This window comes from Streptomyces sp. NPDC004647 (assembly GCF_040609575.1).
In the GTDB taxonomy this organism is placed as follows: domain Bacteria; phylum Actinomycetota; class Actinomycetes; order Streptomycetales; family Streptomycetaceae; genus Streptomyces.
In genome coordinates, this window is record NZ_JBEXKU010000024.1 from 1 (window position 1) to 50,495 (window position 50,495).

Below are 50,495 nucleotides of genomic sequence, written 5' to 3' on the forward strand. Positions count from 1 at the left end.
AGCCCGTCGCGGCTTCACGCCGCGACGGGCTCCGCTCCCATCACGCACCCCAACGACCGCACCGATACGGCCAGCTCCTCGCGGGCGGGGCGCGGGGGGTCGGCCACCCGCGAGGAGCAGGGAAGGACGCCGCTCATCACGACGCTGCCGGTCGGGATCCTGCGACTGCCGTCCCCGGCCGGCACTACGAAACGTACATCATGCCTTCAATAATGTCATCTATCTATCGGGAGGAAGCGCCATCGTCCTCGCCCGCCGACTTCCGCAAGGGCTCCTCCAAGTCCGGCATCACTGCGAGCAGTTCCACGGCCGTGCGCGCAGCTCTCGCCGCATCCGCCGGCGCCATGCCGGGATTGAGTACGCGCGAGGGCTCCTTCGACAGAGCGGCGACGCGTTCCAGATCGAGCTCGGCCATGCCATTCCTCCCGTAAGAGACCGGCGTCCGCGCTCCACGTCAGCCGGCCATCGCGCCGCCGGGGTGGGCTGCGCGTGCGTGCGCAAGCTGGCCTGCGCGGCAAGTGGAATCCGCGCTTCGACGGCGTAGACGACGCTAGCCAGAAACCGGCCATGGTGCCGACTCCCGGTGCACAGTGCATGGACAGCCCCTTATCGCGGCGCACACCCGCAAAGACGACCGTTGTCGGTCGAACGTGGAGGTCCCCGCCACGCATCAACGCCCCACATGTCAAGTGGTTTTGATGCATCTATGCAGGTAAACCGGCCCACCTACCCTCTGACGCGCCCCTCACGCCCTCAAAGCCCCGTGGTTTTGACGACGTTGACATGTACTTAGGCAAACATTTGGATGATGGCGCAAAGTTGACGTTCAATCTGCCGCTGGCGCCACCCCACTGGCGCCGCCCGCGCGGGTGCACGGCGCTCACCCCACGTGGGCCCACGCCGCACTGCTGCTCGGTCCAAGCGGCGTCTGGGGGTGCCCGAGGTGTGCATGGTCGGCCATGAAAAGCGACAGGAGCGGCTGGAGCGCAGGCTCCTTCAGCAGATCCGGCACCAAGCCGCAGCTCCCAATCTGCCCCGCCTGGTCGGATGGCTGGCGGAGGTCCTCGACGGCCACGTGACGCTCACTAATTCCGACGGCTGGCCTCTCGCCGCCTCATCAAAGGCTGCCCACGAGGTCCTCGCCACAGCAGCGGACGAGATCTCGCGCCTGGCTGCCGGGGAGCTCAAGTCGGCGGTACTGGACGAGAGGGCCTTGAAGGCCCGGCTGCTCGCCATCGGACCCGAGGCCCCCCATGCCGTCCTGGCGACGGCCCGGACCGAGCCATATCCGCCACAAGCAGCCAAGGCCGTTTCCCACGTTGCCGATGTCCTGACGCTCCTCCTGCCAACCCTCAATCGCGAGCACGCCTGGCACCAGGTACACGAAGCCGCCGCAGAAGTGCATGTGGCGATCTTGCAACTGCTGATGAGCGGCCAGGCGACCTTTGCTCGGCGTGCGGCCGCCAGCCTCGCACCCGGCGCGCTGGACGACACCGTCCGCGTCTACATCGTGGACTGCTCCACAGGAGACCGCCATTACACGGCAGAGATCATCCAGCAAGAGATCAGGAACCCCTCCCCGCCGGGGGTGACCATGCCCACTCCGGAACCGGCACTCATCGACGGAGCTCTCCTGGTCCCATGCCCGGCATACGACAACCACCTCATCGTTGTCGCGCCCGCAGACAACGAACCGTCGGCACAAGGCAGCGAGTCGGTCGACGCGACACTGCGCAGGGTCACAGCGGCCCTGGACGACCATTACCTCGGGGTCAGTGAGGCCGCAGCTCTCGCTCATACGCCCGACGCATATCGGGACGCGACCCGCGCTCTGAGCGTCGCCCAGCACCTACCGGAGCGAGCGTGGCAGTACAACAGCCACGCACAGATCACGGCCGTAATCGATCAGGAAGAGGCATTCCACTGGGCAGAGGCATTCCTGCAGCCGCTCATCAACGCATCTCGGGCGGAACGCGACGACCTCTTCACCACCGTCCGCCTAGCCCTGGCGTTTCCCACAACCAAAGTGGCCAAGGTCCTCGATGTGCACCGCAACACCGTCACCAGCCGCTTCAAGAAAGCCGCTGAACTGCTCCAACTCGACCTCAGCGACGTGCAGGCCTGCGCAGTACTCGACCTGGCGCTCCAGATCGACGCGACAGATCCGGTTGGTCGCCGCAAGAATTCGTACCAAGCCGAGGCACGCCTCCAAGAGATGCTGTCCACTCCCTCAGCCAAAGCATGGGCTGAGATGACCCTCGCCCCGCTGAACCAGGATGACCGGAACCTGAGGCGGACCCTCCGCGTATGGTTCGCCCACAATGCCAGCGCCGACTGCGCAGCGACCGAGCTCGGCATACACCCACAGACCGTCCGTGGACACTTGCGAAGCGCGGAACGGCTGCTACAGCGAACCCTCCTCGCCGGCGCTTCGGGAGGCCACGACCTGATCATCGCCCTGTTCATCGCCGGTGACATCCCGACGCCCCCACGCGTGTGCGGCATCCCTCACCAAGGCTTCTTCGATCGCTTCCTGGATCCGAGCGCGGAGACACACCTCCCGCCAGCTGGATAGAGGACAACCCAAGAACCAGATGGGCGCGGCCCGGGTTCGCTGCGGAACCCGGGCCCATCCGTACGAGCTGGACCTAATGGACCTGCGGCAGCTACGCCGGGACCTGGGTCCAGCTACGCCAGTGCAACGCCACACGATCGCTATCCACCGTGCGTGACCCACGGGACGCAGCCGGATACACAACGACCTGCTCCAGCATCAGCACCACCAGGCCCTTCTTGGAACGCAGCGGCGCATGCTTCCACCACCGCACCAAGTCGGGTACGCCGCCCAAGGGCGCGTTGTTGACCTGTTCCAGGATCCGTGCCCGCACCTCGGCATCCCGGATACTCTTCGACAGCTCTCGGTCGGCCGTCTTGAAAGACTCCTTCGAAATCTCCCGCCGGGCGTAGTCCTTCCCGAGCTCCTTCTGCTGCGCACGGGCCGCTTCGATGTCCTTGCGCAACTGCTCGACCTCGCCGAGCACTTGGTCCCGCGCCGCTTCCAAAAGGGCCTGCACCTCAGGCTTCGCCAGCTCCGCCAGCACGTGCTCCGCCACGTAGGTCTCCAGCAGGTCGGCATTGATCCGCACCTTGCCGCAGCCGCCAGGATGCTGCTTGGTACTCGGGCTGCACCGGTACCCCCGGGCCCCGCTATTGGAGGGCGACGCGTCGAGCCAGTTCGTGCACAGCCCGCAAACGCTCTCGCCCCCCGTCAGGAGGTACTCGCGCTGCTCCGCCCGATCGCTGTTGGGATCGTTGGACGGGCGGAGCGCGCGGATGGCCAGGAACTCCTCGGGCGTGATGATCTGCGGGCCGCCGCTGCTCACCAGCTCACCGTTCTCGTTCTCGGTGAGGCCAGCGATCGCCGGGTGGTCCAGCACGTTCGCCAGGGCGGCCGGCCGCCACAGACCACCACGTGTGGTCCGATGACCCTCTGCGTTCATCCAGTCCGTGATCGCAGGGTAGGACTGCGCCACCAAGCGGCGGCTTGCGGCCTGTCGGACAGCAGCGGCCTCCGGCTCGCGTAGCCGCCGGTACGCCATGTCCTCGAACCCGTACAGCCGTGGCACCTGACAGCTCCCCTCGCCTTGACCGACCCCCAGTGACATATATAACTGTAACCAAGGTAGGTCACACTGCTGCAAAGGTCGCCTCACACTATGAGGCAGGCATATGCCGCCAGCCACGCTGTTCACCCCCGCGCAGCCGTCAGCCCCTCAACACCCAGCGCCTTCCACAGCTCCGCCGTCGGCACCCGGACCGTGCCGCCCAGCGCGAGTGTCCGAACGGGGAAGCCCCCTGTGCGGATCAACTCGTACGCCTTGTCGCGGCCAATACCAAGAGCACGTCCGGCAGTTGTCACGTTGACCGTGGCCGGAAGCGCAAGCAGCTCCTCTAGACCCATCGCTCCGGCCGGAGCCTGCCCGCCAGCTTCCTGAGCAGTCATGTCGTTGGTCGCTCTCTCCCCCGCGCCAACTTGAAGGTGACTTTACAACAGTGTCCGACACCCCCAGCAAGATGAAGAACGATCAAGCCAGGCACGTACGGAACCGTACGCACAACCACGGCTGGCAGTGGGCCAGTCGACAGCAGGGGGTCGGATGTTCTCGCCGAGCTACTACCGGCGATGTCAGTGCAAGGGGCCGCTCACCGACAGGTCGGGCAAGCCTGTCCTCAACGATGACGGAACCCCGAAAATCGGGTCCATTGGGACGACCTGCCCGAAGTTGAAGCAGAAGGGACACGGCACCTGGGCCTTCTACTTCGAGCTCGAACGCGGCGAGGGAGGCAAGCGTGAGCGCGTGCGCCGCGGCGGCTTCGCCACGAAGGACGAAGCCAAGAAGAAAGCGAACGAGCTGTACGACGCCGCCAGCGGTGGCACCGACGTTCTCTCCGACGAACTGTGCGGCGACTTCTTCCGCCGCTTCCTCACTGCCAAGAAGTCACTCGCTCGCACCACGCGCCATGGCTACGAAGAGCACATCAACAACTACCTCGATCCCCACCTGGGCCACATCAAGCGGCGAGACCTGCGCGTCCGCCACCTGGACCGCATGTACGACGCGATAGAGAAGGAGAACGCCGAGCGCGTTCTCCACCGACTCCGCATCGACGAACTCACCACAGCGCGCGACGAGGCTCACACAGCCTGGGTACGGGCCGCAGGAAAGACAGAGGAGCGCCGCCGCACACGTCGCGCCTGGATCGAAGCCAACCAGGCGCTGCGCGACGGTCGCAGGGGCCTGCGCAAGGTCACGTCCGCAGCGACAATGCACCGCATCAACGACACCCTCTCCTCCGCCCTGAGTTGGGGCATCAAGAGGGAGAGCGCGTTCGTCAAGAACTGGGCCCAGCTCGTGGAGCTGCCGGCCGTCGCACGGGCCAAGCCCCTGGTGTGGACGCCCGAGCGCGTCGAGCACTGGAAGCGGACCGGCGAGAAGCCAAGCCCCGTCATGGTCTGGACGCCCGAGCAGACCGGCGAATTCCTCGACTTCGTCAAGGACGACCGGCTCTATGCCCTGTGGCACGACTTCATCTTCCTCGGCCCCCGCCGCGGCGAGATGTGCGCCTTGCCGTGGCCAGAGGTCAGCCTCGACGCCCTCTGGCTACGGATCTCCGCGCAGATCGTCGAGGTCGCCTACCGCCTCTACGGCGAGGCACCCAAGGCCGACAGCGTGCGCACCCTCTGGCTGAGCCTCGAGACCGCCGAGGTCAATCGCCTGTGGCGAGAGCAGCAGCAGAAGGAGCGCGAGGAGTGGTCCGGCGTAGAAGCCTGGGTCGAATCCGATCGCGTCTTCACGCACGAGAACGGTGAGCCTCTTCACCCGGACTGGGTCAGCCGCCGCTTCAAGCGCCTGGTGGAACTGTCCGGCCTGCCCCCGGTCCGCCTCCACGACCTCCGGCACATCTCCGCCACGCTGTCGCTCCTCGCCAAGAACGACATCAAGGTCGTCCAGGAGCGGCTGGGGCACTCCTCCCGGCAGATCACCTCGGACACCTACACGAGCGTGCTGCCCGAGATGATGCGCGCCGAAGCCGAGTCCACCCTTTCCGTCGTCCCGCGCGACGTGTCGTACGAGACGCACCGCCCTCTGAGCCTCCCCGACAGCGCCTTCCAGGCCGACGTGGCCGTGATCTTCGCCCACGGCGCCCGTTCCACGGGCAACACCTGGGCCATCGGAGCGCAGACGCAGCCGGGCACCGACCTCCTGGGGGAGATCAGGACCACCGGCCGAGGCCAAGAGCACGCGGCGAACGCCGCCCTGAAGTGGATACGCGAGCACTGCGCCAGCAGCGGCATGGAGCTGCTTCGCGTGGAGAACTTCAACGACCGGTACCCGGAAGACCAACGGCCGTACTTCTCGCTCGTCCGCTTCACGATCGCCCGGTCCGAAGCGCCGGGCATCGACGGCTGGGAGCTGCCGCAAGGACTGCCGCGGCACCGGGAAGGGCACCCGCCGGGGTCGCAGCGCCCGCCCGAAGGCCGCGTGAACCCGCTCTGGACCCGAATCCGTCCCCGTGTCCACTGTGTGTCCACTGGATCTTGATCTAGACGGGTGAACGGGGGTCGCCGCGCTGGCGCGGTGGCCCCCGTTCTCACGTTTCCGCAGGTAGAAACGATCCTGCTTAACCACTTAGTGGTGGGGCGGGTGGGACTCGAACCCACGGCCGACGGATTATGAGTCCGCTGCTCTAACCGGCTGAGCTACCGCCCCGTAACGGCGCGCCGCGCACATCTGTGCGCGCCGTCTGCCGCAGCATAGCTGCTCATAAGATCTGCCGCCCGTGTGGGCTGCGGACCCTGGCATGGAGGACATCGATCACCGTACCCGCGGTTCCAAGATCCGTGATCTCATGAAAAAAGGCCCCGCGACCGGGGCCTTCATCATGAGCTCCCCCGACTGGACTCGAACCAGTAACCTGCCGGTTAACAGCCGGCTGCTCTGCCAATTGAGCTACAGGGGACTGCTCCGCTCGGACCCGCCGTGCCGGTGCTCCGGGGGCGGCTCCTCGCTGCGAGCAATACATTAGCGCATGCCAGCGGGTGCTCCGAAATCCGTATTCGCATCGGCACCCACCGGACGGGGAATGCGCCCCGTACGACTCGAGCGAAGGGTGGAAGCCATGCGGTACCGGCTCACGTTCATCTCCGGTCTGGCCGTCGGCTACGTGTTGGGAGCACGGGCCGGGCGGGAGCGGTACGAACAGCTGCGCAAGACCGCGCGGCAGGTCACACAGAACCCGGCGGTCCGAAATGCCGCCGAGTCCGCTGCGCAGAACAGCCGCGCAGCCGCCTCGAAGGCGGTCGACACGGTCTCCTCGAAGGTCGGCCACCGCATCCCGGACTCGGTGACCGACCGAGTCCGCTCTCTGCGCGAGCAGCGCACATCGGGGGAGGACGACTGGGGAACCAGCAATACGTGACGCGCGCAGTACGTGACGCCCGCGCCTCTCCGTACGTGACGCCCGCGCCTCTCCGTACGTGAGGGGCGCGGCACGTGGGCGGCGCAGCAGGTGAGGGGCTCAGCCACATCCTGTGGTGAGCTCCGGCACCGGCGTCGCCACACCCGGGGAACCACCGATTACGTGGCGCCACAGGCCCCCGGGTGACGGGCCGGCCGCCAAGGCCCGGGTGACCCCGACACCACCAGGAGCGCCACGACCGGGACTCACCCGGACCGGTCCTCGGCCGGGCGCGGCCCCCGCCGTGCCCGGCCGAGGACCGGTCGCGGAACTGCGGGGGCGACCAGGTAACCGTCGACAGCTGCAGTAGGGCATCATCTGGCGGCATGGGGATAGTCGCCGGCCTGGACAGTTCGTCCGAGTACACACGCATCGTCGTCTGCGACACCGACACCGGTGCCGTACTCAGGCAGGGGTACGCGCCGCACCCGGCCGATGGCGAGGGCGGCGTCGGCGGCTCCGTCGGCAAACGCACCGAGATCGATCCACAGGCCTGGCTGATGTCGCTCGGCGAGGCCGCGACCGGTGGAGTGCTGGAAGGCGTCCAGGCCATCGGGGTGTCCGCGCAGCAGCACGGGCTGCTCGCGCTCGACAACGAGGGCTCCCTCGTCCGCCCTGCTCTGCTCGGCAACGACAAGCGCGCCCAGGCCGCGGCCGCCGATCTGATCGATGCGCTGGGCGGGCGTACGGCGTGGGCGGAGGCCGTCGGAGCCGTACCGTCGGCCGCGCAGCCCGTGGCCAAGCTGCGCTGGCTCGCACAGTACGAGCCCGAGTCGGCCCAGCGCACCGCCGCCGTGCTCCAGCCGCACGACTGGCTGGTCTGGCAGCTGCTCGGGCGCCCCGCCCGGCAGACCACCGACCGGGGCGACGCGTCCGGCACCGGCTACTGGTCGGCGGCCACCGGCGTCTACCGCCCGGATCTCGTCGAGCTGGCGCTCGGACGGCAGGTGCCGCTGCCGGATGTGCTCGGTCCCGCCGAGCCCGCCGGGACCACACCCGAGGGGCTGCTGATCTCGGCCGGCACCGGCGAGACGATGGCGGCGTCCTTCGGTCTGGGGGTCGGCGTCGGCGACGTGGTGGTGTCGCTGGGCGCCTCCGGGTCGATCTTCGCGGTGCACCACGGGGCCCTGGCCGACTCCACCGGCACCATCACCTCCTTCGCCGACGCGACCGGCATGCACCTGCCGGTCGTGCACACGCTCAACGCCGTACGCGTGCTGCGCGGCACCGCCGAGCTGCTCGGTACGGACCTGGACGGGCTGTCCACGCTCGCGCTCAAGTCGACGCCCGGCTCCCACGGGCTGGTGATGCTCCCGTACCTGGAGGGCGAGCGGACCCCGCCCCTGCCGCACACGGCCGGGACGCTCGCCGGGCTGCGCCGGGAGAGCATGAAGCCGGAGCACCTCGCGCGGGCCGCGGTCGAGGGCATGCTGTGCGGGCTCGCGGACGCGCTGGACATCCTGCGCGGGCGCGGGGTCGCGGTGCAGCGGGTGTTCCTGCTGGGGGCGGCCGCCGAGCTGCCCGCCATCCAGGCCGCGGCGCCCGTGCTCTTCGCGGCGCAGGTGATCGTGCCGCAGGCCGCGGACTACGCGGCGCTGGGCGCGGCCCGGCAGGCGGCATGGTCGCTGGGGGTCGCACAGGGCACGCTGTCGCCACAGCAGCCGCCGCTGTGGCAGAGCCCTGCGGCCCAGGTGTTCGAACCGGGCGAGGAGCTGCCGGTCGGCCAGGCCGTACGGCAGCAGTACGCGTCGGTGCGTGAGCAGACCCATCCGGGAGCGTTCGGGGCGGTCTGACCGGGCGGCGGCTGGAGGGGCTCTGCGCTCCCGGAAGCGGGCACGTGCCCGGCTCTCGCCAGGCTCCGAGCCGGGCCGAGCCGAGCCAGGCAGAACTGAACCGGACGGGCCGAGCCGAGCCAGGCGGAACTGAATAGGCAGCCGAGCCGAGCCAGTCGGAACTGGACCGGACGGGCCGAGCCGGACCAGACCGGTCAAGCCGAACCGGACCGGACGCCGGACCGCACCGAACACTGGACTGGACAGGCCGGACCGCACGGGCAGGACCGCATGGGCCGGGGCCGAGCAGAGCCGACCGGACGGGCCTGGCCGACCCGATCCGGGCCCGGGGCTCAGGGAGGCTCCCGCCGGCAGGGCGCGGTAAGCCCGCCGAAGTCGGCTGGGGCGGGTCGAAGGCCTGGGAAGGCCATGGGCAGGGCGGGTTGGGCCCGGACGGAACAGAGAGCGGGCTCATCGTTGGAGCTCTGAGCCTGGCCTGGTGGTCCCGGAAAAGCAGTTGTGCGCGGGGCCCGACCGGGGGATTGTGTACGGGCTCTGCGCCGGGAGCCGGAGATGGGCCTCGCCCCATTCCCCGTGCCCTGAGCACTGTGCCCTGAGCCCGCGCCCGGGCCTCGAACAGAGCTTGCGAAAGAGCCAATTCCGGTTCCGCCGAGCGCGAAGGGCCTTTGCCACTGTTTGGGACGGCCACGCGCCTCGATGTCGGAGGATGGGACCGGCCCCCGATCTTGCCACCATCCGCCTTGCCGACGAGACCCGAGAGACCCGCGTGCTGATCCGACTTCTGCGCTCCCATCTCCCCCCGTACAGACGGCCCATCGCCTGGCTCGTGCTGCTGCAACTCGTACAGACGATCGCCACGCTCTACCTGCCCACCCTCAACGCCGACATCATCGACAACGGTGTCGTGAGGGGGGACACCGGTCACATCCTCGAGCTCGGCGGCGTGATGATCGTCGTCACCGTGCTCCAGGTGATCTGCGCCATCGCCGCCGTGTTCCTCGGTGCCCGCACCTCGATGGCCATCGGCCGGGACATCCGGGCAAGCGTCTTCGACCGGGTGCAGAGCTTCTCGGCCCGCGAGGTCGGCCAGTTCGGTGCGCCCTCGCTCATCACCCGGACGACCAATGACGTCCAGCAGGTCCAGATGCTGGTGCTGATGACCTTCACGCTGATGGTCTCCGCACCGATCATGTGCGTCGGCGGCATCATCATGGCGCTCGGCCAGGACGTACCGCTGTCCTCCCTGCTGCTCGCCGTCGTCCCCGTGCTCGGGATCCTGGTCGGGGTGATCGTGCGACTGCTGCGGCCGCTGTTCCGCACCATGCAGGAGCGGCTCGACACCGTGAACCGGGTGCTGCGCGAGCAGATCACGGGTATCCGCGTCATCCGCGCGTTCGTCAAGGACGACTACGAGCGGCGGCGCTTCGACCGTGCCAACACCGAACTGACGGACGTCTCGCTGCGGACCGGCCGGCTGATGGCACTGATGTTCCCCGTCGTGATGACGGTGGTGAACATCTCCAGCGTCGCCGTGCTGTGGTTCGGTGCCCACCGGATCGACGACGGCGGCATGCAGATCGGCGCGCTCACAGCCTTCATCTCGTATCTGATGCAGATCCTGATGTCCGTGATGATGGCCACCTTCATGTTCATGATGGTGCCGCGCGCCGAGGTCTGCGCCGAGCGCATCGAGGAGGTGCTGGATACCGAATCGAGTGTGGTGCCGCCTTCCGAGCCTGTACGGGAGCTGAGGCGGCACGGTCATCTGGAGCTGCGCGGCGCGGACTTCTGCTACCCGGGCGCCGAGGCCGCGGTGCTGCGCGGTGTCGACCTGGTCGCCCGGCCCGGTGAGACCACCGCGGTGATCGGGTCCACGGGCAGCGGCAAGAGCACCCTTCTCGGGCTGGTGCCACGGCTGTTCGACGCGACGGGCGGCGACGTACTGGTCGACGGGCAGGACGTACGGACACTGGACCCGGCGCTGCTGGCGGAGACCGTGGGACTCGTACCGCAGAAGCCGTATCTCTTCTCCGGGACCGTCGCCTCGAATCTGCGCTACGGAAAGCCGGACGCGACGGACGAGGAGCTGTGGCACGCGCTGGAGGTCGCGCAGGCCAAGGAATTCGTGGAACGTCTCGACGGCGGCCTCGAAGCGCCCATCGCGCAGGGCGGCAGCAACGTCTCGGGCGGTCAGCGGCAACGGCTCGCCATCGCCCGGGTGCTGGTCCGGCAGCCGGAGATCTATCTCTTCGACGACTCCTTCTCCGCGCTGGACTACGCCACGGACGCGGCGCTGCGCGCGGCGCTCACCCGGGAGACCGCCGAGGCGACCGTGGTGATCGTCGCGCAGCGGGTCAGCACGATCCGCGGCGCCCACCGAATCGTCGTGCTCGACGAGGGCCGGGTCGTGGGCACCGGCACGCACGACGCGTTGATGGCGGCCAACAGCACCTACCGGGAGATCGTTCTCTCCCAGCTCACCGAAGAGGAAGCTGCGTGAATAACCGAGCGGCAGCCGGACCACCCCACCGGACTCCCCCCACCCAGTCCCCGCTCCACCGGCTCACCGAAGAGGAGGCAACGTGAGTACCCAGGCGTCCCCGCCGCGCCGCGGACCGGCCCCCGCGGTGGGCCCCGCCCGGCTCATGGGGGGTCAGCCGACCGAGCGCTCGATGGACTTCAAGGGCTCGGGGAAGAGGCTGCTGCGGCAGCTGCGGCCAGAACGGGTGCTGATGTACGGGGTGCTGGCGATGGGCATCACGAGCGTGTCCCTGTCCGTGCTCGGCCCGAAGATCCTCGGCCATGCCACCGACCTGATCTTCGCGGGGGTGATCGGCCGCCAACTGCCGGACGGCACCAGCAAGGCCGAGGCCGTACAGAACCTCCGCCGCCAGGACAACCACGACCTCGCCGACATGCTCTCCGCGATGGACTTCACCCCCGGGCACGGCATCGACTTCGGCGCGGTCGGCTCGGTGCTGCTGACGGTCCTGGCGATCTACGTGGCGGCCGGGCTGTTCGGCATCGTGCAGGGCCGGCTGGCCACCCGGGCCATCAACCGCACCGTCTTCCGGATGCGGGAGGACATCGAGGCCAAGCTGTCCCGGCTGCCGCTGTCGTACTTCGACCAGCAGCCGCGCGGCGAGGTGCTCAGCCGGGCGACCAACGACATCGACAACATAGGCCAGACCCTCCAGCAGACCATGGGCCAGATCGTGAACTCTCTGCTCATGATCGTGGGCGTGCTGGCGATGATGTTCTGGATCTCGCCGCTGCTGGCGCTGGTGGCGCTGATCACCGTGCCGGTGTCGGTGGTTGTCGCGACGGCCGTCGGCAAGCGGGCGCAGCCGCAGTTCGTGGCGCAGTGGAAGACCACCGGCAAGTTGAACGCGCACATCGAGGAGATGTACACCGGGCATGCCCTGGTGAAGGTCTTCGGCCGCCAGGAGGAGTCGGCCGCGGCGTTCCGCGAGCAGAACGAGGCGCTGTACAGGTCCGGCTTCCGGGCGCAGTTCATCAGCGGGATCATTCAGCCCGCGATGATGTTCATCGGCAACCTCAACTACGTGCTGGTGGCAGTCATCGGCGGTCTGCGGGTCGCGACCGGAGCGCTGTCGATCGGTGACGTCCAGGCCTTCATCCAGTACTCCCGGCAGTTCAGCCAGCCGCTGACGCAGGTGGCGAGCATGGCCAATCTGGTGCAGTCCGGAGTGGCGTCGGCCGAGCGGGTCTTCGAGCTGCTGGACGCCCAGGAACAGGCCCCGGACCCCGAGACCCCGGCGCGCCCGGTGGCACCGAGCGGCAAGGTGGCGCTGAACGGGGAGGTGGCACTGAGCGGCAAGGTGGCGTTGGAGCGGGTCTCCTTCCGCTACGAGCCGGACAAGCCGCTCATCGAGGATCTGTCGCTGGCCGTGGAGCCGGGCCAGACGGTCGCCATCGTCGGGCCGACCGGCGCGGGCAAGACCACCCTGGTCAATCTGCTGATGCGGTTCTACGAGGTGAGCGGCGGCCGGATCGCCCTCGACGGGGTGGATGTCGCGGAGATGTCGCGGGAGGAACTGCGCGCCGGGATCGGCATGGTGCTCCAGGACACCTGGCTGTTCGGCGGCACGATCGCGGAGAACATCGCGTACGGGGCCGAGGGTGCTTCGCGCGAGCAGGTCGAGGAGGCGGCTCGGGCGGCGCACGCGGACCGCTTCATCCGTACGCTGCCGGACGGCTACGACACGGTGATCGACGACGAGGGCACAGGGGTGAGTGCGGGCGAGAAACAGCTGATCACCATCGCTCGGGCGTTCCTGTGCGACCCGGTGATCCTGGTGCTCGACGAGGCGACCAGCTCCGTGGACACCCGTACCGAGGTGCTGATCCAGCGGGCGATGGCGACGCTCAGCCACGGCCGGACCAGCTTCGTCATCGCGCACCGGCTGTCCACGATCCGCGACGCCGACGTCATCCTGGTGATGGAGAACGGCTCGATCGTGGAACAGGGCACACACGAGGCACTGTTGGCGTCCGAGGGGGCGTACGCGCGCCTGTACTCGGCGCAGTTCGCACAGGCGGTGGTGGAGGTGGACTGAGCAAGCCTCGCTCGCTGGGCGGAGCCTTGCCTCGATCGCCGGGTGGACCGGTCCTTGCCTTCCGTCGCCGGTGGGCCTGACTCTTCGGGCCCACCCGGCGGCTGAGGTCGAGGAAGCTAGTCCAGATAGCCGCGCAGCTGGTCGGCGAAGGCGTGGTCGCGGAGTTTGTTGAGGGTCTTGGACTCGATCTGGCGGATGCGTTCGCGTGTCACACCGAAGATCCGGCCGATCTCCTCCAGAGTGCGCGGCCTGCCGTCGGCCAGCCCGTAGCGCAGCTGTACGACCTTGCGCTCCCGCTCGCCGAGTGTCGAGAGCACCGCTTCCAAGTGCTCGCGCAGCAGCAGGAACGCGGCGGATTCGACGGGTGAGGCGGCGTCGCCGTCCTCTATGAGGTCGCCGAGGGCGACATCGTCCTCCTCGCCGACCGGCGCGTGCAGTGACACCGGCTCCTGGGCGAGTCGCAGCACTTCGCGGACCCGCTCCTGCGGGAGGTCGAGGTGGGCGGCGACTTCTTCGGCGGTGGGCTCATAGCCACGCTCCTGGAGCATCCGGCGCTGGACCCGGACAACCCGGTTGATCAGCTCGACGACATGGACCGGGACCCGGATCGTACGGGCCTGGTCGGCCAGGGCCCGGGACATGGCCTGGCGGATCCACCAGGTCGCGTACGTGGAGAACTTGTAGCCGCGGGCGTAGTCGAACTTCTCGACGGCCCGGATCAGGCCGAGATTGCCCTCCTGGACGAGGTCGAGCATGGTCAGGCCGCGGCCGACGTAGCGTTTGGCGACGGACACGACGAGCCGGAGGTTGGCCTCGATGAGGCGGCGCTTGGCCATCCGTCCGAGGACGACCAACTTGTCGAGATCGACAGCGAGTTGGGAAGCGAGGTCGGGCGTAGTGCTCAGCTTCTCCTCGGCGAAGAGCCCGGCCTCGACACGGCAGGCGAGCTCGACCTCCTCGGCGGCGGACAGCAGCGGGATCCGGCCGATCTCGCGGAGGTACTGGCGGAACAGGTCGGAGGAGGGCCCGCTGGTATCGGCCCGCGTGGGCGGCGCCTGGGGCGTGATCTCCTCGACGACCATTTCACCGGCGGGCGATTCCGGTGCTTCGGGCGCGGCGGTCTCCGCCCGGTCGGGATCCGGATGGGGCGATCCGGACTCTTGTGTACCGGAGGGCTGTGTACCGGGCTGCAGCGTTCCGGGCGGTGGTGCGTCAGGCACAGGTGTCCCGGACCTCGACGGCGCCGACTTCGGCGTTCCGGATCCCGGCGGCTCAGGCTGCGAGGCGGGGTTGGGCTTCGAGGCGGGCTTGGACCCAGGTGACGCCGACTCAGGTGACGAGGGGTCGGTTACTTCGGTCTCGAATGGCTCGGGGTCGGCCGGCTCCGGCTGCGGCAGCTCCGCCTCCGGATGGTGCGGGGCGAGGGACTGCGGCGGCACCTTGGTGACGGCGCCGGTGAGGGTCCGGGTCTGCACGGGGGCGACCTCCAGGGTGATCGCTGCCGGATCGGGGGCGTGCGGCGGCGGAACGTCCGCGGCCGCGCCGCAGTCCGTCCCGTACGTCGGATACGGATCCGCAGGGGATTCCGGCCCCAACCGACCAGACCCGCCGCGCTCCGAGGACTCAGGCACCGCCCACCAGTGTGGAGTACGACACACGCCTGCCACGAGGGGCGTGCGAGCACTTTTTGAGACCGGTCCGTGACCGCTCGGCTACCGCGGGGTGTAGTGGCGTTGGCTCCCGGGCCCGGCTGAGCCGCTACAGCGCGTCGGCGCCGCGCTCTCGAAGGGACTGGCCGTACTGCTGAAGGATCCACAGCTCGTTCTGCACAGCGGCCAGATGTTCGGGGTCCGCGTGCGCGCCCAGACGTTGGAGGGAACCGCGGATATCGGTGATGCGCTGATTCACGGCGGCGAGGCGGACGGCCACCAACTGCTCGCCCGCGTATACCTGATCAGCTTCGCGGCGAGTGTGCAGCGGCTCGACGGCGAGCTCGGTGACCATGGCGCGTACGGAGTCGTCGGGCGAGGCCTCGCGGACCCGGGCCAGATACTCGCTGTCCGCCGCGGCCGCTCCCCCAGCTGCCTCGATGGTCTGCCGTACGGCGGTGTACGGCGGGGCGGTGAACTCGTCCGCGCCATAGGCGTCGAAAGCCGGGGAGACCAACTCGGGGCGTTGCAGGGCGAGTTTCAGCAGCTCGCGCTCGACACGGTGGGCAGGGCTGCGGAGGTTGAGCGCGGGGCCGCGCGGCATGGGCGGTGCGGGCCGCTGCGCGGCGGGAGCGGCGTCGCGGTGGTTCGTACGGCCGCCCTGCTCCGGGCGCCGGCCGCGCTCGCCGGCAAAGCGAGAGAGCTGGCCGACCCGGCGGACCACGAACTGGTTGTCGGTGACATAGCCGAGCAGCCCGGACAGCATCACGGCGTACTTGTGCCGGATGGACGGGTCCTTGATGTGCGCGACGATCGGCGCGGCTTCCTCCAGGGCCGCCGCCTGGCCCTCGGGCGAATCGCAGTCGTGCCGGTCGACCAGGGATCGGATGGCGAACTCGAAGAGCGGTGTGCTGCCCTCGACGAGCTGTTGTACGGCCTCGTCGCCCTGGGCCAGGCGGAGTTCGCAGGGGTCCATGCCGCCGGGGCTGACGGCGATGGACGTACGCGCAGCGAACTTCTGGTCGTCCTCGAAGGCGCGGAGAGCCGCTCGCTGCCCGGCCGCATCCCCGTCGAAGGTGAAGATCACTCTTGCCCGGGAGTTGTCCATCAGCAGGCGTCGCAGGATCTTCACATGGTCACCGCCGAAGGAGGTGCCGCAGGTGGCGACGGCGGTGGTGACTCCGGCCAGGTGACAGGCCATCACATCCGTATAGCCCTCGACGACGACGGCGCGGCTGCCCTTGGCGATGTCCTTCTTCGCGAGGTCGATGCCGTAGAGGACGTGCGACTTCTTGTAGAGCGGGGTCTCGGGGGTGTTGAGGTACTTGGGGCCGTTGTCGTCGTCGCGGAGCTTGCGGGCGCCGAAGCCGATGACCTCGCCGGTGATGTCGCGGATGGGCCACATCAGCCGGCCGCGGAAGCGGTCGATGGGGCCGCGGCGGCCGTCCTGCGCGAGTCCGGAGAGGGTCAGCTCCTTGTCGCTGAACCCCCGGCCGCGCAGGAAGCGGACGAGGTGGTCCCATCCGGCCGGGGAGTAGCCGACGCCGAAGTGCTGGGCGGCGGCCTGGTCGAAGCCGCGGCTCGCGAGGAACTTCCGGCCGGTCTCCGCCTCGGCGCTGTCCAACTGCTCGACATAGAACTGCGCGGCGACCTTGTGCGCCTCGACGAGCCGGATGCGCTCGCCCTGCTGGCGGCCCGGGTTGTAGCCGCCCTCCTCGTAACGGAGGGTGATGCCCGCCTGGGAGGCCAGCCGCTCGACCGATTCGGAGAAGGAGAGGTGGTCGACCTTCATCACGAAGTCGAGGGTGTCGCCGCCCTCCTGGCAACCGAAACAGTAGAAAAGCCCCTTACTGGGACTCACCTGAAAAGACGGCGACTTCTCATCATGAAAGGGGCACAGACCTTTCAGGTTGCCGCCCCCGGCGTTGCGCAGCTGGAGGTACTCGGACACGACGGCGTCGATCGGGACCGCGTCCCGGACCGCCTTCACGTCGTCATCGTTGATCCTGCCTGCCACGCGTGAATTCTACGGCGGAGGTGCTACACCGGTTCACGCCGCCGTTGGTTTCGGCGAAGCGGCAGGCGCGCGGCAGTGGCGCCCGGCGGGAACGAGCGGGCCGAGCACAGGTCCGGTGAGGGGAGCCGGGCCCCGCCCCAGCGCTCACCAGGTGAGCGGTGACCGGCTGAGCAGGCACCCGGTTGATCACACACCTGGGTGAGCAGGCGCCGACCGGCCGCACCTGGCTGAGCAGGGCACGGATGCCCGCACCTGGCTGAGCAGGCACCGGGCGGCCGGCCACAGGTTCCGCGCCGCCGCCGGATTCAGGATCACAGCATGCACACAGCACGCGCGCCCGGTGTGGTCCAGCACGCTGAGCGAGCAGACTCCGCTTGCCCGCTTGCCCGCTTGCCCGCTTGCTCCCCGCTTGCCTGCGCGCCGCGCGCCGTCCGCGTCCGCCGCTACGTGAGCAGGGACGCCAGAGGCACCCCGGGTTCGGCGAGGGCATCCAGGTCCAGTTGCTCTCCCGAGCGGATCAGCTGCTGGATCGGCTCGGTGACATCCCACACGTTGACGTTCATCCCCGCGAGCACCCGACCCTGGTGGAGCCAGAACGCGATGAACTCCCGCTTGCCGACATCGCCCCGCAGCAGCACCTGGTCGTACGAGCCCGGGGGCGCGTAGCCGGAGTACTCGAGCCCCACGTCGTACTGGTCGGAGAAGAAGTACGGCACACGGTCGTACGCCACCTGCCGGCCGAGCATGGCGCGGGCTGCGGCCGGTCCGCTGTTCAGGGCGTTGGCCCAGTGCTCGACACGGAGCCGGGTCCCGATGAGCGGGTGCTCGGCGGCGGCCACGTCCCCGGCGGCGTAGATCTCGGGGTCGGAGGTGCGCAGCGAGGCGTCGACGGCGACGCCGCCGCCGTCCGCCCGGTCGACCAGGGCCAGGCCGGACATCTCGGCGAGCCCGGTCCGCGGGGCGGCACCGATCGCGGCGAGGACGGCGTGCGCCGGATGCTCCTCGCCGTCGTCGGTACGGGCGGCGAGCACCACGCCGTCCTGGCCGGTGATCTCGGTGAGCCGGGTGCCGAAGTGGAAGCGGACCCCGTGTTCGCTGTGCAGGTCGGTGAAGAGTGACCCCAGCTCGGGGCCGACCACGGTGTGCAGCGGCGTGGTCGCGGCTTCCACGACGGTGACCTCGGCACCGTAGCCGCGGGCCGCCGCGGCGACTTCGAGGCCGATCCAGCCGGCGCCGGCGATGACGAGGTGGCCGTTGTCCCGGCCGAGGGCGGCGAGGACTCCGCGCAGCCGTTCGGCGTGGGCGAGGCGGCGCAGATGGTGGACGCCGGCGAGATCGGTCCCGGGGATGTCGAGGCGGCGGGGCTCGGCCCCGGTGGCGAGCAGCAGTTTGTCGTAGTGGATACGGGTGCCGTCGCCGAGGGTGACCGCTTTGGCGGCGCGGTCGAGCTGGACCGCGGGCTGGCCGAGGTGGAGCTCGATCTCCGCCTGGGCGTACCAGGCGGGCTCGTGGACGAAGACGCTGTCGCGCTCGGCGGCGCCGGTCAGATAGCTCTTGGACAGCGGTGGGCGCTCATAGGGGTGGTCGCGCTCGTCACAGACCAGGATGACCCGTCCGGTGAAGCCCTCCGAGCGCAGGGTTTCGGCGGCCTTTGCCCCTGCCAGCCCTCCTCCTACGATGACGAAGGTCTGATGTGCGTCGACCACTTGGTGCCTCCTCGCTGCCGGGCTTCAAGCCTGAATCCATGGTCCCCCCGCTCTGCTCACCTCAAGCGAGCCTCCCGCACGGAGCGTGGTGCGGGAAGAGGGACTCCGCCGCACGGGTCACCTGCTCCTGCCGCTGTCGGCCGCCTCGGCCGCGCGGGGTGAGCCTCGCGTGCAGGCCACGGGCAGCCGATCCATCGGTCACCACGCCTCCGCCACATCCCCGCGGCACCCGTCACCACTCCCTCCGTCGTCATCCGTCGTTATCCGCCTCAGCCGTCGTCATCCGTCGTCATCCGCCTCAGCCGTCGTCATCCGTCGTCATCCGCCTCAGCCGTCGTCAGCCTCAGCCGTTGTCAGCCGACCAGCCTGCGTCAGCCGCGCGAGGTGAGTCTTGCGTGCAGGCCACGGGCCGACCCGTCGGTCAGCGCGGCGATCTGGTCGACGACCACCCGCTGCCGAGCCCCGTCGTCCTCCGCCGCCTTGTGCAGGGCCCGGAATTGCGGGTCCAGACCGTCCGGCGCTCGGGCGCTGAGCACCTCGGCCAGTTCGCTGAGGACGACGCGCTGGTTCGCGCGGACCAGCTCCTGTTCCGCCCGCTGCATCACATAGAGGTCGGCGACCGCCTTGAGCACCGCGCATTCGAGGCGTGTGGCGCGCGGTACGACCAGCTCCGCGGCGTACCGGGTGAGCCGGCCGGTACCGTACGCCTCACGGGTGGCGCCCTCCGCCGCGAGGCAGAACCGGCCGATGAGCTGGCTGGTGGTGTCCTTCAAGCGGGACTGGGCGACGGCCGATCCGTCGTAGCCGTGCGGCCACCAGTCCTGATTGATGAGGCGGTCGAGTGCTTCGGCGAGCTCGTCGGGCTCGGTGCCTGGCGGGGCGTAGCGGTCCACAGCGCAGGCGAAGACTTCGTGGCGGTCGGGCGCGGCGAGCAGCATGCCGGGGACGAGATGCCCGGCATGCAGACCGTCCTCGATGTCGTGAACCGAGTACGCCACATCGTCGGACCAGTCCATCACCTGGGCCTCGAAGCACTGCCGGTGATCCGGTGCGCCCTCCCGGATCCATCGGAAGAGCGGCAGGTCGTCCTCGTAGACGCCGAACTTCCTGGAGCCGCGGTTGGTGGGGTGGCCGCCGCGCGGCCAGGGGTACTTGGTGGCGGCATCCAGAGTCGCACGGGTGAGGTTGAGGCCCACGCTGACAAGCTCTCCCGAGGCGTCGTGGACGAACCGCTTGGGCTCCAGACGGGCGAGGAGGCGGAGCGACTGCGCGTTGCCCTCGAACCCGCCGCAGTCCTTCGCGAAGTCGTCGAGGACCTGCTCGCCGTTGTGCCCGAAGGGCGGGTGGCCGAGGTCGTGAGCCAGACAGGCTGCCTCGACGAGGTCGGGGTCGCAGCCGAGCGCGGCGCCCAGTTCACGGCCGACCTGCGCGCATTCGAGAGAGTGCGTCAACCGGGTGCGCGGGCTGGCGTCCCACGCCAGGGATGTCGTGCCGTCGGCGAGCTCTTCGGGCGCGGTCCCCGGGGTGACGACCTGGGTCTTGCCCGCGAGCCGGCGCAGCGCGGCGGAGTGCAGTACGCGGGCCCGGTCGCGCTGGAAGGAGGTACGGCCGGGACGCTTGTCGGGCTCGGCGGCCCAGCGTTCGGTGTCGGCCTCGCCGTAGGGGCCGTACTGCTCCTGTGCCATGTGCTGCGCGGCGAATGTGCCCGCCCGGTCATTACCTGCCATAGATGGACAGTAACGGGCGCGGCCGACAGCCGGGTCGGCGCGTCGGGCCGTCGCGGAATGACGGCCTCAAATGGGGAGCGTGGAAACCAGTGACGGGCTGCCGTTCTAGGCCGCGGCGGCCGCGGCAGTGGCTGCCGTGACAGAGGCTGCCGCGGCCCTGCCCGCCGTGACAGTGGCCTCGGCGTCCTGCGCCTCCTTGTACCGGTGCAGCAGGAGGCGGGCCAGTGCCGGGTGCGCGCCGATCGGGGCAGCCGCGACACCGGGTGCTTCGGCGGCGCACTGGGCGGCGAAGCGGCCGGGCGCCGCGAAGTACGAGGCGACGGCGACCCGGTGGCAGCCACGCGCGCGGAGCTCGCTCACCGCGTCGGCGACGGTGGGTGCGGCCGCCGATGCGTAGGCGGGAAGGACCGGCACTCCGCCGAGCCGTGCGCTGAGCAGTGCGGCCATACGTTCGGTGTCGGCGGCCGAGTCCGGATCGCGTGACCCCGCAGCCGCGAGCACAACGCCGCTGCTCCCGCTCGGCCCCTCGTCGGACGCACGCCATCCCGCTTCGACGAGCCGGGCGTGCAGCGCCTCGGCGAGCAGCGGGTGCGGGCCGAGAGGTGCGGCGATACGGGCCCGCAGATGGGGTGCCTCGGCGAGGGCTTGCGGAATGTCCTGCTTGACGTGGAATCCGCGTCCGAACAGCAGCGGTACGAGCACGGCCTCGCCGCGCAGCCCGGCGAGGGTGTCCGGCAGCAGCGGCGCGTTGAGCTCGATGTGCCCGAGCCGGACCGGCAGGTCGGGGCGCAGCGCACGAACGCGTTCCAGCAGCGCGCTCACCGTGGCCAGAGCCCTCGGGTCACGGCTGCCGTGGGCGACGGCGACGAGCGTCGGTGGGTGGTGTCCGTCACGGCCGGAGGCGGGAGCGGAGGCAGGGCCTGAGGCGGAGACAAGGGTGTGGGCAGGGCCGGGGCCAGGGCCACGGCCGGGGCCAGGAGCAGGCGCGAGGCCGTCGCTGGGGACCTGCTGACGGCGCAGGCTGCGGGCTCCGTCGAGCGGGAGCCGGGTGCCGAGCTGCGCGGTGATCAGGTTCATCAGCTGCGCCGTGCTGTCGAGGTGAGCAGAGCCGGAAGGAGTGTTCGACGCCGTCATGCAAGGATTCTGGCCACCAGCAGTTGCCACGCCATTGCGGCTGGATGACAACTGGTTTCCAGGCCCTCACCGGTCGGAGCCGTCGACGGGGATGTCCCCGTCCCAGGCCCGTACGGACCCGGGCCCGCCCCAGGACATCTGTTCTCCGGACCTGACTGGACGGATGCGGGAAGGCCGACCGGTATGCCGGTCGTCCGCCGCCGGCAGAACCCTTTCGGTCTCCCCAACGTCATCCCTCTGGGAGAGAACGATCAGACGTTCCGCGATCGGACGTTCAGGGGGAGGACCCATGCGAAGGCCACGGCTGCCGCAGATTCGTGGACCGCGCGGCGGACTGCGCGTACCGAGACCGCGGCTGCCACGGACCCGGCGCGCCAAGCGGCGCACCGTGCAGGGCGCGGTGCTCGGGTGCGTACTGGCGCTGATGCCGGCCACCTGGATGCAGGCGACGGCTTCGCCACGCGTACGGGACCTGGCGGATGTGCCGTCCGCCCCGGTCGCCGTCGTCTTCGGGGCGGGGCTGTGGCGCGGCAACCCGACGCCGTATCTCGCGCACCGGCTGGACGCGGCGGCGGAACTGTACCGGGCGGGGAGAATCCGGGTCGTCCTGGTGACGGGTGACAATAGCCGCACCGACTACGACGAGCCGAACGCGATGCGGTCATATCTCGCCGCCCGCGGAGTGCCCCGCAGCCGCATCGTCAGCGACTTCGCCGGGTTCGACACCTGGGACTCCTGCGCACGGGCCAAGCGGATCTTCGGGGTGGACCGGGCGGTGCTGATCAGCCAGGGGTTCCACATCCGGCGCGCCCTGGCGCTGTGCGAGGCCGCCGGGATCGACGCATACGGCGTGGGTGTTCCCGAACCCCGGGACGCCACCTGGTACTACGGCGGCCTGCGGGAAATCGCGGCGGCGGGCAAGGCCGCTCTGGACGCGGCGGTACACCCGGACCCGCACTTCCTCGGCCCACCGGAACCCGCCCTCACCCCAGCACCGGCACACTGACACCGCCCCGGACACAGCCCCACCCCCCGACCCGCACTCCCGCGGCCCACCGGAACCCGCCCTCACCCCAGCACCGGCACACTGACACCGCCCTGCACGCGGCCCGGTCCCCCGACCGGCGCGCTCCCGCGGTCTCCGCCGCCCGCCAGCGCCCCAGCACTCACCGACCGACCACAAACCAAATACCGCGGCGAGATCGGTCAGCCACCTCACGGGCGGTCGGCGGGCCCGCTGAGGTCGCCGTGCGGAAGGTGTAACCCGGCGGGGCGCGGGGCGTAACACCCGCGACGCATCCTGAGGACATGCGCACCGATATCGCCTCACCCGTCGACACCCATTGCCCCTACTGCGCGCTGCAGTGCGGCATGGGTCTGCGGCCCGGGGCGGACGGGGTCGAGGTCGTGGAGCGCGCCTCCTTCCCCGTCAATCAGGGGGCGCTGTGCGGCAAGGGCCGGACTGCCCCCGCCGTGCTCTCCTCCCGGGTGCGCCTGACCGAGCCGCTGGTCCGACGCCCTGGCTCCGGCCGGCTCGAACCGGCCACCTGGGAGGAGGCCCTGGACCGGATCGCCGACGGCATGGCCGGTACGCGCGCGCAGCACGGCCCCGACGCGGTCGGAGTCTTCGGCGGCGGCGGACTGACCAACGAGAAGGCGTACGCGCTGGGCAAGTTCGCCCGGGTCGTACTGGCCACCTCACAGATCGACTACAACGGCCGTTTCTGCATGTCCTCGGCCGCCGCCGCCCACCAGCGTGCCTTCGGCCTGGACCGCGGCCTGCCCTTCCCGCTGGAGGACATTCCGCGCACCGGCTGCCTGATACTCGTCGGCTCCAACCTCGCCGAGACAATGCCGCCCGCCCTGCGCTATCTCACCGAGTTGAAGGAGAACGGCGGCAAACTCATCGTCATCGATCCGCGCCGCACCCGCACCGCCGAGCAGGCCGATCTGCATCTCGCGCCGCGGCCCGGCACGGACCTCGCGCTCGCCCTGGGCATGCTGCACCTGGTGGTCGCCGAGGGCAGGGTGGACGAGGAGTTCGTGGCGTCCCGTACGAGTGGCTGGGCAGAGGCCCGGGCCGCGGCCATGGCTCACTGGCCCGAACTCGTCGAGCGCATCACCGGCGTACCCCTCCCCCAGCTCCGCGAGGCCACAGACCTGTTCTGCGATGCGCCGACGTCGATGGTGCTCACCGCCCGCGGCCCCGAGCAGCAGTCCAAGGGCACGGACACCGTCGGCGCCTGGATCAATCTGTGCCTGGCGACCGGCCGGGCCGGGCGCCCGCTGTCCGGTTACGGCTGCCTCACCGGCCAGGGCAACGGGCAGGGCGGCCGCGAGCACGGCCAGAAAGCCGACCAGTTGCCCGGCTACCGCAAACTCACCGACCCCGCGGCCCGCGCCCATGTGGCCGGTGTGTGGGGCGTGGACCCCGAGGACCTGCCGGGGCCCGGCCGCAGCGCTTACGAACTCCTCGACGCGCTGGGCACGGATGTGAAGTCGCTGCTGCTGATGGGGTCCAACCCGGTCGTGTCCGCCCCGCACGCGGCCCACATCGAGGAACGGCTGCGCTCCCTGGACTTCCTCGCGGTGGCCGACGTGGTGCTGTCGGAGACGGCCGCACTCGCAGACGTCGTGGTGCCGGTCACCCAGTGGGCCGAGGAGACCGGCACCACGACCAACCTGGAAGGGCGGGTCATCCTGCGCCGCAAGGCGCTGAGCGCTCCGCCGGGGGTGCGTACCGACCTGGAGGTGCTGAGTGGCCTCGCGGCCCGCCTCGGGTGGGAGAAGGGCTTTCCCACCGACCCGGAGGAGGTCTTCGACGAGCTGCGCCGCGCATCGGCGGGCGGGCCCGCGGACTACTCCGGTATCAGCTACCGCCGCATCGCCGAGGAGGACGGCGTTTTCTGGCCCTGTCCGGAGGGCGCGCGCCCCGGGGACGCCGATGAGACGCCGCCGGGTTCGCTGCCGGAAGACCGGCAGGACGGCCGGCTGGACGACGGACAAGGTGATCGGCCGGATGACCGAGTGGACGACCGGCAGGGCGACCGACCAGCTGACCAGCTGGACGACCGGCAGAACAAACGACTGGACGAGGAGCAGGGCGACCGGCCGGATGACCGGCTGAGCGACTGGCCGGACGACCCCGCCAACGACTACGAGGCCGAGCCCCCTGCCCCCGTCCGGGCAGGAGGACACCCCGGCACGCCCCGGCTCTTCCTCGACCGGTTCGCGACGGACGACGGCCGCGCTCGTTTCGTACCGGTCTCGCACCGGCCCGCCGCAGAGGAGCCGGATGCCGACTACCCGGTGCTGCTGACGACGGGCCGAGTCGTAGCCCAGTACCAGTCAGGGGCGCAGACACGGCGCGTGGACGAACTGAACGCTGCCGCTCCCGGCCCCTTCGTACAGCTGCATCCGCTGCTCGCCGACCGTGTGGGGGTGGCCGAGGGCGACCCCGTCACCGTGGTCTCGCGCCGCGGCCGGGCTGTGGCGCCTGCGCAGATCACCCGCACGATCCGCCCCGACACGGTCTTCATGCCCTTCCACTGGCCGGGCGAGGGCCGCGCCAACACGCTCACCAACCCGGCACTCGATCCGACCTCCCGGATGCCCGAGTTCAAGGTCTGTGCTGTCCGGCTGGAAGCGGCGGCGCCGTAGCGGAGGCGGGGCGGCAACCTGGCCCCAGCGAGGGCCGCAGTGACGGCCGCACGGTTGCTTCCTGACCTACGTCTCGCCCGCGCGGTCCAGGGTGGAAGCGGCCACCCCAGCCGCAGCAAGAGCGCTTGGCGAGCGCCGCAGCGAACACTGCACGGTTGCTCCCTGAACCACGGCTCCCCCGGCGGTCCCGGTGGAAGCGACGCCACCCGCTCAGGCCGAGGTCCGGTCAGCAGCGGATCCGGACGGCCAGTCACCGCCGGGAACGGCCGTGCCGGAGGCCCGCAGCCGCCGCGCCACCTGCTCCGCCGCGAGATAGACCCAGGCCCGAGCGGTCCGTCCGCCGGCGAGCAACACCTCGCGGGTGACGCGCTCGTAGAGGTTGTCGGGGTCGCCCGGGGCGTGCTCCTCCAGCTCGTCGAGGGAGGCGAGCAGGATGTCGTAATGCGCGGACGCAAGGGTGATCAGCTCGCCGTGGATCACGCCGTCCGCGTCGGCGACGGCGTACGGATAGCCCGGCCCCTCGTACAGCACCGCGCCGCGCATCCTGCCCGGCTCCTCACCTGCGATACGGCCGCCCAGGAAGCGGTCGTGGTAGGCCTGACCGGGGCGCAGCGTTCCGTAGACGAAGACGGGCAGCCGCCCGTGCTCGGCTGTCATCCAGGGACCTCATTCCTTGAAAGTCTTGAAGGTGATGCCTTGGTGCGGTTCCTCGGCGGGTCCTGGGCAGCGGTGCCGGGCCGCGGGTCTTGGGAAGCGATGCCTTGCGGTCCGCTGGTGGCGGTCCGTTGGTTGGCGGTTTCTTGGTTGGCGGTTTCTTGGTTGGCGGTTTCTTGGTTGGCGGTTTCTTGGTAGCGGGGTTCCTTAAGTAGCGGTTCCTTGGTAGCGGTTTCTCTGCGGCCTTGTCAGCAGCGGCTTCTTGATGTTGGTTCCCGATGGGCGCGAAGCCCGTCCGTGCTGTTCGGGGGCGATGGTCACGACACCTGGTGCCGCTCCCGCTCGCCGTGCGGAAAGGCGGGCGCAGCATCGCCGCCGTAAAATTCCAGGCATGGGAGAGCGGCCGGTCGCACCCACACCACCCGAACTCGTTCTCGAAGCCGAAGGCGAATCGCAGGTGATGAGCCCGAGCCGGTCCTACCACGTGGGGCGCGATCCCTCGTGCGACGTCGTGCTCGACGACGCCAGGGTCTCGTGGCACCACGCGGTACTGCGGCCCGCCGCCGGCCACTGGATGCTCGAGGACGAGAACAGCACCAACGGTACGTACGCCGACGGGCGACGCGTGCGGCAGTCCGGGGTCGGCCCCGGCAGCATCATCCGCTTCGGCAACCCCGCGAACGGGCCGCGCGCGGTGCTCAGCGGCCCACCGCAGCCGGTCGGCCCACATCAGCAACTCGGCCCACCACAGCAACTCGGCCCACCACAGCAAGTCGCCCCACCGCAGGAGGTCGGCCCACCTCAGCCCGCCGGTCACCCGCCCTCTCCCGCGCACCCGCTCCCCGCCGGTCAACCGCCCCCTCCCGGTCGCCCCGCGCCGGCCGTTGACGGGCGGCCGTCCGCCGTCTCCGCACCCGCCGCCACCAACACCTTCCGCCGACCGACATCCATACGCCCGCTGCCCGCCCGTACGGTGCGGATCGGCCGCGCGGCCGACAACGACCTGGTCATCGACGACCTCGTGGTCTCGCGCCGGCACGCGGAGCTGCGCACGGTTCCCGGAGCGGCGGGCCCCGACGGCGGCTACGAGATCGTGGATCTGGGCAGCCACAACGGTACGTACCTCAACGGCCAGCCGGTCGCCCGCGCCCCCGTACGCCCCGGCGACATCATCGGCATCGGCCACTCCGCCTTCTGCCTCGTCGGGGACCAGCTCCAGGAGTTCGTCGACACCGGTGAGGTCTCGCTCGACGTCCAGGACCTGGCCGTACAGGTGGACAAGGGCCGTAGGACGCTGCTGGACCAGGTGTCCTTCCCGGTCAGCGAGAAGTGCCTGCTCGCCGTCGTCGGCCCGAGCGGCGCCGGCAAGTCGACCCTGCTGAACGCGCTGACGGGGCTGCGCCCGGCCGACCGGGGCACGGTGCTGTACGACGGCCGGGACCTCTACCGGGACTACGCCGAGCTGCGACAGCGCATCGGCCTCGTACCGCAGGACGACATCCTGCACTCCCAGCTGACCGTACGCCGCGCCCTCGGCTACGCCGCCCAGCTGCGCTTCCCGGAGGACACCGCGAAGGCGGAGCGGCAGGCGCGGGTCGACGAGGTGATCCACGAGCTGGGGCTCGACCAGCGCGTCGACCAGCCGATCCACAGCCTCTCGGGCGGCCAGCGCAAGCGGGTCAGCGTGGCGCTGGAGCTGCTGACGAAACCGTCGCTGCTCTTCCTCGACGAGCCGACCTCCGGACTCGATCCGGGCATGGACCGCTCGGTGATGAACATGCTGCGCGGGTTGGCGGACGACGGCCATACGGTCATCGTGGTCACGCACAGCGTGCTGAGCCTGAACGTGTGCGACCGGCTGCTGGTCCTGGCGCCCGGCGGGAAGATCGCGTTCTACGGACCGCCGGACGACACACTGCCGTTCTTCGGGTTCGAGCAGTGGCCGGAGGCGTTCGAGGCCTTCGAGAACGACGCGGAGCGGGACTGGGCGGGTGAGTACCGCGCGTCGCATCTGCACCGGCAGTACATCGACGCCGCCACCCGGCAGCCCCGGCACGCCCCGGAACCCGCCCACGGCTCCGTCGAGCCCCCCAAGGCGCAGAGCTGGGGCGCGCAGCTGCGGACGCTGATCCGGCGGTACGCGGCGGCGCTCACGGCGGACCGGACCTTCATCGCCGTGATGATCGCCCTGCCCTTCGTCATGGGTGCGATGGCGCATGCGCTCGCGGGCAGCAGGCTGAGCAGCGGCGAGGCGATGAACGCCCTGCTCATCCTGTGCGTCGGCGCGGTGCTGACGGGGGCGGCGAACGCCGTGCGCGAACTGGTCAAGGAGAGGGTGATCTACCAGCGGGAACGCGCCGTCGGCCTGTCCCGCTCCGCGTATCTGATGTCCAAGGTGGTGGTTCTGGGACTCATCACCATCGTCCAGGCGATCGTGCTGACCATGGTCGCCCTGTTCGGTGTGGATCTGAACGCCCCAGGCGGCGAAGGGGTGTTCCTGCCACCGCTGATCGAGATCACGATAGCCGTGGCCATGCTGGCGTTCACCGCGATGCTGCTGGGCCTGTTCGTGTCCGCCCTGGTGCGGAAGGAGGAGGTCACCATGCCCCTGCTGGTCCTCCTCGCCATCGTGCAGGTCGTGTTCTGCGGCGCGCTGCTCAGGCTGGACGGGGTGCCGGGGCTGGAGCAGGTGGGGTGGCTGATGCCTTCCCGGTGGGCACTCGCCGCGATGGCCGGGACGGTTGAGCTGGAACGGATCGTGCCCCAGAAAGTGACCACGGACCCGCTGTTCGACCACTCGGCGGGAACCTGGCTGCTCAACATCGGCATGCTGGTCGTGCTGTCGGTCGCCCTGTGGTTCCTGGTCGCGAAGCTGCTGCGCAGGCATGAGCCCGAGATCATGCGGAAGTAGCCAGCGGGGATGTACCAGTGGATATATCAATGGATACCGGGATGAAGTGCCGCCGGAAAATACACTGACCCTGACGGGTGCAGTGCACCGAAACCGAAAAGCGCCCGGACAGGCGCGGACGAGTCCACAAGGACCGACGCGGGGCCACAGCACAGGCACGCAACGCGGGCAGACAACACGGGACGCAGTACAGGCCCGCGTCGCGAGGATTCATGACAGGGACCAGCGCGCGGGGACCAGCGCACGGAGGAGCGGCCGATGACGACGACCGAGCCCGGGTTCCGTCCGAGCCATGTCGTTCCGCGGGAGGGCATGCCCACGTGGTCGACGCCCGACGGGACGCAGCCTTCGGCGCCACTGGACCCGCTGCTGCCGGTACAGCTGACCGACCGCCGCGGCGACTGGGCGCGGGTGGTGTGCTCGAACGGGTGGTCGGCGTGGGTCGACGGGCGGCTGCTGGTGTCCGTACCGATGGGCCCGCCTGCTGCCGGGCAGCCCCCGGCGCGGTCTGCGGACCCGAGGCCGCTGCTGGCACGGGTGGAGGGGGAGCTGGGTCGCTACCGATGGGCGGCGGAGGAGCTCTCCGCCGGGCGGGTGGACAGTGAGACCTTCCAGCAGCAGACGCGGGGCATGCGGGTGGGGTTGGTCGTGGACGGCGAGGCGCTCTGGCTGTACGACGCGGCGCACGAGCGGTGGTGCTACTGCGACGGCGTCTCCCTGAAGACCTTGGCGACCTCGGAACGGCCGTCGGCGTCCATGCCGCCCCCTTACGAGCCCGAGCCTGCCAGGGCCGAGCCGCCCGACTCCGCACCCCCGACCCAGTGGGGTGACTTCCGGTGACGGAGCGGGAGCCGGGGCCGGGGCGCGAGCGGGATCCGGGCCGCGAGCCGGGGCCGGAGCGCGATCCGAGGCCAGATCGCGCTACGGATCCGGAGCGCGAGGGGGAGCCTCATCCCGATACGGAGGTGGGTACCGCCGGTGGTGGTGCCGGTACGGAGTCCGGTACGGAGTCCGGTACGGAGTCCGGTACGGAGTCCGGTACGGAGTCCGGTACGGAGTCCGGTACGGAGTCCGGTACGGGCTCAGCTGCGGAGACCGGTCCAGGTCCCGCTGCCGATCCGGGTCCCGAAGGGCCGGGAGGTCCCGGGCTCGGCCCCGGGCCCGGTCCAGGTCCCCGCCCCGGCCCCGGGCCTGAGCGGTCGACCTCGAGCGACGCATCCGGCCTGGAGGGCCGACAGATCGCCGCGTACCGCCTCGAGCGCGAGATCGGCCGTGGCGGCATGGCGGTCGTCTACCGCGCCGAGGATCTGCGGCTCGGCCGTACCGTCGCCGTCAAGCTGCTGGCCCCTCAACTCGCCCGCAACGACACGTTCCGCAGGCGTTTCGTCCACGAGTCGCGGGTCGCCGCGGCCATCGACCACCCGCACATCGTGCCTGTTTTCGAAGCCGGTGAGACGGACGGCGTGCTCTACATCGCGATGCGCTACGTCGAGGGACGGGACCTGCGGGCACTGCTCGACCGGGACGGCCGGCTGTCCGTCGACGCGGCCTGCAGGATCGCCGTGCAGGTGGCCTCCGCACTGGACGCGGCTCATGCGCACGACCTGGTGCACCGGGACGTCAAACCCGGGAACATCCTGATCGCCGAGGGCACCGACAGCGACCACCCCGAGCATGTGTACCTCACCGACTTCGGGCTGACGAAGAAGTCGCTGTCGCTGACCGGCTTCACGAGCGCCGGGCAGTTCGTGGGGACACTCGCCTACGTGGCGCCGGAGCAGATCTCCGGCCGCCCGGTCGACGGCCGCTGCGACGTCTACAGCCTCGCCTGCGTGGTCTTCGAGGCGCTCACGGGGTCGCCGCCCTTCCGGCGCGAGGACGACATGGCGATGCTGTGGGCCCACCAGTACGATCCGCCGCCGGACCTGTCGGAGCTACGGCCCGACCTGCCGCCCGCCGCGGACGATGTGATGGCCCAGGCGCTCGCCAAGGCCCCGGAGAGGCGCTACGACACGTGCCGGCAGTTCGTATCGGAGCTGCGCGCGGCGGGCAGGAACGTACGGCCGGAGAGGGCGGCTGAGCGGGCTGTGGCGCACGCTCCGACACAGGTGGACGTCCAGTTGGGCGAGCACTGGCCGCAGGAAGCAGCGCCGCCCCCACCACCGCGCTGGGCCGCACCAGCGTTCCCGGGCATCAGGCGCGGCACCGGATCTGGACGCGGAACCGGCCCGGGGTAGGGTTCCGGGCCCGGAACCGGCTGACGCGCCCGCCCTGACGCGCCCGCCCTGACGCGCCCGCCCTGACTCACCCGCCCCTGACAGACCCGGGCGGCGGTCCTGGCCCGGAGACCAAGCCCGGGGACCAAGCGGGATCCTGGGCCTCAGCCCCAACCCAGGCCGCCCCGGCCACGAGCTCTCGGCTGCAACCGCCGACCGAACGCCGACGCTCCCCGCGCCGCAAGTACGCAGTTCCTCAGCCGCTGCCCCTGCCCCGCGTCTCCCGTCAGCCGCCGCTCCCACCCCGCGCCTCCCGTTCGCCGCCGCTCCCGCCCCGCGCCTCCCGTTCGCTGTCCCCCACCTCGCCCGGGTGACGTACACGTGTCGCCAGCAGGCTGCCGAGGAAGCCCGCGACGAGGCCCCAGAGCGCGCCGAACCCCACCAGCGGCAGGAAGTTCGCCCGCAGCATTACCTCGCCGCCCAGACCCCCGCCGAGGTCCCCGACGCCGATCACCGTCAGACCGTAGTGGGCCGAGATCCGGGTGAGCAGCCCGATGACGAGCATCGTGAGGGCCAGGGCCAGACCCATGTGCCAGGCCTGCTGCCACGGCCGCGTACGGGCAGGGGAACGGACCGCGGCGACGAACCCCGCGGCAAGCAGCAGAACGGCGGCCACTGCCACCAACAGCCATGCCCTGCCGTCCTGTTCCGAGAGCGAGGCGAGGTCGAGGGTGGCGTCCCCGCGGCCGGGCCTGCGGAGCACCTGGTCCAGCACGTGCGGCATCGGCAGTCCGATGCCCTCGGCCACCCGCCCCTCCCAGGCACCGCCGATACCGATACCGAAGGCCATCCAGACCAGATTCGGCAGCCCGAGCAGCAGGACGGCGATGGTCTCGGCCCGATGCTCGTGGGTGATGGCGACGATCACGCCGGTGACCAGGCCGATGACCACGTAGGCCAGCAGCACCTGCAGCATCGCGCGCGCGGACGGCCGGACGGACTGCTGGAAGTGCAGCAGCCGGGAGGGCAGCGGCGCCTTGCGGGAGAAGGCGAAGGCGAGTGCGAGTACGACCAGCAGCCAGAGCAGGCCGAAACCCATGGTGGCGGGCACGCCCGCGCGGAAGCCGACTTCGGGGGACGCGCCGAGGGCCTCTCCGATGTCCTCGGCCAGGCCCTCGCCCAGGGAGATGCGGAAGTTGTGGCGGGCGACGAGGGCGAGCGCCAGCAGCACCAGGAGCCACAGCACCGCCGTACGGACGACCCGGGCAAGCACCTCTTGGCCGTGCGCCACGGCACGGTGGCGCAGCGGCATCAGGAAGACGACGGCCGTCGCCAGGGCGCCGGCGAGGGTCACGGAGAGGGGTACGACGTCGATGGCGGCGTCCGTCTGCGCGATGAACCCGGCGTCGCCGTACAGCTCGACCGAGCCGCCGACCGCCATGACGAGGGTGGCCGCGACCACGCGGGGGAACGCGCCGCTGGGCAGGTTCGCGGCGCCCGCGGCCCAGAGGCCGAACGACGCGACCACGACCATGGCGGCCAGCCCGGCGGCCACAGCGGCGAGGGCGTCCCACCAGACGCGCGCTGACCGCATGGCGCCTTCGGTGTTTCCGGCGTCTCGGGGGGAGGGGCGTCGCGGCTGGCTCACGCTGTCTCCTGCCGGGCGGGGAGCTCGGTCGGGAGCTCGGTCGGAGGCGGGCAGTTGCCCCGTTCCCCCACCGTAAGCACCGTGACGCCGCCCCGCTTGCGGGTGGCAGGGAACCGGAGCACACAATGATCGGGAATGGACAAACGGGGAATAGTTCATATTTCCCAGAATTCCTATGCCGTGGAAGAAGAGCCGTGACGTCCCCACCGCCCTCGGACAGCAACTCGACCGGCCCCCCGACCGGCCCCCCGTCGGGCCCGCTCTCGGGCCCCCCGTCGGGTTCGCCGTCAGGCCCGTCCACGGGACCGTCCACTGGACCTCCCTCGGGGCCACGACCGCCCGAACCGTCCGAACCGTCCGGCCCGCAGGAACCTCCCCCGCCGAGCGGTGGCGGTCGCGGCGGCCCCGAGGGCCCGGGCGGCCCTGAGGGGCCAGGTGGTCCCGGGGGTCCGGGCGGGCCCGAGGGTCCGGGCGGGAGCGGCGAGAAGGGCGTGCCGGGCGAGGGGCCGAGCGGCCCCTGGTGGCGGTCGGCCCCCCGGGTCGCGATCGTCGCCGGAATCATGGTGGCGGCCCTGGCTGTGATCGTCTTCCTCACGCGGTCGGCCGACGAGTCCAACACAACCGAGATCTTCCTCGAGGCCGCGTCGTCCGAAGGCTCCGACCCGTTCACGGAATCCACAGCGGAGGACTCCTCTGCCCCGGCCTCCCCGACCGCCACCCCGAGGGCACCCTCCGAGAACGCGAACGGCACGCCCAGCGTCGAGGGTTCGGCGCCTGGCCTGTACGGGGGCACCCGCGACGTCGCCAGCTGCGATGTCGAGCAGCAGATCGACTTCCTCAAGTCCGACCCCGTGAAGGGCAAGGCCTTTGCGGGCGTCGTGGGCATCGACCAGAACAAGATCCCGTCATATCTGCGGTCGCTCACGCCCGTACAGCTGCGGATGGATACCCGGGTGACCAACCACGGCTTCAGGAACGGCGAGGCGACCAGCTACCAGGCGGTCATGCAGGCCGGTACGGCCGTCCTGGTCGGGCCGCACGGAGTGCCTCGGGTGCGCTGCGCCTGCGGAAACCCGTTGCAGCCGCCCGTCGAGCTCAAGGGGACACCGAAGCAGAGGGGCGACGCCTGGCCGGGATACCAGGAGTCGGAGGTCATCGTCGTGGCGGCCGCGCCGCGGGTCGTCAATGTCTTCGTCCTCTTCGACCCTGACACGGGAACGTGGTTCGAACGCCGCCCCGGAGACACGGGCAGCACGGACAGGCCGACGTCCCGCCCGAGCGAGGGCCGGGAGTCGCCCTCCCCGCCAGAGGACTCGACGCCCACATCGCCCTCGCCGGACACCTCGCCCCCGTCCGAACCGCCCGAGTCCCCGGGGGACAGGACCCCCGAATCGCCGCCGAGCGAGCCGGTCTCCCCGCCGGAGAGCCCGGCCCCGGAGCCGCCCGCTCCGTCGTGACGTGCGGCCGCGGATCGTGACACGGAGCGGCAGAAGGGGAACCGGTTCTACGTACTGCTGAACCCGGTGCCGGGTGGGCGGCTGCGGCTGCCCCCTCAGCACTTGCAGCCCTGCGGCTCTGCGGCTCTGCAGCCCTGCGGGGCTCTCAGGCTCTCAGGCTCTCGGGCTCTGGGCTCTGGGCTCTGGGCTCTACAGTCAGCCCTTCAAGCCGAGCCGTGGCTGGTGTCGATGACGCAGAAGCGGTTTCCCGCGGGGTCGGCGAGGACGATGAAGTCGGCGTCCTCCGGGTACAGATCCCAGTCGACGCGCTCGGCGCCGAGGGAGACCAGCCGCTCGGCCTCAGCCGCTTGATCGGCCGCATCGGTGGCGTAAAGGTCGAGATGAACGCGCGGATGCTCCTGCACGGGTGTCGTACTCAGACCGAGCGCCACCGGGGTGCCCGGGCCGCCGTCGGCGGGTACGAGTACGGCCCGTCGTCCTCCACCTCACCGCCGCGAGGGACGTAACCCAACGCCTGCTGCCAGAATCCGGCGGCCCGCCGCACATCGGCGACACCCAGCACAACCGTTCCGATTCTCAACATGCGGCGTCCCCTCCGCCCTGGGCTGTTTCCGCGGCGACCCACGCCAGGTAGTCCGCACCGCCACGGACGATGGGCGTCGCGATGATCTCCGGGGTTTCGTAGGCGTGAGTGCCCTCGATGTACGCCTCCAACTCCCGGTACCGCTCCAGGCTCGTCTTGAAGAGCACTCGCCACTCCTGCGCGACCTCGATGGCCCCCTCCCATCGATAGATGGACGAGACGGGCGCGGTGATTTGCGCGCATGCCGCCACCCGTGTCTCCACGGCCCCGCGAGCGAGCGTCTCGGCCCGCTCAAGGCTGTCGGTCGTCGTCTGTACGGTCAGGAACTCCGCCGCGGTCACTGTTCCTCCTGCGCTCGGGTCGGACGTCGGGTTCACACCAGACTGTCCTGCCAACCGTCCACCAGGCGAGATCCCCAACGCGCCGTGAGCATACGGATGGTCACTGGGCCGCGCCCGAACTGGTCACCCGGGCGTGGCGAGCCCGGGGCCGAGACGTGTCCCCGGCCTTCAGACGTCCTGGCGACCGCAAGGTCTTGTTCGATGCGGACCCGCAGCACGACAACCGCGTTCAAACGTCGGCTGCATTCGCTGAACAGGTGCGCTCGAGGTGCTCCTCGTTGGTCTCGCGTCCCTCCGAGGTGCGGTTGGCCGACGACCCGCGTTCGTGTTCCTGCGGGGGGCAGTTACGCATGCGTTGTACGGCATGGAGGGTTGCCGAGTGCGGGCTTCGTCTCGCGCCTCCGGGCGCAGGCCACGGGCCCGCCGCAGGCACGCCCACAACCAGCAGGTTTTATCCCGCCGCGAGAATCGAAGTGTGCCAGTGGGCGCCTACCACCGGAGGAACCGGCCGTAGGGCCTGCTCGTCGGCGCCGTGGTGAGACCCGGGCGAGAGGCGTCAAGGAGTGTTACCTCCTGAACCCGCATGTAAGGGTGGTGAGTTGATACAGGCAGTCATGCAACAAGACAAGATCGGAGCGATTACCCGGTGGAACTGCTGATATCAGCCGGTCAGGTGCTGACCGGCCCTGGGGGCGAGCGAATAGTGGATGGCGCTGTGCTCGTGAGTGGGAACACCGTCGCTGCTGCCGGGCGGCGGGCCGACATTGAAGGACTTGCGCCCAACGACGTGCCAAGAGTCTCGTTACCGGACGCCACAGTGCTCCCCGGATTGATCGACTGCCATGTACACCTGGCTTTCGACGCCGGACCGGACGCCATTGCCACCGTGCAGGCAGCGGATGAAGCAAGCCTGCTTCTGGGAATGGCCGGCAGGGCTCGGCAACTCCTGGACACAGGAGTCACGACGGTGCGCGACCTGGGCGACCGGGATGGACTGGCCGTACGCCTGCGCGACGCTGTCGCCGACGGGCTGCTGCACGGGCCACGGATTCTCGCAGCGAACGCACCGTTGACGGCGCCTTCGGGACACTGCTGGTTCCTGGGCGGCGAGGTCGAGGGCGAGGAGGCCATCCGTGACATGGTCCGGAACAACGCTCGGGGCGGCGCCGATGTGATCAAGGTGATGGCCACCGGCGGCGGAATCACCCCCGGCGGGCCCGCGATCTGGGAATCCCAGTTCTCCCTCCAGAACCTTCGCACGGCCGTCGAGGAAGCCCGTCGGTACGGACTGCCGGTCGCCGCGCACGCACATGGCACGGCGGGGATCGCCGACGCGGTTACCGCTGGAGTGGACACCATCGAGCACTGCACGTGGATGTCCGATGGTGGGTTCGACGTGCGCGAGGAGCTCATCGACGAGATCGTGGCCAAGGGGATCCATGTCTGTCCTGCGGCGAGCCCTGACTGGCAGGGGTTCGCCAAGCGGTTCGGGCAAGACCGCGCAAAGGAGTTGTTCGCCCGGGTGCGCTGGATGGATCAGCGGGGAGTGCGCCTGGTGGCGGGAACGGACGCGGGGGTCCCGCGTGCGGTGTTCGACGGCTTCGTCGCAAGTCTGGAGTTCTTCCAGCACGTGGGCTTCCCTCGAGATCGCATCATAGAGATGGCCACCGTTGACGCAGCCCGCGCGCTCGGGATCGCCGACGACACCGGAAGGCTCGCCCGGGGATACCGGGCGGACTTGATCGTCGTCGATGGCGATCCTCTCAACGACCTGGATGCCCTACGTAACGTGCACTTCGTCATAGCCGACGGCCGCCCGTCCGTACCGGAACGGGCGGTGGTTCGAGCAGTGGGCGCGAAGGTCACGGGGGTGTGAGTCAGGTCGCCGGCCGGACTCCTGTTTTGCTCCGGGCGGCGGCTCAGCACCCTTCGGACGTAGCGGATTCCTCCGCTGGTGAGCGGTTGCGACCTCTCGCCTCGCGTCACCCCAAACGCCGGTCACCGGTGTCTACGGGGTCTGCTGCAACAACCGACGACTGGTGACTGTTCGGCCGGGATCGCTGGCGTCGGCGCAGGAGTGGAACCCTGCCGGTTGTCGGTCCACCGGGCCACGCCCTGTTGTCTGTTGGCTTAATGCGACCGGCTCCAGGGCCCGCTTTCGTCAAGCGCTACCGCGTGGTGAAGGCGCCTCCGTTGACGTGGATGGTCTGGCCGGTAATGTGCCGGGCCCCCGGAGAGGCGAGGAAGTAGGCCGTCTGGGCGATGTCGTCGACCGTTCCCGGGCGCTTGTTGTGTGTCTCTTCCACGAGCGCGCGGCGGCGTTCTTCGGCCAGCTGGCCATGGAAGAAGTTCGTGTCGGTAACGAAGCCCGCGGAGATCACGTTGCAGGTGACGCCCTTTGGAGCGAGTTCGGCGGACAGTGAGGCGTTCCAGGCGGCCAGGGCGGCTTTCGCCGCACCGTAGGAGCCGCCTCGGCGCTCGGCACCGATCGAGCCGATGTTGATGACGCAGCTGCTGCTGGTGAGTTTGTCCTGGACCGCAACGGTGGTCAGCACCGCGGTGAGAAGGTTCTGGGCCAAGCTGCTGTGCCACTGGGCCAGTTGTGCTTCCAGCGTCGATGGGTCACCGGATGCGGGCTCCGGCAGCCCTCCGGCGGCATTGACCAGGGCGTCCAAGTCGCCGAGCTGGGTGGCGAGCGCCCCAACCTGCTCGGTCGAGGTGGCATCACAGAGCACGCCGTTCGCCCCTATCTCTTTGGCCGTCTGTTCGACGGTGTCGGGGTTTCGTCCGGTGATGAAGACCTCTGCCTGGTCAGCGGCGAACCTTTGGGCAATGGCACGGCCGATACCGCTGGTGCCACCGGTGACGAGCACAGTGCGGGTCACGAGTCCTCCGGCTTCCTACTATGTTTAGACCTAAACGTATCTGACGATGACAGGGAATCACACCGTGCCCGACATCAAAACGGGATCAGAGGGCCCCGAGCCCGCCCCCTCCGCCACCGACATCGCCACGGCCTGGCAGCGGGAACGACCAGGAACCCCAACTGAATCGATCGAGATCGTCACTCCCATCTGGTGGCTCGCGAAGCTCTTCGCCGACGACCGCAGCCGGGCCCTTCGAGAGGCGGGGATCGATGCAGCCACCCTCGATCTGCTGTCTGTCATCCGTCGCTCCGGCCCGCCCTACACCCTCAGTACCCGCGAGATCGCCCGGCGGACGCTGGTGACCGCCGGCGCGATCTCACAGCGCGTCGCCCGGGCCGAACGAGACGGCCTCGTCCAACGAACACCCGGGGCCACCGGCCGCCGGACTGTGCTGGTGGAATTGACAGCCGAAGGCCACGCCCTCATTGAGCGATCCGTCGCCACCGTCCTCGGCCGCGAGGCCGCACTCGTCAGTGGCCTGTCGGAGCACGAACGTCCGGTGCTCATCGCGCTCCTGGACAAACTGATGGCCGACGTCCGGCGACGCACCACCGAAGAGAGCTGATCATCTCAAGCTCGTCATCCGGGGAAGAGACCATAAAGAACAATTTTAGGGCCTGTTGCGAAAGCGTTGGTCGCATGCCCCTTTCGTAGACCCGGTCCCACGGGCTGTATGGCCCGCAGCCCACCGGCGCTGCGCCAGGACGGTCACACCCGCAGCGAAACCAGCCCGGCCGCCAGCGCGTGTTGAAGTACGTCATGATCGCCTCAGAAGGGAACGCCTTGCACACCACAGGACCACGCCCGTCCCGCCGCACCGCACTCGCTCTCGGCGCCGGCACGGCACTTTCCGCCGCCCTGCCCCTCGGCGGGACGGCATACGCCTTACCTGGCGGGGATAACGGCATCACCGCGCGGCTGAGGGAGCTCGAGCAGCAGCACTCCGCCCGTCTGGGCGTGTTCGCCCGCAATACGCGCACGGGCAGGATGGTGGCGTACCGCGCGGACGAACGCTTCCCGATGTGCTCGCTGTTCAAGACGATCGCCGCCGCGGCCGTTCTGCGCGACCTCGACCACGACGGCGAGTTCCTGGCCAAGCGCATCCGGTACACCGCAGAGTACGTCGAGAAGTCGGGCTACTCCCCGATCACCGGCAAGGCCGAGAACCTCGCAGGCGGCATGACCGTCGCGGAGCTGTGTGACGCCGCCATCTGCCACAGCGACAACACCGCGGGAAACCTGTTGCTCCGTGAGCTGGGGGGACCGACCGCCATCACCCGCTTCTGCCGCTCGATCGGGGACGGCAGGACCGGGCTCGATCGATGGGAGCCCGAACTCAACTCGGCGGAACCATGGCGCGTGACTGACACCACCACCCCCCGCGTCATCGGCCGGACGTACGCGCGCCTCACGCTCGGCGACGCGCTCACATCCCAGGACCGGGAACGGCTCACCGGCTGGCTGCTCGCCAACACGACCAGCGGCGACAGATTCCGCGCCGGCCTTCCCGCCGACTGGATTCTCGCCGACAAGACCGGCGGCGGGAGGTACGGCGGCAACAACGACGTGGGCATCACTTGGCCGCCGGACGGCGCACCGATCGTGATGGCCGTCCTGACGACCAAACACGAGGAAGACGCGCAGGCCGACCATCCGCTGGTGGCCAAGACCGCCGCATTGCTGGCGGCGGCACTCATCTAGGGTCGGTTACGGAAGTGCTGGTCACACCGTCGTTGAGCGCTGCGACCAGCACGGTCGCCTCGTAGCGCACGGCAAGCTTGCCTACCCGGTGGCCACGGCACGGTGGCGCTTGAGGCGGTTGATGCCGCACTCGACCGCGTGCCGAGCCTTGTAGTCTCCGGGTCGAACTTCGGCGGACGGCCGCCGCGGGAGCCGAGTTTCTTTCGGTTGCGGGTCTGGTCAGCTTTGTCCGGGATGGTGCAGCGGATCCCTCGCCGTCGCAGGTAGGCACGGTTCTTGCGGGAGGCGTACGACTCGTCGGCGGGAGTTCAGCGTGGTCGGCAAGAAGGCGTGCGTCCCCCTCGTACACGAGGGCATGAACCCGGCGATTGTCGAGTTCGTACGGAGCATCGGACAAGAGACCCTCCAGCGCATGGAGGAGCTGTCCGACCAGGAGCCGCGCGGGGTCGTCTCCGTGAGCGACAACATCGCCGACAGTCGCGAGGTGGGCACCGAACTCGACTACTGCCATGGCGTGGTGACCAACGCAGCCGCACCCGCGGACATGGAATCCCCCACCGTCCCGGCGGGCATGTGGGCGGTCTTCGAGAGTTGGGGTGAGTTCCCGCAGCACTCCAATACCTGTGGCGGGACGTGTTCACACAGTGGTTCCCGTCCAACCCGTACCGGAGCGTGCCGGGCCCGGAGATCCTGCGCACGCGACTTTCCGGGGACGCGACGGCAGCGGACACGGAGCTGTGGATCCCCGTGGAGCGGACCGCGGGCTGAGGAGCAGCGGCGCGCAGGCGGTCCGGGGCCGGGCTCGGACCCGGACCGCCAGGGCGTGTTGGAGATGTTGCTCGACGCCTTGAGCGACCTTGGGATGGCTTGTGGCGATCTGACGGTCGAACAGTGAGGGCGGCTAGAAACGGTGTTGCCGCGCCGATACCGAGAATAAAGGCCGGCCGCCTCGGAACCGACGGCAGGTGGCGCCACTGCTGGCTCGCCCTCATGCACTAAGGCCTGGTCCGGCAGATCATGTGACTGCCTCTCGCTCGGGTCGTTGACGTCGTCATGGGGCGCCGGGAGATCTGACGAGCGACGAGTGGGCCCGGCTGAAGCCCTGCTGAAGCCACATTGCCCAAGGACGCGCAGCGGGGAGGGTGTTGGGCCAGTCACGGCAAGGTGATCAAATGGGGTGGCTGGGGCCTCGCCCTCAGACGCCCGTACGGCCGTCGATGCGCTCGCGGATGAAGTCGGCGTGGCCGCAGTGGCGGGCGTACTCGGCGATCATGTGGGTGTAGATCCAGCGCAGGGTGACCTGCCCGCCCATGAAAGGGCTGGTGTCCGCGAGCGCGTGGGACGCGCAGTTCTCCCGGGCACGGTCCATCTCGGCCTGCCATATGGGCAGGGCCTTTTCGTAGGTGGCCCCCTCGGCGAGGTCGAAACCGCCGTCGGTGGTCTCGGGGTCGGCATCGGGGTTGAAGATCGGCGGAGCGTCCTCCTGGGCCAGGACCCGGCGAAACCAGTTCCGCTCGACCTCCGCCATGTGCTGGACGAGGCCGAGCAGTGTGATCGGTGAGGGCTCCACGGATGCCTCGCGGAGCTGGTCCTCCTCCAGGCCGTCGCACTTCTGAGCGAGGGTGGTGCGGTAGAACTCGAGCCAGCTCTCCAAGGACGCCCGCTCATCGGCGTCCAAGGGGGGCATGGCGCGTTCAAGAGTGCTCATGGTCGCCATCGTGGCATGGGGGTCTGACAATGCGGTTGCAACCAGTGCCGCACGCGATGCCCCCAGCCGCCGAAGCGAGCACCATCGGCGTGATCCACCGGACAGGACCGAGCGACCCCCGCCCCAGCACCCCGGCACCTTGGTACGCCCAACCCCCGCCCGGCGCCCCGGTACGTCGCATCGATGAATCGCGGAGTCGCGGAGTTGCGGAGTCGTGTTTGCCGGACTCGCGGACTCGCGGACTCGCGGACTCGCGGACTCGCGGACTCGCGGCAGCGTACGCGGCGCAGGGACCGGCTTGCCCTCCGGCTCCGAGCGCACGGGAGCGAGCCACAACGGTTCAGACGGCATCCTAAAGGCACGCGGTTTGCTGGTTCGGCAAAGCCATTGGCTCTTTCGACGAGCGCCGGTGGACGATGCAGTCATGACACCAGCACATCCGGGCTCGGACTCGACTCAGCCCAGCCACCCCCATGACCAACCACCCAATGCCCCCTCCCACGGCCACTCTCATGACCACCCCGAGTGGGCCGACCGTGGGAAGGAGCTCGTCAACGACGGCGAGACGTTCGCGCCCATGGTTGACCAGGCTCTCGCCTGGTTGGCCGAGCGTGTCCCCGACGTACGCAGCGTGTTGGACGTCGGCACCGGGCCGGGCGTTGCGGCCTGCAGCTTCGCGGAGTTGATTCCGGCGGCCTCCGTACTGGCCGTCGACGGCTCCGGCGAACTGCTCGACCTGGCTCGGTCGCGCGCCGCCCGGCTGGGTGTCGGCGATCGATTGGCGACGCGTCAGGTCACCTTGCCCGACGATTTGGCCGAGCTCCCACAGGCCGACATCGTCTGGGTGAGCGGCGTGGTCCACCATCTTCCCGACCCGGTGGCGGCGTTGCGTGCGCTCGGCGCCTTGGTCCGTCCGGGCGGTCTGCTCGCGGTCCGGGAGGGCGGCCTCCCGACGCGGTTTCTCCCCGACGGCGCGGCACCCGGTCTGCTGTCGCGACTCGAAGCGGTGTCGGAGGACTTGGTGGCCGCGGCCCAGCACCCCGCAGGGGTCGTGCCGCGCGCAGCGGACTGGCCAGACCTGTTGCGCGAAGCGGGGCTGCACCCTGCCGGCAGCAAGTCCTTCCTGCTCGACCTGCCCGCGCCCGTGACTACGAACGTACGCGAGTGGATTCATGGTCGGCTGGCCATGCTGCTTCGGCTCGCTGCCGAGGACGTGTCCGGTGCGGACCGAGCGCTGTTGGACCGGCTGCTCGACCCCGCTGCTCCCGACGGGCTCCTTCGGCGATCCGATCTCTTCCTGCTCGCCGCGAGTACGGTGCACACCGCCCGCCCCTGAAGAGGTGTGCACCGTGGAGACGTAACGCCTATCGAGCGGCGGTCGGCAGCGATGAGGGCGGTCGCCGACGGTCAGTAGCGGTCCGCGGCGGGTCAGCTCCGGCGCGGGGCAGCCTTCACGTGCATGCGCTCGCCCTGAGGCCCGAACAGGCTGAGGTACTCCACCCCCCGCGCATCCCCGTTGCCGAACCAGTGCGGGACCCGTGTGTCGAACTCCGCTGCCTCACCCGCCTTCAGCACCAGGTCGTGCTCGCCGAGCACCAACCGCAGCTTGCCGCTGAGCACATACAGCCACTCATAGCCCTCGTGCGACTGCGGGTCCGGGTCCCGACCGCTCCCACCTGCCGGAAGGATCTGCTTGAACGCTTGCAAGCCCCCGGGTTGCCGGGTCAGCGGGATGATCGTCATGCCGAATCGATGGATCGGCTGCGCCTGGATACGAGGATCGCCGGTGGGCGGGGCACCGACAAGTTCGTCCAGGGCAACACGATGTGCCTTGGCCAGCGGTAGCAGCAGTTCCAGGCTGGGTCGCCGAGTTCCGGACTCCAACCGGGACAACGTACTGATCGAGATCCCGGTGGTTTCGGAGAGCGCCGCCAGCGTGGCTCCACTCTGTTGACGCAGGGCCCGCAGACGGGGACCCACCGCCGTCAGCACCTCATTCAGGTCACCAGTCATATCGACTATTGCAGAACCAGCAACATGGTTTGTCAATACGCATCCGGGTGCGCGACGCGGTGGCAGCGTCCCAACCCGCAAGAGTGGGCGTGTAATTGCTGCATCCCACCGGCTACAGAGTGCCGGCGGCGCCAAGAAGTCCGGATGCCCGGCTGCCCGGCTGCACGGCTGCACGGCTGCCCGAGTCGCCGGCCGCCGGTCCCCCTCACCCGTCACCCTCGCCCTCACTTGTCACCCCTCGCCCTCGCCCTCGCCCTCGCCGGAAACGACCCGCCCCGCACACCACAGCTGACCACCATCCGGCCGCCGTACCTCACTGCAAGGCGATCAACGCGATCGCCGTCCCCGCGCCGGCCAGGCCCAGGGCCTGACCGCGGCTGACGCGTTCGTGCAGGAACACCAGGGCCAGTACAACGGGGATGACCGGGTAGAGAGCCGAGAGGACTGTGGCCACGGCCATCAGTTCCTGTTGCGTGGCGGCCAGGTACAGCACCAGCGCAACCGTGCCGACGGCCCCGGCTGCCAGAGCCGGAACCCAGAGCCGTGCGGACGGCAGCCGCCAGGGACCCCGTACGTGCCACAGCAGTACGGCGACGACCGCGACGGACATCACACGGCTGGCCACCACCGGCCACAGCCCGGCCTCCACCGGCACCCGGGCGATGGCCAGATACTGGGCCGCGAAGCCCACCCCGGCCACCAGTGCATCCCCGACCCCCACCACCCCGACGGGCCGCTCGCTTCGGGGACCGGAGCCGCCTGAGACGAGCCAGATCGCAGGCAGCGCCCCCACGACGCCCACCACTGCCGGCGACGGCGGCCGTTCGCCGAGGAACGCCAGCCCCACCAGAACCGGCAAGGCGACCGCGCCCACATCGCTGAGCGGAACGACCACGCTCATCGCGCCCTTGCTCATCGCCCGGTACAGAAACGCCACTCCCACACCCGTGCCGAGGCCGGACAGGGCTCCGTAGCCCAGGGCCTGCACCCCGGGGGCGCCACTGGGGCCGGCCGACGCGGCGATCACGCTCAGGGCCGTCCCGCCGATCTGCGCGTAGAGGGCCACTGTCATGCCGTGTGCGCGGCGCGAGACCAGGCCGTTCACAAAGTGCGTTGATCCGAAGCAGACCGCTGAGGACAGCGCGAGCAGCTCACCCACCGCGCTCAACCTCCCCCACGGACCCGTACCGCCGCCCCGACGGGGCACTGCCGGCCACCTGCCACGCACGCCTTGCGGTCGCACAGGCGGCACAGCACGTACTCCGAGCCCACCGCGTCGAACAGTCCGTCCAGCAGCGGCACCAGTCCGGCCGCCAAGGCCTCGCGCTGTTCCTCGGTGAGGTGGTCCACGAGCGCGTTCAGCTGCCGCTGACGCGCGGACAGCGCCCGTCGCGCCGCGTCGCGACCCGCTTCGGTCAGCTCCACGGGGACCACGCGCCCGCTGCCCGACCGGCGTGTGACCAGGCCCCGGGCCGACAGCTGATCGAGCATCCTGGCGCAGGCAGGCTGGCTGAGCCCGATCCGGGACCCCAGCTCCGTGACACCCACTCCGGGGGACGTCAGCAGCGTCACCAGGGCTGCCGCCCCACTCGCGCTGACGCCCGCGGCATCCGCGGCGGCTCTGGTGAGCCGATCGGAGACGGTCAGTGCCGCTGCTCCCAGCAGGTTCTCCAGCCGCATATCATGCATAACTCATGCATACGCCGGATCGGAGATCACTTCAACCCTGATGGAGTGAGTGGCAGGCATGTATGCGCAGTCATGTATGCAGGCGTACGTGCGGACGCGGGTGCTCCGCGCGCGTGGAGAGGGCCTGACAGGGACGCGGGTCCTCCGCGCGCATGGAGACACGTAGAGACGGGCCTACACAGCCGTACGCGCGCGCTTGCGTGTCTGCGTGTGTGTGCGCGTACGCACCTCGGTGCGCGCCTTAAGCGCCCTGCGTTGCCTGCGCGCGTACCGAGCGAGTTACGTACGCGCAGCGCGCGCACACATCCGGCACCGGGTGGCCTCTCGCCGAGATCTGGGCTCACAGCCATGCCCCCCGGTCGCTGAGGGCAGCGTTGCGCACGGGAAACAATGGTGATGCGGGCGGGAAACGAGCACGACGCAGGCTTCGCATATGGCCACAGCGAAGAATGCCCGCACCCGTCGCAGCGGCCACCGCATCGCGGTGGTCGGCGGCGGCATGGCCGCTGCCCGGCTGGTGCAGCAGCTGGCCGCGTACGGCGACGCGCTCGACGTCACGGTCATCGGCGAGGAGCCCCACCTGCCCTACAACCGGGTACTCCTCGCGGATGTCCTCGCCGGTCGCTACTCGCCCGACGTGGTCGCGCTGCCCACGCCGCCGTCCGCGGCCCGCTGGCTGCGCGGCGTACGAGCCGTACGGATCGACCGTGCGGCGGGCGAGGTGCTGTGCGACGGCGGACAGTGCGTGCCGTACGACTCGCTGGTGCTCGCCACGGGGTCGAACCCGGTGCTCCCGCCCCTGCGGGGCCTCTTCGAGCCGGACAGCCACGACCTGCCGCAGGGCGTGCACGCGTTCCGCACGATGGACGACTGTCTGGCGCTGGCTACCGCAGTACGCCCAGGCGTACGGACCGTGGTCATCGGCGGCGGGCTGCTGGGCGTATCGGCGGCGCGGGCGCTGGCCCGCCGCGGCGCACAGGTCGTTCTGGCACAGCAGGGCGAGCACCTCATGGAGCGCCAGCTGGACGCCGGCGCGTCACAGCTGCTGCGGCAGCACGTGGAGGCCCTGGGGGTGGAGGTCCACACCGAGTGCCGGGTCCGCGGGCTGCTGACCGGGCCGACGGAGGAGACGGAGCCGACGGGACCGGCGGAACCGGCAGGGGCGGCAGAAACGGGATCAGGGTCCGTACGTGGGTCCGTACGGACCGTCACCGCCGTGGAGCTGGCCGACGGTTTCCGCCTCGACGCGGAGTTGATCGTCCTGGCCTGCGGCGTACGCCCCCGCGTAGGCCTCGCCCAGGCCGCGGGGCTCACCGTCAAGCGCGGCATCGTCGTGGACGACGAGCTGCGCACGTCAGACCCGCGCATCCACGCGATCGGCGACTGCGCGGAGCACGACGGGGTTCTCTACGGCCTGGCGGGACCGGCGCAGGAACAGGCCGACGTGCTGGCCCGGCTCCTCGCCGGACCGGCCCCCGACGCCCACGACGCCCCCGGCTTCCAGGCCGGAGCGGCCCGTACCGCACCCGACGGAACGGGCCCTGGCATCCACGCCGGACCGGACCACACCGCCCACACCGCTCCGGTCCCTGCCGCCCACGCCGCACACAGCCCCGACGCCCACGCCGCACCGGCCCCCGACGCGCCTACCGCACCGGCCCCCGACGTCCAGACCGCACCGGCCCAAGGCCGGAGCTACACCGGCACCCGTTCCCTGACCCGGCTCACCCTGACCGGATCCGTGCCGGGCCAACCTCTCGACCTCGCCGCGTTCGGCGAGATCGACCCCTCCCCCGGCGACGACGTCGTCCACCTCTCCGACGCCACCCGCGGTGCCTACCGCAAGGTCGTCGTCCGCGGGGACCGGCTCATCGGGGGAATCCTGCTCGGCGATCTCGGCACCGTTGGCGCGCTCGCCCGTACCTGGGAGGGCGACGAGCCGCTGCCCTCCGCTCCGCTGCTCCACCTGCTCACCAATGATGGAGGCTCCTGATGTCCACTCCGACGATCGTGCTGATCGGCCACGGGATGGTCGGCCAGCGGTTCCTCGAGGCGCTGGCCGACCGGGGCGTCACCGAGGACGCACGGGTGGTCGTGTTCTGCGAGGAGCCGCGCCCCGCCTATGACCGGGTCCAGCTGACCTCCTACTTCTCCGGCACGACACCCGAGGAACTCTCCCTCGTCGAGCCGGACTTCATGACGCGGCACGGTATCGAGCTGCACCTCGGCGACCCGGCGCAGACCATCGACCGCGCCGCGCGCACGGTCACCTCGCGCGCCGGACTGGTGATCGAGTACGACACGCTCGTGCTCGCGACCGGCTCGTACCCCTTCGTACCGCCCGTCCCCGGCAAGGACGCCACCGGCTGCTTCGTCTACCGCACCGTCGAGGACCTGCTCGAGATCGAGGAGTACGCGAAGAACTCCCGCGTCGGCACCGTCGTCGGCGGCGGCCTGCTCGGGCTGGAGGCGGCCGGCGCGCTCAAGGGGCTCGGGGTGGAGACCCACATCGTCGAGTTCAATCCGCGGCTGATGGCCATCCAGGTCGACGACGGCGGCGGCACCGCGCTGCGCCGCACCGTCGAGGACATGGGCCTCTCCGTCCACACCGGCGTCGGCGGCAAGGCGATCACGGTCGACGACAACGGCGCGGTCACCGGCATGGAGCTGTCCGACGGTTCGTCCATCGAAACGGACCTCGTCATCTTCTCGGCGGGCGTCCGCCCCCGTGACCAGCTCGCCCGCGACAGCGGCCTGACCGTCGGCGAGCGCGGCGGCATCACGGTCGACGAGCAGTGCCGCACCTCCGACCCCGCCGTCTACGCGATCGGCGAGTGTGCGCTGGCGGCCGACGGCCGCGTGTACGGACTCGTCGCTCCCGGTTACGAGATGGCGGAGACCGCCGCCCGGTCCATCACCGGCGCCGACAGCGCGTTCACCGGCTCCGACACCTCGACCAAGCTCAAGCTGCTCGGTGTGGACGTGGCCTCCTTCGGCGACGCGCACGGCACCTCCCCCGGCTGCCTCGACGTCGTCTACGCGGACTCCCGCTCCGGTGTCTACAAGAAGCTCGTCGTGGGCGCCGACGGCACCCTGCTGGGCGGTGTGCTGGTCGGCGACGCCGAGGCGTACGGGATGCTGCGCCCGCTCACCGGATCCGTACCGCCGATCCAGCCCGAGCAGCTGGTCCTCCCCGCCGGGCTGGGCGCACCTGCCGCCATCGGCCCGTCCGCGCTGCCCGACGAGGCGGTCATCTGCAACTGCCACAACGTCACCAAGGGCGCCATCCGCTCCGCCGTGACCGAGCACAGCTGTACCGATGTCCCCGCCGTGAAGAAGTGCACGAAGGCGGGTACGGGCTGCGGCAGCTGTGTGAAGGTCCTCACCACCCTCGTCAATGACGAGCTGGAGGCGGGGGGCGTGACCGTGGACAAGGGGTTGTGCGGCTGCTTCGCGCACACCCGCGCCGAGCTGTACGAGATCGTGCGGGTGCGCGGCCTCACGGCGTACGCGCGCGTGCTGGACGAGCACGGGCGGGAGGAGGCCCGCGGCGGCGACGGCTGCGAGATCTGCAAGCCGACCGTTGGCTCCATCATCGCCTCGCTCGCGCCCTCGATCGGCGCCGACGGCTACGTCCTGGACGGCGAGCAGGCCGCTCTCCAGGACACCAACGACCACTTCCTCGCCAACCTGCAGCGCAACGGCTCGTACTCGGTCGTGCCCCGCATCCCCGGCGGCGAGATCACGCCCGAGAAACTGATCGTGATCGGCGAAGTGGCGCGGGACTTCGGGTTGTACACCAAGATCACGGGCGGTCAGCGGATCGACCTGTTCGGCGCGAGCGTGGACCAGCTGCCGCCGATCTGGGCTCGGCTGGTCGACGCCGGCTTCGAGTCCGGGCACGCGTACGGAAAGGCGCTGCGCACGGTGAAATCCTGTGTGGGGCAGACCTGGTGCCGCTACGGCGTGCAGGACTCGGTCCGGATGGCGATCGACCTGGAGCTGCGCTACCGCGGGCTGCGCAGCCCGCACAAGCTGAAGTCCGCCGTCTCGGGTTGCGCGCGCGAGTGCGCCGAGGCGCGCGGCAAGGACTTCGGCGTGATCGCCACGTCCAACGGCTGGAATCTGTACGTCGGCGGCAACGGCGGCGCCGATCCGCGCCACGCCGACCTGCTGGCCCAGGATCTGTCGGATGCCGAACTGGTCCGGCTGATCGACCGGTTCCTGATGTTCTACATCCGCACCGCCGACCGGCTGGAGCGCACCTCAGCCTGGCTGGAGCGGATCGAGGGCGGGCTGGACCACGTACGGGATGTGGTGGTGCACGACTCGCTCGGGCTGTGCGACGAGCTGGAGGAGCTGATGGCCGACCACGTGGCGCACTACCGCGACGAGTGGGCGGCGACGCTCGACGACCCCGAGCGGCTGCGGCGCTTCGTGTCCTTCGTCAACGCTCCGGGCACGCCGGACCCGTCCGTGCAGTTCGTGGCCGAGCGCGACCAGGTGAAGCCGGACCTGACCGTACTGGCCGGTCCTGTTCTTCCCATCCGCACCCTCGAGGGGAGCCCTGCCTGATGAAGGTGCGACGCGTACACGCGTACGACCCGGTGACACATCCGGATCCACCGGCCGTCCCAGGCCTACCGGCCGTCCCAGGCCCGGGCGCCAGTCCCGGCTCCGGCCCTGGCCTCGGCTCTCGCCCCGTCCTTGTTGTCCGCACCCTCGAAGGGAGCTCTGCCCGATGACGCTCGCACCGGACAAGACCACCGTAAGAGTGGAACTACTGGTCGATCAGCGCTGGTTCGCGGTCTGCGACCTCGCTCACCTCACCCCCGGGCGCGGGGTGGCCGCGCTGCTGGAGGACGGCAGCCAGGTCGCGGTGTTCCTGGACCGCGCGGGCAGCGCGTACGCGATCTCGAACCGGGACCCGTTCACGGGCGCGTACGTCCTGTCGCGCGGGCTGATCGGGCGTACGGCGGACGGCCGTCCCTTCGTCGCCTCGCCGCTCCTCAAGCAGCGCTTCGACCTCGCCAGCGGCCGGTGCCTGGACGACGAGTCCGTGACGGTACCCGCCTTCGCGGTGAGGCTCGGGTGAAGCGGTCCGGCTGACCACGGGCAGCGGTCCGGTGCGGGGGCACGGACCGATTGCCGGGGGGGCGGTCCGGCCGACGGGGGGCGGCCTGACTAACGGAGATCCGGCCGACGGGGGCCGGTCCGACTGACCGGCCGGTCCAACCGACAGGGGGCGGTCCGACTGACCGGGCGGTCCAACCGACAGGGGGCGGTCCGACTGACCGGGCGGTCCAACCGACAGGGGGCGGTCCGACTGACCGGGCGGTCCAACCGACAGGGGGCGGTCCG

Annotated in this window: 35 protein-coding genes, 2 tRNA genes and 2 pseudogenes; 20 read left to right on the plus strand and 19 right to left on the minus strand. The window is 70.1% G+C overall.

The window, feature by feature from the left end; translation table 11 throughout:
* Positions 1 to 223 precede the first annotated feature (223 nt).
* Entirely contained in the window at positions 224 to 415 is a 192-nt protein-coding gene (locus ABZW18_RS13240; RefSeq protein ID WP_356186306.1) for a hypothetical protein, read from the minus strand.
* 534 nt (positions 416 to 949) lie between these two features.
* On the opposite strand from ABZW18_RS13240, the gene ABZW18_RS13245 reads away from it, so the two are divergent.
* Complete coding sequence (locus ABZW18_RS13245) at positions 950 to 2,575, plus strand: helix-turn-helix domain-containing protein (protein ID WP_356186308.1); 1,626 nt, start codon at positions 950 to 952, stop codon at positions 2,573 to 2,575.
* A gap of 91 nt (positions 2,576 to 2,666) precedes the next feature.
* Here ABZW18_RS13245 and ABZW18_RS13250 read toward each other — a convergent pair whose 3' ends face one another.
* Both ABZW18_RS13250 and ABZW18_RS13255 read right to left on the minus strand, forming a co-directional pair.
* Positions 2,667 to 3,599, minus strand: a complete 933-nt coding sequence (locus ABZW18_RS13250; protein WP_356186311.1) for a recombinase family protein — start codon at positions 3,597 to 3,599, stop codon at positions 2,667 to 2,669.
* Positions 3,600 to 3,748: 149 nt separating this feature from the next.
* Positions 3,749 to 4,003 (minus strand): DNA-binding protein, encoded by a 255-nt coding sequence (locus tag ABZW18_RS13255; RefSeq protein WP_356186314.1) that lies wholly within the window; start codon positions 4,001 to 4,003, stop codon positions 3,749 to 3,751.
* Between the two features lie 280 nt (positions 4,004 to 4,283).
* Here ABZW18_RS13255 and ABZW18_RS13260 point away from each other — a divergent pair, with 280 nt between their 5' ends.
* Positions 4,284 to 6,104, plus strand: coding sequence for a tyrosine-type recombinase/integrase (locus ABZW18_RS13260; RefSeq protein ID WP_356186317.1), 1,821 nt, complete (start codon positions 4,284 to 4,286; stop codon positions 6,102 to 6,104).
* A gap of 91 nt (positions 6,105 to 6,195) precedes the next feature.
* Here the strand turns inward: ABZW18_RS13260 and ABZW18_RS13265 are convergent.
* Positions 6,196 to 6,272 (minus strand) — tRNA-Ile (locus tag ABZW18_RS13265).
* Positions 6,273 to 6,449: 177 nt separating this feature from the next.
* A tRNA-Asn gene (locus ABZW18_RS13270) sits at positions 6,450 to 6,522 on the minus strand.
* Positions 6,523 to 6,681: 159 nt separating this feature from the next.
* On the opposite strand from ABZW18_RS13270, the gene ABZW18_RS13275 reads away from it, so the two are divergent.
* From ABZW18_RS13275 to ABZW18_RS13290, 4 genes are all read left to right on the plus strand, one after another.
* Positions 6,682 to 6,981, plus strand: coding sequence for a YtxH domain-containing protein (locus ABZW18_RS13275; RefSeq protein WP_356186320.1), 300 nt, complete (start codon positions 6,682 to 6,684; stop codon positions 6,979 to 6,981).
* 365 nt (positions 6,982 to 7,346) lie between these two features.
* The gene (locus tag ABZW18_RS13280) at positions 7,347 to 8,813 is read left to right on the plus strand and encodes an FGGY family carbohydrate kinase (protein ID WP_356186322.1); all 1,467 of its coding nucleotides are present in this window, start codon (positions 7,347 to 7,349) and stop codon (positions 8,811 to 8,813) included.
* A 766-nt stretch (positions 8,814 to 9,579) separates the two neighbouring features.
* Positions 9,580 to 11,313, plus strand: coding sequence for an ABC transporter ATP-binding protein (locus ABZW18_RS13285; RefSeq protein WP_356186454.1), 1,734 nt, complete (start codon positions 9,580 to 9,582; stop codon positions 11,311 to 11,313).
* A 145-nt stretch (positions 11,314 to 11,458) separates the two neighbouring features.
* Complete coding sequence (locus ABZW18_RS13290; protein ID WP_356186457.1) at positions 11,459 to 13,393, plus strand: ABC transporter ATP-binding protein; 1,935 nt, start codon at positions 11,459 to 11,461, stop codon at positions 13,391 to 13,393.
* A gap of 116 nt (positions 13,394 to 13,509) precedes the next feature.
* On the opposite strand, the gene ABZW18_RS13295 is transcribed toward ABZW18_RS13290, so the two are convergent.
* The 5 genes from ABZW18_RS13295 to ABZW18_RS13315 form a co-directional block, all read right to left on the minus strand.
* Positions 13,510 to 15,024, minus strand: a complete 1,515-nt coding sequence (locus ABZW18_RS13295) for a sigma-70 family RNA polymerase sigma factor (RefSeq protein ID WP_356186324.1) — start codon at positions 15,022 to 15,024, stop codon at positions 13,510 to 13,512.
* A 127-nt stretch (positions 15,025 to 15,151) separates the two neighbouring features.
* Positions 15,152 to 17,059: a DNA primase gene (dnaG, locus tag ABZW18_RS13300; RefSeq protein ID WP_356186326.1), complete on the minus strand. Its 1,908-nt coding sequence runs from the start codon at positions 17,057 to 17,059 to the stop codon at positions 15,152 to 15,154.
* Between the two features lie 443 nt (positions 17,060 to 17,502).
* Positions 17,503 to 18,765, minus strand: coding sequence for an FAD-dependent oxidoreductase (locus tag ABZW18_RS13305; protein ID WP_356186329.1), 1,263 nt, complete (start codon positions 18,763 to 18,765; stop codon positions 17,503 to 17,505).
* Positions 18,766 to 19,136: 371 nt separating this feature from the next.
* On the minus strand, positions 19,137 to 20,450 hold the full coding sequence (locus ABZW18_RS13310) for a deoxyguanosinetriphosphate triphosphohydrolase (RefSeq protein WP_356186459.1): 1,314 nt from the start codon (positions 20,448 to 20,450) through the stop codon (positions 19,137 to 19,139).
* A 147-nt stretch (positions 20,451 to 20,597) separates the two neighbouring features.
* The gene (locus ABZW18_RS13315) at positions 20,598 to 21,626 is read right to left on the minus strand and encodes a sirohydrochlorin chelatase (RefSeq protein WP_356186331.1); all 1,029 of its coding nucleotides are present in this window, start codon (positions 21,624 to 21,626) and stop codon (positions 20,598 to 20,600) included.
* Between the two features lie 289 nt (positions 21,627 to 21,915).
* On the opposite strand from ABZW18_RS13315, the gene ABZW18_RS13320 reads away from it, so the two are divergent.
* Together ABZW18_RS13320 and ABZW18_RS13325 are read left to right on the plus strand one after the other, a co-directional pair.
* Entirely contained in the window at positions 21,916 to 22,632 is a 717-nt protein-coding gene (locus tag ABZW18_RS13320) for an ElyC/SanA/YdcF family protein (RefSeq protein WP_356186333.1), read from the plus strand.
* 302 nt (positions 22,633 to 22,934) lie between these two features.
* Entirely contained in the window at positions 22,935 to 25,286 is a 2,352-nt protein-coding gene (locus ABZW18_RS13325) for a molybdopterin oxidoreductase family protein (RefSeq protein WP_356186334.1), read from the plus strand.
* Between the two features lie 210 nt (positions 25,287 to 25,496).
* On the opposite strand, the gene ABZW18_RS13330 is transcribed toward ABZW18_RS13325, so the two are convergent.
* Complete coding sequence (locus ABZW18_RS13330) at positions 25,497 to 25,943, minus strand: gamma-glutamylcyclotransferase family protein (RefSeq protein ID WP_356186337.1); 447 nt, start codon at positions 25,941 to 25,943, stop codon at positions 25,497 to 25,499.
* Between the two features lie 388 nt (positions 25,944 to 26,331).
* Between ABZW18_RS13330 and ABZW18_RS13335 the strand changes: the two genes are divergently transcribed.
* The 3 genes from ABZW18_RS13335 (at position 26,332) to ABZW18_RS13345 (ending at position 31,088) form a co-directional block, all read left to right on the plus strand.
* On the plus strand, positions 26,332 to 28,851 hold the full coding sequence (locus ABZW18_RS13335) for an FHA domain-containing protein (protein ID WP_356186340.1): 2,520 nt from the start codon (positions 26,332 to 26,334) through the stop codon (positions 28,849 to 28,851).
* Positions 28,852 to 29,109: 258 nt separating this feature from the next.
* Positions 29,110 to 29,691, plus strand: a complete 582-nt coding sequence (locus ABZW18_RS13340; protein ID WP_356186343.1) for a hypothetical protein — start codon at positions 29,110 to 29,112, stop codon at positions 29,689 to 29,691.
* A gap of 383 nt (positions 29,692 to 30,074) precedes the next feature.
* Positions 30,075 to 31,088, plus strand: a complete 1,014-nt coding sequence (locus ABZW18_RS13345; protein ID WP_356186462.1) for a serine/threonine-protein kinase — start codon at positions 30,075 to 30,077, stop codon at positions 31,086 to 31,088.
* Positions 31,089 to 31,353: 265 nt separating this feature from the next.
* Here the strand turns inward: ABZW18_RS13345 and ABZW18_RS13350 are convergent, their stop codons facing one another.
* On the minus strand, positions 31,354 to 32,661 hold the full coding sequence (locus ABZW18_RS13350) for a streptophobe family protein (RefSeq protein ID WP_356186464.1): 1,308 nt from the start codon (positions 32,659 to 32,661) through the stop codon (positions 31,354 to 31,356).
* Positions 32,662 to 33,206: 545 nt separating this feature from the next.
* Here ABZW18_RS13350 and ABZW18_RS13355 point away from each other — a divergent pair.
* Positions 33,207 to 34,172, plus strand: a complete 966-nt coding sequence (locus tag ABZW18_RS13355; RefSeq protein WP_356186346.1) for a DUF6777 domain-containing protein — start codon at positions 33,207 to 33,209, stop codon at positions 34,170 to 34,172.
* Between the two features lie 203 nt (positions 34,173 to 34,375).
* On the opposite strand, the pseudogene ABZW18_RS13360 reads toward ABZW18_RS13355, so the two are convergent.
* Positions 34,376 to 34,755, minus strand: a pseudogene (locus ABZW18_RS13360) (VOC family protein).
* Positions 34,749 to 35,096, minus strand: a complete 348-nt coding sequence (gene cutA, locus ABZW18_RS13365) for a divalent-cation tolerance protein CutA (protein WP_356186349.1) — start codon at positions 35,094 to 35,096, stop codon at positions 34,749 to 34,751. Before cutA ends, ABZW18_RS13360 begins: the two are co-directional and overlap by 7 nt.
* An 817-nt stretch (positions 35,097 to 35,913) precedes the next feature.
* Here cutA and ABZW18_RS13370 point away from each other — a divergent pair.
* The gene (locus ABZW18_RS13370) at positions 35,914 to 36,972 is read left to right on the plus strand and encodes an amidohydrolase family protein (protein ID WP_356186352.1); all 1,059 of its coding nucleotides are present in this window, start codon (positions 35,914 to 35,916) and stop codon (positions 36,970 to 36,972) included.
* 292 nt (positions 36,973 to 37,264) lie between these two features.
* Here ABZW18_RS13370 and ABZW18_RS13375 read toward each other — a convergent pair whose 3' ends face one another.
* Entirely contained in the window at positions 37,265 to 37,981 is a 717-nt protein-coding gene (locus ABZW18_RS13375; protein ID WP_356186354.1) for an SDR family oxidoreductase, read from the minus strand.
* A gap of 64 nt (positions 37,982 to 38,045) precedes the next feature.
* Here ABZW18_RS13375 and ABZW18_RS13380 point away from each other — a divergent pair, with 64 nt between their 5' ends.
* From ABZW18_RS13380 to ABZW18_RS13390, 3 genes and pseudogenes are all read left to right on the plus strand, one after another.
* Complete coding sequence (locus tag ABZW18_RS13380; RefSeq protein ID WP_356186356.1) at positions 38,046 to 38,588, plus strand: MarR family transcriptional regulator; 543 nt, start codon at positions 38,046 to 38,048, stop codon at positions 38,586 to 38,588.
* Positions 38,589 to 38,782: 194 nt separating this feature from the next.
* Entirely contained in the window at positions 38,783 to 39,724 is a 942-nt protein-coding gene (gene bla / locus ABZW18_RS13385) for a class A beta-lactamase (RefSeq protein ID WP_356186359.1), read from the plus strand.
* A 298-nt stretch (positions 39,725 to 40,022) separates the two neighbouring features.
* Positions 40,023 to 40,492, plus strand: a pseudogene (locus ABZW18_RS13390) (GyrI-like domain-containing protein); the annotation flags it as partial.
* A gap of 427 nt (positions 40,493 to 40,919) precedes the next feature.
* On the opposite strand, the gene ABZW18_RS13395 reads toward ABZW18_RS13390, so the two are convergent.
* Positions 40,920 to 41,432 carry a DinB family protein gene (locus tag ABZW18_RS13395; RefSeq protein WP_356186361.1) on the minus strand — a complete coding sequence of 171 codons (513 nt, stop codon included), beginning with the start codon at positions 41,430 to 41,432 and terminating at the stop codon, positions 40,920 to 40,922.
* A gap of 424 nt (positions 41,433 to 41,856) precedes the next feature.
* Here ABZW18_RS13395 and ABZW18_RS13400 point away from each other — a divergent pair, with 424 nt between their 5' ends.
* Positions 41,857 to 42,768, plus strand: a complete 912-nt coding sequence (locus ABZW18_RS13400; RefSeq protein ID WP_356186363.1) for a class I SAM-dependent methyltransferase — start codon at positions 41,857 to 41,859, stop codon at positions 42,766 to 42,768.
* 92 nt (positions 42,769 to 42,860) lie between these two features.
* Here ABZW18_RS13400 and ABZW18_RS13405 read toward each other — a convergent pair whose 3' ends face one another.
* The 3 genes from ABZW18_RS13405 to ABZW18_RS13415 form a co-directional block, all read right to left on the minus strand.
* Positions 42,861 to 43,445 carry an XRE family transcriptional regulator gene (locus ABZW18_RS13405; RefSeq protein WP_356186366.1) on the minus strand — a complete coding sequence of 195 codons (585 nt, stop codon included), beginning with the start codon at positions 43,443 to 43,445 and terminating at the stop codon, positions 42,861 to 42,863.
* Between the two features lie 313 nt (positions 43,446 to 43,758).
* Positions 43,759 to 44,604 (minus strand): EamA family transporter, encoded by an 846-nt coding sequence (locus tag ABZW18_RS13410; RefSeq protein ID WP_356186368.1) that lies wholly within the window; start codon positions 44,602 to 44,604, stop codon positions 43,759 to 43,761.
* 5 nt (positions 44,605 to 44,609) lie between these two features.
* The gene (locus ABZW18_RS13415; protein WP_356186371.1) at positions 44,610 to 45,134 is read right to left on the minus strand and encodes a MarR family transcriptional regulator; all 525 of its coding nucleotides are present in this window, start codon (positions 45,132 to 45,134) and stop codon (positions 44,610 to 44,612) included.
* A 433-nt stretch (positions 45,135 to 45,567) separates the two neighbouring features.
* Here ABZW18_RS13415 and ABZW18_RS13420 point away from each other — a divergent pair, with 433 nt between their 5' ends.
* The 3 genes from ABZW18_RS13420 to nirD all read left to right on the plus strand — a co-directional run bounded on the left by ABZW18_RS13420 (position 45,568) and on the right by nirD (position 50,229).
* Complete coding sequence (locus ABZW18_RS13420; RefSeq protein ID WP_356186374.1) at positions 45,568 to 47,127, plus strand: FAD-dependent oxidoreductase; 1,560 nt, start codon at positions 45,568 to 45,570, stop codon at positions 47,125 to 47,127.
* Positions 47,127 to 49,709 (plus strand): nitrite reductase large subunit NirB, encoded by a 2,583-nt coding sequence (gene nirB, locus ABZW18_RS13425; protein WP_356186377.1) that lies wholly within the window; start codon positions 47,127 to 47,129, stop codon positions 49,707 to 49,709. The genes ABZW18_RS13420 and nirB overlap by 1 nt, the downstream gene beginning before the upstream one ends.
* A 166-nt stretch (positions 49,710 to 49,875) precedes the next feature.
* The gene (gene nirD, locus ABZW18_RS13430; protein WP_356186380.1) at positions 49,876 to 50,229 is read left to right on the plus strand and encodes a nitrite reductase small subunit NirD; all 354 of its coding nucleotides are present in this window, start codon (positions 49,876 to 49,878) and stop codon (positions 50,227 to 50,229) included.
* The last annotated feature ends 266 nt before the right edge of the window (positions 50,230 to 50,495 follow it).

Excerpts from the sequence above, each read along its gene's own strand:
- ABZW18_RS13255 (WP_356186314.1), bottom strand. The coding sequence starts at position 4,003 with ATGACTGCTCAGGAAGCTGGCGGGCAGGCTCCGGCCGGAGCGATGGGT.
- ABZW18_RS13310 (WP_356186459.1), bottom strand. The coding sequence starts at position 20,450 with ATGGCACAGGAGCAGTACGGCCCCTACGGCGAGGCCGACACCGAACGC.
- ABZW18_RS13325 (WP_356186334.1), top strand. The coding sequence starts at position 22,935 with ATGCGCACCGATATCGCCTCACCCGTCGACACCCATTGCCCCTACTGC.
- ABZW18_RS13330 (WP_356186337.1), bottom strand. The coding sequence starts at position 25,943 with ATGACAGCCGAGCACGGGCGGCTGCCCGTCTTCGTCTACGGAACGCTG.
- ABZW18_RS13340 (WP_356186343.1), top strand. The coding sequence starts at position 29,110 with ATGACGACGACCGAGCCCGGGTTCCGTCCGAGCCATGTCGTTCCGCGG.
- nirD (WP_356186380.1), top strand. The coding sequence starts at position 49,876 with ATGACGCTCGCACCGGACAAGACCACCGTAAGAGTGGAACTACTGGTC.
- ABZW18_RS13320 (WP_356186333.1), top strand. The coding sequence starts at position 21,916 with ATGCGAAGGCCACGGCTGCCGCAGATTCGTGGACCGCGCGGCGGACTG.
- ABZW18_RS13275 (WP_356186320.1), top strand. The coding sequence starts at position 6,682 with ATGCGGTACCGGCTCACGTTCATCTCCGGTCTGGCCGTCGGCTACGTG.
- ABZW18_RS13400 (WP_356186363.1), top strand. The coding sequence starts at position 41,857 with ATGACACCAGCACATCCGGGCTCGGACTCGACTCAGCCCAGCCACCCC.
- ABZW18_RS13240 (WP_356186306.1), bottom strand. The coding sequence starts at position 415 with ATGGCCGAGCTCGATCTGGAACGCGTCGCCGCTCTGTCGAAGGAGCCC.
- ABZW18_RS13335 (WP_356186340.1), top strand. The coding sequence starts at position 26,332 with ATGGGAGAGCGGCCGGTCGCACCCACACCACCCGAACTCGTTCTCGAA.
- ABZW18_RS13315 (WP_356186331.1), bottom strand. The coding sequence starts at position 21,626 with ATGACGGCGTCGAACACTCCTTCCGGCTCTGCTCACCTCGACAGCACG.
- nirB (WP_356186377.1), top strand. The coding sequence starts at position 47,127 with ATGTCCACTCCGACGATCGTGCTGATCGGCCACGGGATGGTCGGCCAG.
- ABZW18_RS13245 (WP_356186308.1), top strand. The coding sequence starts at position 950 with ATGGTCGGCCATGAAAAGCGACAGGAGCGGCTGGAGCGCAGGCTCCTT.
- ABZW18_RS13405 (WP_356186366.1), bottom strand. The coding sequence starts at position 43,445 with ATGACTGGTGACCTGAATGAGGTGCTGACGGCGGTGGGTCCCCGTCTG.
- ABZW18_RS13395 (WP_356186361.1), bottom strand. The coding sequence starts at position 41,432 with ATGAGCACTCTTGAACGCGCCATGCCCCCCTTGGACGCCGATGAGCGG.
- ABZW18_RS13280 (WP_356186322.1), top strand. The coding sequence starts at position 7,347 with ATGGGGATAGTCGCCGGCCTGGACAGTTCGTCCGAGTACACACGCATC.
- ABZW18_RS13350 (WP_356186464.1), bottom strand. The coding sequence starts at position 32,661 with ATGCGGTCAGCGCGCGTCTGGTGGGACGCCCTCGCCGCTGTGGCCGCC.
- ABZW18_RS13290 (WP_356186457.1), top strand. The coding sequence starts at position 11,459 with ATGGGGGGTCAGCCGACCGAGCGCTCGATGGACTTCAAGGGCTCGGGG.
- ABZW18_RS13415 (WP_356186371.1), bottom strand. The coding sequence starts at position 45,134 with ATGCATGATATGCGGCTGGAGAACCTGCTGGGAGCAGCGGCACTGACC.
- ABZW18_RS13250 (WP_356186311.1), bottom strand. The coding sequence starts at position 3,599 with ATGGCGTACCGGCGGCTACGCGAGCCGGAGGCCGCTGCTGTCCGACAG.
- bla (WP_356186359.1), top strand. The coding sequence starts at position 38,783 with ATGATCGCCTCAGAAGGGAACGCCTTGCACACCACAGGACCACGCCCG.
- ABZW18_RS13420 (WP_356186374.1), top strand. The coding sequence starts at position 45,568 with ATGGCCACAGCGAAGAATGCCCGCACCCGTCGCAGCGGCCACCGCATC.